A 57,671-nucleotide genomic window follows, 5' to 3' on the forward strand; every position below is an offset into this window, starting at 1 on the left:
TCATATTGTGCCCAATAAACCCGGCAAACAGCGGTTCAGCATGTCACCCCAGGTAGAGATCTAATATTCCGTTGGGATTCCATACTACAAGTGCCTTCCCTAAAGCTACGGCACTCGTGGAAGTTAATTATTAAGCGAAAGCGAAAGCGGAAGACGCCAAGGAAGCGAAATGCTGTATTTTCTTTAAACAAAAGCCAATCATATCCTCTGGTGGAAAAAATGTAATACGAAATATAATTTTATTAATTTCTTAGCGAGCTTTGCGCCTTGGCGGTTTAGTAAAACAACAAATGATAGTGAGGATGATATGAAAAAACCAGCGGTCAGGAATGCGATCTATCTGTCCATCGGAATAATCGCCATAGGCTGGATCCAGAAGATTTTTAATTTTCTTTCCACCAAACCTTCGCTGGCCGAGCAATTAGGGCTTAAGGTCAAACTTAGCGAAAACCTATCACAAGCCTCGCTGTATATCGTTACGGTGGGTATGCTTACCTTCCTGCTGGTCTACTACCTGCTCAAGCTGACCAATGAAAATTTCGGCTCACTGGGGTTCAATAAAAACAAATTAGGCAGACAGATAGCCATCGGGGCCTTGTTCGGGATCGGCATCTTTGCACTGGATACTTTTTTGATAAGCCCGATTTTAGAGGCTCTGCTGCCCAATGCCGCGGCCGAAGGCGAGAATATAAAATATTTGTTCAGCAATTTGTATTACATCCCCATCTTATTGTTTATGGCCATTTTCAAGGGAGGATTTCTGGAGGAGATCTGGCGGATATTCGTTCTGACCAGATTCGAGAAGGCATTCAAGACCGCCGGCCTGATCTTTGCCCTGATATTTTTCTCGGCAATGTTCGGTTTGGGGCACGCTTATCAGGGGACCTCCGGAATAATTTCCACCGCTATTTTGGGTTTGCTTAATGGTCTGGTCTACCTGAGAAAGAGGAATGCCATGGAGGCGGTAACGGCCCATGCGGTATTCGATGTGGTCGCGTTGACCTTGGGATTCATCCTCTACCATGGGAAGTGATGTTTTTTCTCAATAACCAAAGCCCGTATGAACCCTCATTCGGGCTGCTCCAACTATCCTGCGGTAATTAAACAAACAGGTATCATGGCAGGCAAATTGTGTAAACCGCAAAAGCGACTATTGGGCAATGATATTTTTAAGCAATGCCGAAAGGGAACCCGAAGATAACATATTGACTCTAATATAGATAAATGCATAAACCCTATAATCCAAAGGAGAGAAATGAAAAAATTAACCATTGCGTTATTGCCGATCCTTATCTTTTCTTTTTCGGCCACAGTCTTCGCTGCCGGGCAAAAGCCCAAAACCGATGGTGACAGCTTGAAGGTTAAGAACCAGATCAAGATCCAAAACAAGGGCGAAGAGACCCAAATCCGAACTCGCACCGAAGAAGGCGACAAGGGGTCGGGTGAAATGATTCAAACCCGGACCAGAGAAGAGAAAAAATTGGTTGAAGGCGATTCCGCTCAGGTCAAAGAAAAGAACCAGGTCCGCACCAAGAATCAGGGGGAAGACGACAAGCTTCGGGTTCGCACCGAGGAGGGTGACAAAGGCAAAGGAACCATGGAGCAGAAACGTTACCGTGACGAGGACGGTGACGGCATTGCCGATTCCACCCAGACTAAAGAAAAATCCCAAAATAAAACCCGCACTCAGCAAAAGGACAGCAAAGACGATGAAATGACACCTAAAGATGGTGTCGGCGGAAAGAAGGACGGCGGAAAAGGCAGATAAACTCAAATTAAAAAAGCGCAGCAGTTAAATGCATGCGCTTTTCCCAATTAAACGAAACCCGGACGAATTATCGCCCGGGTTTCTGTATATTTGGTGGGGTGGATGAGGGGATTCGAACCCCCGACCTTCGGATCCACAATCCGACGTTCTAACCAGCTGAACTACATCCACCATGCTTGGGAACGGTAAATAGATTATTGGGATCTGGGTGGTATATTTACATTTTGTTTCTAAGGCTTTTGCGCAACCCACAGAGCATTTTATTGATGTCAATACAGATTCCGATTCTGGTTTCCTAAATTGCAGGGTCAAGATACCACAAATCAATTCCCAATTCCCTAAAATGGTACGCCTGACAGGATTCGAACCTGTGACCCTCTGCTTAGAAGGCAGATGCTCTATCCAGCTGAGCTACAGGCGCATTTCTGATAACAGACCAGGGAAATTGGATAATTGAGAAAACAACATCGACCAGAGGATTATTTTCCGGTATCCCCAATCTAATATCTAAAACCTATCCTTTACTTCTGGCGTAAAATGGTCGGGGAGAGAGGATTCGAACCTCCGACCCCCTGGTCCCGAACCAGGTGCGCTACCGGGCTGCGCTACTCCCCGACATTTATTAAAAACTGAACACTGTAGATTCATTTTGCCCGGTCTCTTCCAGAGCTATCTCAAAATCAGAAATCTATTTCCTGCAATCTAAGCTGGTCGGGGTGCCCAGACTCGAACTGGGGGCTTCTTGCTCCCAAAGCAAGCGCGCTACCAACTGCGCCACACCCCGTAGCACCTTCAGCAAACAGTAATTATATTATACCAAAGGTTGATATGTCAAGCTAAGTTTTAGGTCAGCCCAGGGAGCTCAAGCCGTTGATCAGAGCCCGCATCTTTTTCAGGGCCTGGGAGCGGTGGCTGATCCGGTTCTTTTCCGGGGGATCCAGCTGGGCAAAGGTCTTATCAAACCCGGCCGGAAGGAAAATGGGGTCGTAGCCAAAACCGTTGCTGCCGAGGGGTTTTGTGGTTATCGTTCCTTCGATCTCGCCCCGGGTAAAAAAAGCCCGGTTATTGTTTCCCACCAAGCACAGGACACAGACGAAGCGGGCGGTCCTTTTTTCGGACGGGACCTGTTTCATCAGCTCCAGCACCTTCATCCAGTTACCCCGGGAACCGGCCTCCGGCCCGGCAAAGCGGGCGGAAAGGATTCCGGGCTGGCCATTCAGAGCATCTATCATCAGGCCGGAATCGTCAGCCAAAGCCCAAAGGCCGCTGTAATAGGCCGCCTGGCTGGCTTTGATCATGGCATTGTCATCGAAGGTCCGGCCGGTCTCCTCGGCCTCCGGACAGTCGGGAAAATCATCCAATCCGACGAAGCGGGTGTCGGGCAGGTCCAATATCTCCGAGATCTCTCGGACCTTGTCATTGTTTCTGGTGGCGATTAAAATATCCATACAGGAGAATGATACCAAATTAAGGGGGGAAAATGCAAACCTTTTTGCTTGACTTTTAACCGATATATACACTATCATTAAAAAAGCCTGCTACATGACATTTTTGGCAACGATCGTACTTAAATTACAACAATCGAGAATGCGAAGACAACTATTAATATTTACCGCACTTTTGCTAATGTCCGGTCTATGCTATAGCCAGAAAGATAGCCTGGAGATAGCCCCAGCTTCCGGTGGGCCGACCGTGGCTGCCGACACTGCCGCCTGGGCCGATCTAATGCAATGGCAGGAGTGGCGGCAAAGAAGCCTGGACTACCAGCATCAAGGGATGCCGGAGGAGGCCTTGGCCGCCGCCGAGTCCTCATTGATCCGTAGCCGGGCGCTAGGATTGGACCTTCCCGTGGTCGGGGCCTATTGGGGAGATATAACCCGCCAAGCCCTGAAGGATAAAGACTGGGAAGGGGCGCAAAAATATTCCCGGCTGGCCCTGTTGGCCGATCAGTACTCCTTTAAAAACAATATCTACCATTTCCAGGCCAACTGCCACATTAGCGGAGTTGCATCGGCCCTGGGGCAGTTCATCCAGACCATCAACGGCTACCGGCAGGATTTCCGCTATAGATACCGGGCATTATGGCTGGGGATATTTGGACTCTCGCTGGCCCTGATGGCGGGAGGCCTGTTCTTCCTGCTGTTGCTGGCGGCAAAATACCTTCCCTACCTGTTTCACCTGCTCTCCGACCTGCTCCCTAAAAGTTGGCCTTATTTCGGGCGGATATTCCTGGCAGTATCGGTGGGCATCGGCTTATTAGTGATCATAGCCGGATTCAGTCTGGCCTTGGCCGTAATCCTCCCGGCTGGAGCGGTCATCGCCATGGGAAGGACCCGGGAGAAAGTAATGTTCTGGATCACCATGGCCCTGATCGGCTGTTCGGCAGCCGGCTTCAACCTGATTCACCAGTTCTTCAACGTCAGCGATCGGGGGCGGGTTGAAGCCCTGGCGGTGGCCAATACCTCGGAGTGGAACAACGGGCTGGTTCAGGACCTGGCCGGTCAGCAACAGTTGGATCCTTCGGATCTGAAGCCGATATACGCTCTATCCCTGATGGAGAAGAACCGGGGGAAACTTGACCGGGCCCAGACTTATCTGAAGGCCATTATCGAAGCATCGGGGAACAACCCCGCCGCCCTGAATAATCTGGGTAATATTTATTTTTTCAAAGGGCAGTTCGACAGCGCGGCCTCGTTCTACCGCCTAGCCATCGAAGCCGACCAGGATCTAGCGGAGGCCCATTACAATCTGGGGCAGGTGCATTTCAAGGCCATCGATTTCAACCAGGCCCGGGAGGAACTGGAGAGGGCCGCCTCACTGGCCCCGGCCAGAATGGAAAGCCGGAGCCGGGAGTCGGGCGGCAATATGGTGATGGATTCCCAGCTTGGCTTGGAACTGCTGTGGCCGGAAGTGTGGCGGGGATGGAACCCATTTGCTTCATTTGATGCGGCGGAGTTCGCCAGCCTCACCCAGCTGAATCTCTGGCTGTCTTTGTGGGCTTGGCTGGGGCTGGTGGCTCTGATCACCACATGGCAGATCCTGGTAAAGGATAGCCTAACGGTCCGCAACTGCTGGCTATGCGGACGGTATATCTGCGACCGATGCCAATCCCCGGCCCAGGACGGAAACCTGTATTGTCAGGAATGCCACAACCAGGTGTTTTCCATTCAGTCGCAGGAGCTGCAGCAAAAGGCGGCGGAGGTGCTCTCCCGCCAGGCCGTAAAGAGGGAGCGGACGATCTCCGGACTGGCAAACTTTTTCCTGCCGGGCTTCTCATATGTGATGGGGGGAAGAGTCATAAAGGGATTGCTTCTTTCCCTATCCCTGGGAATGCTGTACGCCGGCCTGATGTTGTTCATCTCTCCCTGGATAGCGGCCCGGCTGGATTTTCCGGCGACGGATGGTTTTTATTGGGCCGCCGGAGTCATCCTGGCGGTATTATATCTCATCTCCTGGGCGGGCTATATTCATCTGTTCAGAAACCAAGGAGCGCCAGATGCCGCTTGAAGGTAATGTAAAAGAGTTCGGTCTGGCGGATGTTCTGCAGTTCATTGCCGGCAACCAGAAGGCCGGGGTGCTACAGCTGACATCAAAAAACGACAAAGCCTCCATCGCCTTCGATCACGGCAAGATCACCGGGGCGGTATACGGACGCCAGGGCCGCCAAGACCAGCTACAGAACTATCTGCTGAGGTCCAAAAAGGCGCAACAGGGAAAAATGGAATCCATCCTGAAGATACAGGTTGACACCGGGATCCCACTGGGGGAACTGCTTCTGAAGGAGGGGCTGATGACCCAGGAGGAGATAGACGATCTGGTGATCTTCAAGATCCAGGAGGTGCTGGACGAGGTCTTCACCTGGAGCGATGCCCGTTACAAGTTCAATCCCGAGGAGAGACTGTATCAGAACAGCCGATCCCAGGTGGCCGTCCCGGCCGAATCGTTGCTGCTGGAAACTTTAAGGCGCAAGGATGAATGGCCGGCCATTGCCAAGACCCTGCCCTCCGACGGCGTCATCCTGAAAAAGAGCCAGGATACGGTCACCGGTCTGGAGATTTCAACCGATATTCAGCAGATATTCGAAATGATAGACGGCTCCAGGACCATCAGCCAGATGATAGGGGAGACCTATCTGGGCCGTTTCCGGACCTTCAATGCGGTCTATAATCTGCTGCTGTCGGGAACGGTGGAGATAATCCATACCCCGGAGCCAGAGGCAAAGGTGGCCGAAAGGCAGGCTAAAAAAACGGCCAGTGCAACCGGCAAGATCATAACAGCGGCCGCTGTGCTGCTGGGATTGGCAGTTTTGGGCGGGGCGGGCTTCGGAGCCCACCGGATCAATCTGCTGACAGCAAAAAAAAATAACCTGATACAGCGGGAGGCTGTCAGGGCCAGGATGGGTTGGCTGAAAAACAGGATCGATGTTTATTATATGCTCAATGGCAGTTATCCGGCCAGTCTTAATGATATAACCGGCGACCGGAAAATGATTGCTTCATTCAACTACCATAGAAACGAAGAGGAGGCCGGTTATCGGCTGGAGGCCAGGCAATAGTTTGAATATAAAAAAGCCCTTCCGAATGCTTCGGGAGGGCTTTTGCGTTGCCGAATTTGATCAATATTCAAAAGTGCTGCCGCCAATGAATTCGCGCAATATAGAGGTGTGGGGCACCTCGTCGGCGAACACCGGCACGAACATCCTTACAAAATGCAGCAAGCGGTAGGCCTCGCCGAAGCTCTCATCGTCGGTGGGCACCTCCAGCAAAAAACGCTCGGCATACATTCTCAGCACCGACGGCTCGTATACCAAGGTGGAATTGAACATTACATCGGCCTCCTCCTGGAAGGGGAAAATATTGTGCTCCTCGCCCCGCTGCACCGAGGGCCACACCTTAAGGGTGTGGGCGGCGCTGTAGCCCCGGAACTTGCGGTCGCGGACTATCCTCCGCAACAGCCGGACATCCGAGGTCATGATCCGGTTATGGTCATCCAGACACAGCTGGGTCAGGGCGCTGATATAGACCTTTAGCTTGTTCTCCCGGGGCACCGACTGGGTGAGCTTCTGGTTCAAACCGTGAATGCCCTCCACCAGCAGGATGTCGTTGGCCTCCAGCTTCAGGCTGACGGTCCTTTCGTCCCGGGTCCCGGTGTGAAAATTGTAGATCGGGGTGGCCACCTCCCGGCCATTCAGCAGTTCGTTCATCTGCTGGTTGAACAGTTCCAGATCCACCGCCCGCAGGGACTCGAAATCGGGCTTGCCGTCGTCGCCCAGCGGGGTCTGGGCCCGCCCCAGGAAGTAATTGTCGGTGGACAGGGCGATGGGCCTCAGGCCGTTGACCTTGAGCTGGATCATCAGTCTTTTGCTGAAGGTGGTTTTGCCGGAGGAGGATGGCCCGGCGATCAGCACCAGCTTCACTTTGTCACGCTGGGAGGTGATGATGTCGGCGATCTGGGCGATGCGCTTTTCGTGAAAGCCCTCGGATATCCGGATCAGGTTGCCGATCTCCTTGGTCAGGCAGATCTCATTAAGCTCGCCCACGTTGGTGACCCCCAGGATCTTGTTCCATTCCTTGGTCTCTTTGTGGATATTGAACAGCTTGGTCTGGGGAGAGAGGTCGGGGATCCTCTCCGGGTTCTTGGATTGGGGAAAGCGCAGCAGAAAACCGGGGGCGTAAAGGGCCAGTTCAAAGCGGTCGATAAACCCGGTGGTGGGCGTGACCGGTCCGTGCTGGATGTCCTTGAACACCCCGCAGCCGATAAGCTTGGCCTCTGTCAGGCGGGTGGTGGTCAGAAGTTTTATCTTGTCGTGATAGCCCTCGGCGTCGAAATATTCCTTGGCCTCTTCGATGGATATGGATTCCCTTACAAAGGGCCGGCCCTCGGACACAATCTGTCTCATCCGGGTCTCGATGTTGTTCAATATCTCCTGGTCGATGGGCTTATCGGATACAAAATCAAAATAATAGCCGTTGGCCAGCGACTGGCCCACGATAATCCGGGCCTCGGGATAAAGCTCCTCCACCGCCTCATACAATATCAAACAGGCCGTCCGCCGATAGACCGCCAGGCCCTCGCGGTCGGTGTAAAACACCGGGGTCAGACGACAATTGGCGTGCAACACGGCGTCCAGGCTGACCAGGTTCTGGTTGATCTTAGCGGCCAGCAATTTTCCGGCGTTCGGAGGATAGCGCTTGAACAAGCTATGGACCTGCTCCCCAGCCTTGGCCGGCAAACGCTGTCCGTCCATCAAAACTTCGATAGGTTTGTGCCCCATGATTTATGTCCTTTCTGGCAATTAAAGGCGAAGCCTAAAAAGCTACGCCATCAGTGTACGCAATAATGTAGCTTAAAAGTCAGAATATGTCAAGAGAAAATGAATTATAACACTGCCGCTCAGGCCAGCCTTTTATCTTGACTTGCAGGCTCAAAGTTTGGTAAATTTAACACCTAATCGAAAATATCAATGCAAGGATCATATGAAGCTTGATTTCGTCTATATCTCCGACATCGGAAAACACCTGGGGCAGGAGGTCACCCTCAAGGGCTGGCTATACAACAAGCGGTCCTCCGGCAAGATACATTTTTTGCAGATCCGCGACGGCTCCGGCGTCATCCAGGGGGTGATGGTCAAGAACGAGGTGGATGCCAAGATATTCGAACTGGGCGATAAGGTGAGCCAGGAATCATCAATCATCGTCAAGGGGCTGGTAAAGGAGGACAAGCGTTCGCCCTCAGGGTACGAACTGGGTGTCACCGATCTCCGGATAGTCCAACTGTCCCTGGATTATCCCATCACCCCCAAGGAACACGGCCCGGCCTTTTTGATGGAGCACCGCCACTTGTGGATGCGCTCCTCCAAGCAGCATGCCGCCCTGCGGGTCCGCGACACCATCGAACAGGCCATTCACGGCTACCTGCACCAGGAGGGCTTCATCCATACCCCGGCTCCGATATTGACCCCCACCTCCTGCGAGGGGACCACAACGCTTTTCGAGACCGATTATTTCGGGGAGCCGGCCTTTCTTTCCCAATCCGGACAGATGTACATCGAAGCCACCGCCGCGGCCTTCGGCAAGGTCTACACATTCACTCCGGCCTTCCGGGCCGAGAAATCCAAGACCCGCCGGCACCTGACCGAACTGTGGATGATGGATGCCGAGGCCAGCTATTTCGAGCATGCCGAGAACATGCAGTGCCAGGAGGGGATGATCTGCGCCATCATAGAGAAGGTGCTGAACGAATGCCAGAACGAGCTGAAGACCCTGGAGCGCGACACTGCGCCGCTGGAGAAGATCAAGGCGCCATTTCCGGTGATCTCATATAAAGAGGCCGTCAGATTATGCAATGAAGCCGGAGTGCCCATCGAATATGGGGAGGATTTCGGGGCGCCGCACGATACCGCCATCGCCGGTAAATTTGACCGTCCGGTGTTCGTGGACCGCTTCCCGGCGGCCATCAAGTCCTTCTACATGCAGCCGGACCCGGATAATCCCTCGGTGGTACTGGGCTCGGACCTGTACGCCCCGGAGGGCTACGGCGAGATCATCGGCGGCAGCCAGCGGATACACGATCTGGATCTGCTGCTCAAAAAGATGGAGGAGCACAAGGTGCCCTACGAGCCGTACAAGTGGTATGTGGACCTGAGGCGCTACGGCAGCGTGCCGCATTCCGGGTTCGGGATCGGCATAGAGCGGACGGTGAGCTGGATCTGCGGGTTGCAACATATAAGGGAGGCCATACCGTTCGCCCGGATGCTGGAGAAGATATATCCCTAGACCTAACCCCCACCCCTTCTCAATGTGGGAAGGGGATAGGAGGCATTAAACAAATATAGGGACATAGCACGCTATGTCCCTACTGGTTTATATTCCGTCCCTTAATTGAAAAATATTTTAATTCCTGGCCAGCCATTCATAGGCACTCAACGCCGCCTTGGCCCCCTCCCCGGCGGCCACCACTATCTGCTTCTCCGGCACGGTGGTGACATCCCCGGCGGCGAACACCCCGCCCCGCGAGGTCCGGCAGGCGCAGTCCACCATTATCTCGCCACGCTGGTTCATATCCACCAGCCCTTTGAACAGATCGGAATTAGGGATCAATCCTATCTCCACAAAGACGCCTGACAGCTCTATCTCCCGTTGCTTTACATCATCGGTCGATGATACTCTTATTCCAATCACCGAATCCTTTCCTAATATCTCGGTCACCTTGTGTTCCATGATAAACTCAATCTTACCGGATGCTTTTAGCGGCTCCAATAAGACAGGATCGCCCTGCATCTCCGAAGAGATGTTTATCAGGAATATTTTCTGGGCGTAGCTCATAAGGTCCTGGGCCGCGGTCAGGGCGGAATTCCCACCACCCACCACCGCCACCGTTTTGCCACCGAACAGGGGGGCGTCGCAGGTGGCGCAGAAGGCCACCCCCTTGCCGATCAGTTCCTTTTCTCCGGGGACGTTCAAATTTCGGTATTTCTTGCCGGTGGCGATTATCAACGACCGGGCGGTGAAATGCGAGCCGTCCTCCAAGGAGAGCTTATATCCCTGGGCAAGCGGCTCGACCGAAATGATCTTAAACCCCAGGGAAACATCGATGGGGAACTGGGCCACCTGAGATTTGAACTTCTCGATCAGCTCCTGGCCCTTAATATACTGGAAGCCGGGATAATTCTCCACACCCGAGGTCCACAGTACCTGCCCGCCCAGATCGTGGCTAAGTAGCACGGTATCGGTCCTCTTGCGGGCGGAGTAGACCGCCGCGGTCAGGCCGGCCGGACCACCGCCCATGATGGCCAGCTGATAGTCCTTGCCAGCCCTGGCTAGGGGAAAAGCGACCTGGGGAGCCTGGTTCAAAGAGAACGACAGGGATGATAGTTCCATAACAGCACCTATATCAAGCATTTATATGCATCACAATGATATTATATGCCAGCCCCGATGTCAATTATAAAATTTAATAAAAATACTTGAATATTGTATCTAAATTTGTTATAATACAAAACTTAGCGCAAAATCTTAATTTAAGATCCGGCGGATATATCTCCGGACTACAGGGAGGTTTACATAAGGTGCATACCCTTTTATTGGTGATCCATTTGATAGCCTGCCTGCTGCTGGTCGGCGTGGTGCTGATGCAGAGCGGCAAAGGCGGGCTGGGCACCGCGCTGGGCGGCGGCGGCGAGACCTTCTTCGGCGGGCGGGGCGCGGCCCCGTTCCTGACCCGGGCCACCACCGTCCTGGCCGTGGTATTCATGATAACTTCGCTGTCACTGGCACTGATCTCCGGCAAAGACCGGCGGGCCGCCTCGGCCATAGAGAAGGCCATGCAGCAGGAACAGAAATCAAACCAACAGCCTGTAAGCAGGCCGGGCGAACTGCCGGCGAATCAAATGCCGGAAGCTCCCTCCGGCAAATAGCTGTTTCAATATATCGTATCTTAAGGAGTAACATCAGATGTACGCAGTGATCGAATGCGGAGGAACCCAGGTGAGGGTCTCCGAGAATCAGAAGGTAAGGATCCCCAGGATAGATGCCCAAGAGGGCCAGAGGTACAAGATGGAGAAGGTGCTGCTGCTTTCCAACGGACAGGACGTCATCATCGGCCAGCCGACAATCAAGGACGCTATTGTCGAAGTGACGGTGGTGGGCCACTCCCGCTCGGCCAAAATATCGGCCATGATCTACAAGCCCAAAAAAGACTACCGCCGGCGCTGGGGAGCCCGGACCCATTATACCGACCTGCTGGTCAACACCGTCAGCCATCCCAAGATCAAGGCCATAGCCAAACCTGCGACTCCGGCTGTCGAGAAGAAAAAAGCACCCAAGAAAGCCCAGGCGGCCAAACCCGCCGCGGCCAAGAAGAATCCAGGCAAAGGAGATAAGGAATAATGGCACATAAAAAAGGCGTTGGATCATCCCGAAACGGCCGCGAGAGCAATGCTCAGCGGCTGGGCATCAAGGCTTTCGGCAACCAGAAGGTAACCGCCGGAGCGGTGCTGGTCCGGCAGCGGGGGACCAAATTCCATCCCGGGCTCAACGTGATGCGGGGAAAGGATGACACCCTGTTTGCGATATCGGACGGTTTTGTCTGGTTTGAATCCCGGGGTCGGGACGGCAAAAAGATAAGCGTATATCCCGAACCCAAAGTCAACGCGGCGAGCAAATAGCTCGCCTTTTTTTCCATCGATTTCCCTTCAATATAACACCCTGGCGTAAAATGAAGATAAAATATTTTGCACACTCGTCATTTCAGCTAAGCTCGGCCAAGGGAACCAGGCTGCTGACTGATCCCTACGAGTCGGGGTCTTACGGCGGGGCGGTGGGCTACAAGAAGATCGATGAACCCACCGACGTCATCACCATCAGCCATAACCATGCCGACCACAATTACATCAGCCGGGAGCACGACAAGGCCAGGATCTTCCGGGAGGCCGGGGCCTTTGTGTTCAAGGGGATATCGGTCAGGGGCGTCAGCCTGTACCACGATGCCAGCCGCGGTTCGGAGCGGGGCGCCTGCATAGCGTTCATCTATACCATCGACGGAATGACCCTTTGCCATCTGGGCGACCTGGGTCATCTCTTGAGTAAAAGCGAGGCTTCCCAGGTCGGCCCGGTGGACGTACTTATGATTCCGGTGGGAGGCACCTTTACGGTGGATGCCGGCGAGGCCGGAAAGGTAATGGAATCACTCTCGCCCAAAATCTGTCTTCCCATGCATTACAAGACCAAAAGCGTAGGCTTCAACCTGGGGCCGCTGGAGGATTTCACCGCGGGCCGGGCCAATGTCAAAATACTCAACAGCTCCGAGGCCGAGATAACCAAGGCCTTGTTGCCCAAGAGCACTGAGATCTGGGTGCTTAAGCCGTCAAAACTATAATTTGCGCCGGACCGTGATTTAACCTGCCGACCAGATTACAGCCGCCGTTAGGGAGATGTGCCTTAAGGCGGCCTTCAAACTTGCGGCAGGTTAACCCCGACCCATAGGCGATGCCCAAGAGGGCAGAAAAAGGTCGGGAGGGCTCCGAAAGATCTCCCGAGGAAAGGCTCGGGCGGGCGGGCAAAAGGAATTTACCAAAAAAGATCCTTAGCTTTTTTTAAAGGGCAGGGTCTAAAGAATCATCATACCCTTCAAACCATAAATCGCAACATAAAATTTCTATCAAATAAGGAGTTTTATCCAGTATGGACATCAGAAAAGCGCTTGAGGAATTGGGCCTTAAAACCTCCAAAGCCGTTTACCGAAACCTGCCGGCAGCGGTACTAATCGAAAGATCGCTGGCATCCGGCGACGGGATCCTGGCCTCCAACGGCGCTCTGGTGGTGAAGACCGGGGAAAGGACAGGGCGGTCGCCCAATGACAAGTTCATAACCGAGGAGCAGTCCACAAAAGACCTGATAGCCTGGGGCAAGGTCAATCTGAAATGTTCCCCGGAGCAATTCGATAAATTGCTGCACAAAGCATACCATCATCTCGGCGATAAAGATATATACGTATTCGACGGATTTGCCGGGGCCGATCCCAAGCACCGGCTGGCGGTCAGGGTGATAACCGACACTATCTGGCATGCTTTGTTCGCTCAGACCCTTTTCATCCGGCCCACCAGGCAGGAGCTGGAAAATTTTATTCCCGGCTTTTCGTTGATGGGCTGCGGCAGCCTGAAAGCCGACCCCAAGACCGACGGCACGAAATCCAACGCTTTCGTCGGGGTCAGCTTTGAAAAAAAGATCAACCTGGTCATAGGCAGTATGTACGGCGGGGAGATCAAGAAGAGCATATTTTCAATCATGAATTTCCTGATGCCCCAGCAGAACGTATTTCCCATGCACTGCTCGGCCAACTTGGGCAAGGATGGAGCTCCTGCGCTGTTCTTCGGCCTCTCCGGCACCGGCAAGACCACCCTGTCGGCCGACCCCAACCGCCGGCTGGTCGGAGACGACGAGCATGGCTGGTCCGATTCAGGAATCTTCAATTTCGAGGGCGGCTGCTACGCCAAGGTCATCAAATTATCGGCCGAGGCCGAGCCCCAGATATTCAACGCCATCAGGTTCGGCTCTCTGCTGGAGAACGTGGTGGTCGATCCGGACACCCGGCTGATTGATTACAATTCCGACGACCTCACCGAGAACACCCGGGCCACCTACCCGGTGGAACATATTCCCAACTGCGTGATCCCCGGGGTGAGCGGGCATCCCAAGAACGTTTTCTTTTTAACCTGCGACGCTTTCGGGGTGCTGCCGCCCATCGCCAAGCTGACGCCGGAGATGGCCAGTTATCATTTCCTGTCGGGCTTTACCTCCAAGCTGGCCGGGACCGAGACCGGGATCGATGAACCGCAGCCCACCTTCTCCACCTGTTTCGGCGCCCCGTTCATGCCCCTGCCTCCCACCAGATACGCCGCCATGCTGGCGGACAAACTGTCAAAACATCAAACCAACTGCTGGCTGGTCAACACCGGCTGGTCGGGCGGACCGGCCGGGGTGGGCAGCCGGATGAAGATCTCCATCACCCGGGCATTGCTGACCGCAGCACTGGGTGGCCAGCTGGAAAAATCAAAATTTACTCCGGATCCGGTGTTCAAGATCTTGGTGCCCGAAGCCTGTGAGGGGGTGCCCGTCGAAGTGATGACCCCCAGGAACACCTGGGCGGACCAGGCGGCCTACGATAAAAAAGCCCGGGAGTTGGCGGCGATGTTCGCCAGAAACTTTGAACAGTATAAGGATTATGCTTCCAAAGAAGTAGCGGACTCGGGGCCAAAAGCATAAAAAGATGAAGATATTAGGCGTTATTCCGGCCCGTTACGGCTCCACCCGTTTCCCGGGCAAGCCCCTGGCCATGATATGCGGGAAGCCGATGATCCAACATGTCTACCAAAGGTGCCTGAGAGCCAAAAGACTGGATGAAGTGGTGGTGGCCACCGATGATATCCGGATCTACAACTGCGTCAGGGGTTTTAACGGGCAGGTAGTGGTGACATCAAAAAAACATCGGTCGGGCAGCGACCGGATCGCCGAGGTCATCAGAAAACCCCGGTACCGAGGCTTCAACATTATCCTGAACATTCAAGGGGATGAGCCGCTGATAGATCCTAGGGCCATCAACCTGCTGGCCAAAATAATGTTCGATAATCCCAAAGAACAGATGGCCACCCTGGCTACCAATTTTAAGAATGCCCGCGAGGTTGCCAATCCCACTACCGCCAAGGTGGTGACCGACATCCAGGGGCGGGCCCTGTATTTTTCCCGCTGCCCCATACCGTTCATCCGGGATCAAAATGCCGGAAAGGCCGGACCTTTTCTGAAACACATTGGCCTGTATGCCTATCGCCGGAACTTTTTGCTTAAATTCACCAGCTGGTCTGTGGGCCGGCTTGAAAAACTGGAAAAACTTGAACAGCTCCGGGCTCTGGAGAACGGGACGGCGGTAAAAGTCCTTCGGACAAACTACCGCAGCCTTTCGGTCGATTCGCCCGGGGATGTCAGCAAGATCGAAAAAAACATAAGGCTGAATGAGGGCAGGTTGAAAAGGGGATAAATTAATCTTGACTTTGAAATAATAAAGAGTTAAAATTAAAACTCAAAGAATCAATAAAAACCAAAAAGGAAGGTAGAGAAATGGCCAGATTTAAGAATCGAGTTTTGATGCTTAGCATTGCTGTTATGGTAATCAGCTTGGGACTGGTGGGCTGCAACCAATATATCACCGGGGCAAAGGTAAATCTGCAATTGGATCCCCCGAACTATGATGCGGCGATAGCGACCCTGAATGAGGGCCTGGAATACGCCCCCAAGGACTCCGAGATGAATGCCCTGCTGGCCTATTGCTATGTCCAGACCAAAAAATACAAGGAGGCCGGGAAATCCTACGCCAGCGCCATTGAGTACAGCTCCACCCAGAAGGATTCCCTGCAGAAGGCCTGGGACGATGCCTGGGAGGACCTATACAACATGTCCCGCGTCTCCCTGAAGAAATCTGTGATAGGTCCCAAGGATTCCAACATGGTCTACCTGCAGAAGGCCGAGGAACATATCAATGATGCCATCGACCTCTCTCCCAACAAGGTCGACAACTTCATCCATAAAGGCCTGCTTTACCGCTATATGGGAAAGACCAAGGAGTCAGAAGCCCTGTTCGCCAAGGCGATATCGATAGATCCCGAAAATCCCGATGCCTTTTACCAGGTGGGGAGGGCGGCCATGGAATCCCAAAACTGGGATGAGGCCATCAAGAACATCACCAGGGCAACTCAGATCAAAAAAGATAACGATCAATGGTTTTATTACCTTGGTGTGGCCCACATGTATAAAAGGGAGTACCCCCAGGCCCAGAAGGCATTTCAAGCGGCCGGAGCGCTAAAGGCTGACGAGAAGAACACCTGGTTCAACCTGGCCCAGGCCTATTACTTCGAAGGTAGCGACGTAAAGAGCGCCCTAGCGGCCCTGGACAAGGTCATAGCCCTGGACGACAAGGACGTGGAAGCTTACAGTCTGATGGGTATGGTGGCCCTGCACAATTCCATAGGTGATTTTGATAAAGCCATAGAGGCCTACACCAAGGCCCTGGAGCTTAAACCGGAATCTCAGGAATATAAGAATTACCTGGATTATGCCAAAAAGCAGAAGGAGGCCTCTCAGGCTCCAGTCAAACCCAAGAAAAAGAGAAGGTAATTTTTAGGACGGACTAACCTATAAAAAAGGACGGTTTTGCCGTCCTTTTTTTATAGGGGTCAATAAATTTGCTTGAAAAGCATGCCTATAATATGATAACTTAAATGAATATGAGAAAGATAATTATATTAAGCAGCCTGCTGTTATTTCCTTTTTTAGCCCCAGCCAATGAAGACAGCCGGGATATTCCGCTGGACCACTGGTCATATCCCGTTCTGCAGAGATTTCAAGCCAAGGGATATGTAAGTCTGCCGGTATCGAGGCCATACCAGCGATGGCAGGTGATCGAACAGATGCAGGATCTTTTACGCCGGCAGATGGACGGGGCGGCGGGCCTTTCCACCACCGACCGTTATTATTTTGATAAACTCAGCCAGGAGCTTGATATCGGGACAACAGACAGCAGGCTGTCCGGCAAAGAAATGCTATCCTTTGATGACGGAAGGGCCGCCATCAGCGCCGACATCAGCCTGGGGCTGGGAGCCGATATCTCCCATAACGAACCACCTCAGAGCCGGGGATCTGGGATGCTGGATGTCTTTGGGGGGGTGCCGGGCATTTTCATTTTTGACCAGAGAATAAGTTTGGCCCTGGAAAAAGAAACCGAGAAGGTCGACAGATTATCCGGCAGCCCGAAAAGCTGGAGGGGAGGAAAATACTCAACCGGATGGGCTTACTTCCGGACGCCCCATTCCTATTTGGCTCTTACATTGGGCCGGCAGCAGAGATGGTGGGGCCCGGGTACTTTCGGCACCTTGCTGCTTTCGGACAATTCGGAAGGGTTCGACGCCGTTGATCTCGAACTTAATTATAAGAGAGTTGAACTCCAGTCCTTCTTCGGAATATTGAGCACCGATCAGAAGCGCTATATCTCCGGGCATCGGTTGGGAATCAAACTGCCGTGGAACATAGGGTGGGGGTTTTCCGAGGCGGTGGTTTACCAGGCCAATCAGATCGATCCGGCCTACATGAATCCCCTGTTGCCCTATTATGCCAACCAATGGAACCAGCGGGACGATGACAACGTTCTGTGGTCGGCGGATATTTGCTGGACGCCCGGCCTGGGCTTTTCGGCCTACGGGGAACTTTTAATGGATGACGTGCAGTACGAGCAGGACCCGCCGGCCCCCCAGAAACTGGGCTTTCTGCTGGGCGGCCACTGGGCCGATCCGGCCGGGCTGCCGGATTCCGACCTGAGGGTAGAATGGGCCGGGAACCAAAAATGGGTCTACACCCACCGCAGATATGCCAATCGCTACGTTGGGGCCGACACCGTCAATATCTTGGGCCACTGGGTGGGCACCGATGCCGACGCGCTGGACATGGTCCTGGAACACCGGTTTCATCCCCGTCTGAATGCCGGAGTAGGATATCAGATGGAAAGGCACGGGGAGGGGAGGATCGACAGGGGCTATCTTGAGGCCGATGATCCAGGCACTTCGTTTTTAAGCGGAACCTTCAGCCGGATGGACCAGGGTGAAATTATCTTTCAATGGGAGCCTTTCTACTGGGCCGCTCTGACAGCGGATATCTGGCTGGCTTATATAAAAAATCCCAACAACCGGCCGGGAACCGGCTTCAGCGACCGGGGCCTGGACCTGTTGATAAAAATAGATTTTTAATGAAGAAGATCAGAGACATACTGGAACTTTCCCGGATCGGCAACGTGGCCATCACCGGATTTTCGGTGCTGATAGGCACCGGCGGGTATGTCGGATCGGCCAATATTCGCCTGGTGATCATGGCGGTCATCTCTGCGATGATAATTGCCGCGGGCGGTAATGCCCAGAATGATTATTACGACCAAAAGACGGACGCCGTAAACCGGCCGGAACGGCCGATACCATCGGGGCGCATTTCTCCCCGCTGGGCTTTTATTTTCAGCCTCCTTTGTTATCTCTCCGGCATTGTTCTGGGATGGCTGACCGGCAGGGATACCGGCCTGGTGGCCTCCGTTGTGACGGTATTGCTTTGGCTGTATGCCGCCAGGGGAAAGATGATGGGGTTGGGCGGGAACCTGATCATTGCTTTGATATGCGCTTCGGCTTTTATCTACGGTGGATTGACCGTCAACAATCCGGTGCTGGCGGTATTTCCGGCGGTATTTGCCTTTCTGATGCACCTGTCCAGGGAGATCATCAAGGATGTTCAGGACCTATCCGGCGACAGGCAGTCGGGGGCCATGACCCTGGTCATCAGGGCCGGCCGCAAGAGGGCCCTGTCCGTTTCGGCCTTCAGCCTGATGCTGCTGGTAAGCTTCAGCCCGGTGCCATATCTGCTGGGCGTTTATAACGTAAAATATCTGCTGGCTGTTATTCTGGGGGTGGATCTGGTGCTTTTGCCGGTGATCTACCAACTGTTAAAAAATCCACTGGGAGTCGATTACGCCAAGCTCAGCTTCATATTAAAAATCGACATGCTGGTGGGACTGATGGCCATTGCCTTGGGAATGTCATAATTAATAAAGGAGTTTATGAACCTTTTTCAGGCGATCATTTTAGGTTTGGTGCAGGGGTTGACCGAGTTTCTGCCGGTCTCCAGCTCCGGGCATCTGGTGCTGTTCGAGAAACTCCTGGGCCTGGGCGCCAGCAATCTCCGTTTCGAGGTGGCCCTGCATCTGGCCACCCTGGTGGCGGTATGCTTCGCTTTCCGCCGGAGGATAGGCAAACTGATAAAGGCCATTTTTACCGGGCGGATAAGGCGGGTCAAGGGGAAATGGCAGTTCAGCGATGATAATCTCCGGCTGGCCCTGATGCTGATCCTGGCCACCATACCGGCGGCGGTGATAGGCATCCTATTTGATGATCTCATCGAGCAGGCTTTCAACAACCCGGTGGCGGTGTCGCTGGCCTTGCTGGCCACCGGGGCCATTCTTTTCGGGACCGGGAAAGTGGCCAAGCGACAAGAGAAGATCTCCTGGAAACACTCTTTGATCATAGGCTTTTCCCAGGCCCTGGCCATATTACCCGGCATCTCCCGCTCCGGGACCACCATTTCGGCCGGGATCTATTCCGGGGCCGACCAGGAGAAGGCGGCCGAATTCTCCTTTCTGTTGTCCATACCGGTGATACTTGGGGCCGGTCTTTTGGAATTCAAGGATGTGCTGAAGACCGGCCTGCCGCCGGGCGAGCTGGCGGCGATCATATTCGGCGGGCTGGCAGCGGCGCTGTCGGGTTATCTGGCGATAAATATCCTCCTGAAAATAATCCGAAATTCCAAGCTGCAGTATTTTGCCTATTACTGCTGGGCGGCGGGTCTGATCTCGCTGGCCTGGCTGTTATTAAAATAACATAAGATTGTAAAGTGCTATGGCCCAAACCAAAATCAACCCCATCAAAGTCCTTTTGATATGCCTGGCCACGGCCGTGGTGGTGGGCCTGACCGCCGGGTATTTTTACCGTCCGCTGGAATCCTCGCTGCAGAAGACTGCCAGCCTGATGATCATGGGTTTTTGTCTGGCCCTGCTGGTGATATACGCGGTTCTGACATTCAGATACTGGCGGGTGGAAAAACGGGGAAGCTGGCAGTTTTTCCAGGTACTGACCCTGACCGCCGCCACCGGCCTGGCGGTCCAGCTTAGCGGAGCTCTGGCCTCGCCGCTGGTGCTTTTATACGGCCTATTGATAGTCCTTTCCATCTTCCGCAGCGATAAGTGGAAAGCCGTGCCCCTGGCATCCATCCTGCTGATCGAGCTGGGCTCCAGTTTTCTGGGCGGACGCTGGCGGCAGGAATTGCTGCCGGGCATGACGATAACTGCCGCATTGACATTGCTCTATGTCATCAGCCTGGTGATCACCAGGCGGGGGCGCAGTTCCGGAGCAGGCGGCCAGCCGGCAATGTCATTCGACGAACCGGTTATCGTCCAGAAAGACCTTAAAGAGGATCTGGCCTCGCTGTGCAGTCTGATACAGGCGGCCATGAGAACCAAGACCAGCGCCATTTTCCGGGCTGACAATCCTACCGGCACTTTGAATATGATGGCTTTCAAAAGCTACAGCGCCGAGGTCATCAAGGATGCCTCCCTGGAGATCCGCAGCAGCCTTTTGGGCTGGGCGGCCCGGGAGCGCCAGGGCCTTTTATATGCCAGTTACGAAAGGGACTCAAGGGACCTGGGATATTACCGGAAATCCGAGGAGGTCCGCTCGGTGCTGTCGGTGCCGGTGCTGCAGGAGAGCGAAGTGATCGGGGTGCTGGTGGTTGACAGCGAACAGGCCGGGGCATTCAACGAAAACGACAAGATCCTTTTGGCCGGGTTCGCCGAGGAGGCGGCCAAGCTGGTGCATTTCCATCAGAGCCACTCGGCCCTGGGGTTGGAGAAGGACCGGCTGCAGCAGTGGAACAGCCGCCTGGAGCTGATGGCCTCCCGCCTGAAGATCAACGACGTCATCAAGATAATCCAGGAGCTGATCCCCCGGCTGGTGCCCTGCGACCATATAGTCCTGCTGGAGGTGTTGTCCGAACCGGGGAAAGCCCGGGTGCTGTTATCCGACCCGGCCAATGCCGGCTACCCCGCCCCGGGAACGGAGATAGACATAGCCGGCTCGCTCTCCGAGCAGGCGGTCAACCTGAAGGAATGGCGCTCGGTGGACGATTTTTATAGGCGGTCCATAGGCATCAATCGTTTTTCCGAAGACGAGAGGCCGGACCACGGATTTCGCTCGGTGCTGGCGGCGCCGCTGTTATACGAGGATGTCTGCCATTACGTGCTGGTGCTGGAAAGCCGCCAGCCTAAAGCCTTCGAGGCCGACCGGGACACCATCCACATCATCGCCGGACAGTTCTCGCTGGCTTTGAAGAGCGCCGCCATGTACGAGGAAAAGGAAACATTAGCCATCCGGGACGGGCTGACCGGGCTGGCCAACCACCGCCGGTTTCAGGAATATCTGGAGGAGACCATTGCAAAGGCCGGCAGCCAGCCGGTGGGCATAGCCCTGTTCGATATTGATTTCTTCAAGAAGCTGAACGACAATTATGGGCATCCCATAGGCGATGCGGTGCTGAAAGAGGTGGCCGCCCGGCTGAAGAGAAGCATATCTTCTTTCGATTTCGTGGCCCGCTACGGGGGCGAGGAGTTCATTGCGGTGTGGCCGGGACGGAACGACAAGGAGGCCGCCCAGCTGGCCGAACAGGTGCGCCTGGCCATCGAAGGGGAAAAATTCCAGACCACGGCTGGGGACCTGCCGGTGACCGTCAGCCTGGGGGTGGCTTCCTATCCCCAGGACGCCAAGAAGAAGGCCGAATTGATAAAAGCAGCCGACGAGGCGCTATATGCGGCCAAGAAGGGCGGGAGGAACCGGGTGGTTCGGTTCGCCGCCATGGAGAAGGACCCGGGTTAGCCACCAAGGCACAAAGGCTTTTACTGTCATCCCGGGGTGATTTCAATGCAATACAGGTTGAGGAATGCGGAATCGTCACCCATTCGGCTAGTATGATAACCGGCAGGTCTCAGGGTGACAGCATCAAGTCATATTTTTATAAAAGTATGCCCATTAATAAATTCATAACATATATCAAGGTCCAGCGCAATTTGGCCGACAACACCTGCCAGGCCTACCAGCGGGACCTGCGGCAGTTCTTCGATCATCTTAAATATGATGACCTGACCAAGATCGACCGCAATATCATCCGCAATTATCTGGGTATACTGCAAAGGCAGGGATTGGACAAGCGTTCGGCGGCCAGAAAGCTTTCGACCATAAAAGCCTTCTTCAAATACTGCGCCCGGGAGAATATAGTTTCTGTCAACCCGGCCTTGGGATTAAGATCCCCCAAGCTGGATAAAAAACTGCCTTCGTTCCTTTCCGAACAGCAGGCGGAGGAGGCCGTCCAGTCAAACCAGGAAAAGCCGGAGGATACGGTCCGCAACAATGCCATTATGGAACTGTTATACGGCAGCGGATTGCGGTCATCGGAGCTGCTGGGACTGAAGGCCGGGGATCTGGACCTCTCCGGCGGGCAGGTCAAGGTCATGGGCAAGGGCAGCAAGCAAAGGATAGTGCCGTTGACCCGCGAATCCATCAGCGCTTTGAAAAAATACATTGCCGGGCGGGAGAATCAGGAAATAGTTTTCCGGGGGGCGCGGGGGATGGCCCTCAACCGGAGGCAGTTGCAAAGGATCGTCCAGACCCGCATCCGCTCGGCCAACTACGGGGGCAAGGCCAGCCCCCATGTCCTGCGACATTCCTTCGCCACCCATCTGTTGGACCGGGGGGCCGACCTGAAGGCGGTCAAGGAACTGTTGGGCCACGCCAACCTGTCCACCACCCAGATATACACTCACATCACCACCGACCGGCTGAAGAAGGTATACCAGCAGGCCCATCCCCGGGCGGACGATGAGGAACAGGAATAGAGGGCACATAGTTTCATCCCTTAATAACAATCTGGAGGATAAAATGAAAATAATTAATATTTTATTATTGCTTATTACTGGTGCTGTTAGTACGATAGGTGTATTAATTTTTAATAATCTTTTCATCGGATTTCCATCCTATCAACAGAATATAGAAAACATTAAAAAAATTGAGATAGGTATGAATAAAAAAGAAGTAATGAATATAATGAAAGTCACACCAACCCATATACATTTTTTCAGAAATGAAAGATGCCCCTGAAACTGAAACATGGGTATACTATGCACCTCCGATAATATCAACCCAACCACATATAATGTTTGATTATAAAACTGGAGTTGTTAAATTTATATCAATTAATGAAGGGATAACAAAGGGAAGTACAGGGTATTAATATAATGAACTGATTTTGAATCTGCTCCTTATGACCGCCCCCTCAGCCCCCTCCGATGCGGAGGGGGATCGTTGTTTTCCCTCTCCAAATGCTTTTGGAGAGGGCGGGGTGAGGGCAAAAAACATCCCGTTGCAAATCAAATTAATTTGTGCTAAAATTATCACTTGTTTTGGAAACCAAAACCCAACAACATATATATTGCCGTGTGATCACGGCAGGAGGAGTTCAAATGTCCAAGTATGTCTATTTCTTCGGCGGGAAATCGGCCGAAGGAAGCGCCAGCGACAAGAATCTTTTGGGCGGCAAGGGCGCCAACCTGGCCGAGATGTGCCATCTGGGGATCCCGGTGCCGGCCGGATTCACCATCTCCACCGAGATGTGCACCGTATTCTACAAGAACAACAAGAAATATCCGCCGGAGCTGAAAAAGCAGGTGGAGACCGCCCTGGCCAAGGTGGAGAAGGTGATGGGCATGAAGTTCGGCGACAAGCAGAACCCCCTGCTGGTCTCGGTGCGTTCCGGAGCACGCAGTTCCATGCCCGGAATGATGGAGACGGTGCTGAACGTCGGCCTGTGCTCGGCCACCATCCCCGGGATGATAAAGAAGACCAACAACCCCCGCTTCGTCTACGACGCCTACCGCCGCCTGATCATGATGTACTCCGACGTGGTGATGGAAAAGGCCGCCGGAATGGAGCCCAAGGAGGGCCAGGGGATCCGCAAGCAGCTGGACGACATGCTGGGCGTGGTGAAAAAGAACAAGGGATACAAGACCGACGCCGATCTGACCGAGAACGATCTGATAGATCTGTGCGGCCGCTTCAAGGCCAAGGTCAAGGAAGTGATCGGCCAGGAATTTCCCGATAATGCCATGGATCAACTATGGGGCGGCATCGGAGCGGTGTTCTCCTCCTGGAACGGCAAGCGGGCCATCTCCTACCGGAGGATAGAGGGCATCCCCGACGAATGGGGAACCGCGGTCAACGTTCAGGCCATGGTGTTCGGCAATATGGGAGAATCCTCGGCCACCGGCGTGGCCTTCTCCCGCAATCCGGCCAACGGCGACAATCATTTTTATGGCGAGTGGCTGGTCAACGCCCAGGGCGAGGACGTGGTGGCCGGCATCCGCACCCCCAATCCGCTGAACGAGGACACCAAGAACGAGCAGAACAGGCATATGTCCTCCCTGCAGACCGCCATGCCGGAGGTCTACAAGGAACTGAACGGCTTCCGCAACCGCCTGGAGAAGCACTACCGCGACATGCAGGACATCGAATTCACCATCCAGGAGGGCCGTTTGTGGATGCTGCAGTGCCGCATCGGCAAGCGCACCGGCACCGCCGCCCTGAACATGGCCATGGACATGGTGGAGGAGAAGCTGATCACCAAGGCTGACGCCGTCACCCGAGTGTCCCCGGCCCAGCTGGACGAGCTGCTGCACCCCATCGTCGACCCGGCCGCAGAGAAGAATTCCGCGGTGCTGGCCAAGGGCCTGCCGGCCGGACCGGGCGGGGCCAACGGCCAGATAGTCTTCACCGCCAGCGATGCGGTGGCCTGGCAGAAGCAGGGCCAGAAGGTGATCCTGGTCCGCGAAGAGACCAACCCCGAGGATGTGGAGGGGATGAGGGCCGCGGTGGGCATCCTGACCGCCCGAGGCGGGATGACCTCGCACGCCGCTCTGGTGGCCCGGGGCTGGGGCAAGTGCTGCATCGTGGGCAGCAGCTCCCTGCATATCGACGCCCATGCCAAGACCATGAAGGTGGGCGACAAAGTTTTCAAGGAAGGCGATCATATCACCCTTAACGGGACCCGGGGCTACGTCTATGCCGGGCAGCTGGCTATGATCGACGCCACCGAGAATCCCCGCTTTATGGGCTTCATGAAATACGTGGATTCCTACCGCCAGATGAAGGTCCGCACCAACGCCGACACCCCGGAGGATGCCGCCAAGGCCCGGGGATTCGGGGCCGAAGGCATAGGGCTGTTCCGCACCGAGCACATGTTCTACGGCAAGAATTCCGAAGCCCCGCTGTTCTGCCTGCGCAAGATGATCATCTCCCAGAGCGTCGAGGAGCGTCGGGCGGCCCTGGCCGAGCTTTACCCCTTCGTCAAGAAGGACATCAAGGCCACTTTGGAGGTGATGGACGGATTTCCTGTCACCATCCGGCTGCTGGACCCGCCGCTGCACGAGTTCGTGCCCACCCGCCAGGAGGAGCGCAACAAACTGGCCCAGGCCCTGGGCATCACCCCCGAAGCGCTCGATAACCGGGCCGACGATCTGCACGAGTCCAACCCCATGATGGGCCACCGCGGGGTGCGCCTGGGCGTCACCTATCCCGAGATCACCGAGATGCAGGTGCGGGCCATCCTGGAATCCACCGTGGAGCTGATCAAGGAGGGCAAGAAGATCAGCCCTGAGATCATGGTCCCGGTGGTGGGAATGAAGAACGAGCTGGTGGACCAGAAGGCCATCGTGGACAAGATCTACGCCGAGGTATGCGCCAAGTACGGCGTCAAGAAGATCGACTACATGTACGGCACCATGATCGAGGTCCCGCGGGCCGCGCTGACCGCCAACCGGATAGCCGAAACGGCCGAGTTCTTCTCCTACGGCACCAACGACCTGACCCAGATGGGCTTCGGATTCTCGCGCGACGACATCGGGGGATTCGTGCCGGCCTACGTGGAGAAGAAGATCCTGCCGGCCGACCCCTTCCAGATCCTGGATCAGGAGGGCATCGGGCAGCTGCTGGAGATAGGCATCCAGCGGGGCCGGGCCACCAGGCCCAACCTGAAGGTGGGCATCTGCGGGGAGCATGGCGGGGAGCCGTCATCGGTGGAGTTCTGCCACCGGGTGGGAATGAATTACGTTTCCTGTTCGCCGTTCCGGGTGCCGATCGCCAGGCTGGCCGCGGCTCAGGCGGCTATTAAAGACATGAAGGCAGAGAAGTCTAAAATCGGAAATCGGAAACCGAAGACCGTGAAGCCGAAAGCGACACCTCGACGAAGCTCGGTGCCCACAACCAAGAAGGCTGTGAAAAAAGCAGTCAAGAAAAAAGGCACACCTCGACGAGGCTCGGTGTCCGCATTGAAAAAAGGCAAGAAGTAACCAGAATCATATAAAAAGCCCCTTCAGCAATGAAGGGGCTTTTTGGTATGTTTTTATGCTTGTTTTTGTTAAAAATTAGGTGTATCCTTAACGCAATTACTAAACGATATGAGGTAAACATGAGCCAGCGGCAAATTGCCCAAAAACAGATAGAGAGCCTGATATTAAAATTCCGTCAGAACGAAGAAAGTTATAGGAACGGTTCATACAACGAAACCCAACTGCGCCGGGAGTTTCTTGATCCGTTTTTCGAGGCGTTGGGTTGGGATGTAACAAATAAAGAGGGCTTGGCCGAGCAGTACAAGGACGTGATCCACGAAGACGCCATCAAGGTTGGGGAGCAGACCAAGGCCCCGGATTATTCCTTCAGAGTCGGCGGACAGCGCAAGTTTTTTGTGGAAGCCAAGAAGCCGTCGGTTTCCATAAAAGAAGATATCGGCCCGGCCTACCAGGTGCGGCGTTATTCCTGGTCGGCAAAATTATCTTTGGCTATTCTTTCCGATTTTGACGAATTGGCGGTTTACGACTGCCGCCTAAAGCCCAAGCCCGCCGACAAGGCCTCGGTGGGCCGGGTGGCTTTTTACACCTATGACCAATACCTGGAAAAATTCGATGAGATATACGACCTTTTCTCCAAAGAAGCCGTACTAAAGGGCACATTCGACAAGTTTGCCCAGGCCGACGCCAAAAAGAAGGGCACCAGCGAGGTTGACAAGGAATTCTTAAAGGATATCGAGCACTGGCGGGAGATACTGGCCAAGAATCTGGCCATGAGAAATGAAAAGTTAAGTAATGATGACCTGAATTATGCGGTGCAGACCATAATTGACCGGATCATTTTCCTGCGGATATGTGAAGACCGGAACCTGGAAGCTTCGGAAAATTTAAAAGGTTTGCTAACCTCGGAAAACATTTACAAAAGGCTGATCAACCTTTTCAAACTGGCCGATGACCGCTATAACGCCGGGCTGTTCGACTTCACTAAAGACCAGATAACCACACGGCTGAAAATAGACGACAAGACCCTAAGCGAAATAATCGGGCAGATGTATTATCCGGCCTCGCCCTACGTGTTCTCCCAGATGCCCATAGAAATATTAGGGCAGGTTTACGAGCAGTTTTTGGGCAAGGTCATCCGCTTAACCGCCGGGCATCATGCCAAGGTGGAGGAAAAACCCGAGGTGCGCAAGGCCGGGGGCGTATATTACACCCCGCAATATATCGTTGATTATATTGTGAAGAATACGGTGGGGGCGTTGTTGGCCCCCAAGTCTGACCCCTCTCCAACCTCTCCCCGCAGCGGAGAGAGGCCTGCATCCCTGACCCCGAAGGAAATCGAATCCATCAAAATACTTGACCCCGCCTGCGGCTCCGGCTCGTTCCTGATCGGCGCGTATAAATACCTGCTGGAATACCATTTGAACTGGTATATGGCCAACGAACCCAAGAAATACCCCAAGGCCGTTTTTGCCGACGGGCGCGGGGCTTGGCGTTTGACCACCAGCGAGGCCAAGAAGATTCTTTTGAACAATATCTTTGGCGTGGACATTGACAGCCAGGCGGTGGAGGTGACAAAGCTGTCCTTGCTTTTGAAGGTGCTGGAGAACGAAAGCCGGGAAGGCATGGAACAGCAGTTGAAGATGTTCAAGGAACGGGCCTTGCCAAATATTGATGGAAATATAAAATGCGGGAATAGTTTGATCGGGCCGGATTTTTACGAGGGGCAGATAAACCTCTCCCCGGCCCTCCCCTCGATGGGAGGGAGTAAGGGTGGGGTTTCTAACGAAGACGGCGCCAAAATAAACCCGTTTGACTGGGAAAGGGAGTTCCCGGTGATAATGAAGCGGGGCGGGTTTAATGCTGTGATAGGGAACCCGCCGTATAGAATGATACAACCCCATAATACATCAAATGAGATTTTAGATTATACAAAGAGCCATTATACAGTTGCAGAGTTTAAAATTGATCTATTTCATGTATTTCTTCAAAAAGGTATACGGTTGCAAAAAGATAATGGGTTGCTTGGTTATATTATCCCTGCAACTCTATTAAATAATGTACATGTTGAAAACCTTAGAGAATGGATGTTAAACAATGTATGCATTAATAAAATTGGATTAGCAGGGGAAAAAATATTTGAACAGGCAGACGTTTACACCTGTGTCTTGGTTGTTGAAAAAGAGCCAAGAGAGAATGCCCGGAACAATAACATCATAAAAACAACATTAGAATTAGAAAAAGCAAAATATAATGCTGGGATTCCTTATCACTGCATTAAACAAAATAGATTCTCAGAACTGGAAGGCAAAGTATGGAATGTTTTGCTTAATGAGAAAAATGTTGGTCTTATCGCTAAATTAAATAATGAAAATAAAAAGTTGATAGATGTTACGTCTGTCAATAGAGGTTTAATTACTGGCGATAAAGACAAATATATTTCCGAAAGGAAGATGACTAATGAGTATGTGCCTATTTTGTCTGGCGGTGATATATTTAGGTACTATGCAAATAACTATTCATCGTTTGTTAAATTTGTTAGGCCTAAGACATCTGGCGGTTGTTGGGACGAAGCAGTTCATTTTGCAAAGCACAAAGTAGTTATTAGGCAGATAGGCACTAGGCCAACGGCAGCAATTATAGAAAAACCTATTGCAGTAACAGGTAATATATTTACAATAATTCATCAAGACATAGATGTTGAAAAAACAATATTGGGCATACTGAATTCAAAGTTAATAGAATATTATTGGAAGTTGTCTTTTTCTGATTTTAAAAACTCGTTTCCACAAGTTACAATATTTAGTTTAGGGCAAGTTCCTATTACAAATAAAGTAAATGATAAAGCTTATAGAAAAGGCATGGTTGTTTTAGTCGACAAAATGATAAAACTTAAAAGTGATATTAACGGGATTAAAAATCCCAACGAAAAAGAAACCCTAACCCGCCAAATTACAGCTACAGATAAGCAGATAGATAAATTGGTTTACGAGCTATACGGATTAACAGAGGAAGAGATAAAGGTGGTGGAGGGGGAATGATAGATGCCAAAACAAAATCCGAGGAATTATTTGAAACCCTTTGTAATTCAAATGGCATTTTGTTCAATAAAATTCCCACTGCTTCTGAACAAGGGCTACAGACCCCAGATTATGAAATTATATTGTTTGACAATCGTGTAATTGTAGAAGTAAAACAGTTCGACCCAAATGATGAAGACTTGATTCTTATTGAAAATTTACGCACAAAGGGCAGTACTGGTATTCATGGTGATACTCCTGGGAAAAGAGCAAGACAAAAAATAACGGATGCAATGAAGCAGCTGCATGTATTGGCAAAAGATAAGCAACCAGCAATATTGATTTTATACGATAATATAAATATTGGCATTAGGCATACTGATTCATATAATATTAAAACCGCCATGTATGGGCTTGAATGTGTAGACGTTGGTTTTCCCACTGATATTAAGATAGCGCCGTTAATTATAGACCGGCGAAGAGGTGGAAAGCGGAAGGTTACCGAGCAGCACAATACAACCCTAAGTGCTGTTGTGACCCTACACGAAAGTATAAACAGTGAAATATCAGCTATATGCTATCATAATATTTATGCGGCATTACCTTTAAACCCTGAGTGGATGAGATTTAATAATGTTGTTCACTATACGTTAGAAGAAAAACAAAGGCTTAATTTTCAGGAATGGGTTAAAATATAAAATAGCACGATATAATAGTCGCAAAAGTTGACCAAATTCTATATCTTAGCAAACAGTTACTTTCAATTTAAAACCCCAACGAAAAAGAAACCATAACCCGCCAAATTGCAGCCACTGACAAGCAGATAGACAAATTAGTTTACGAGCTATACGGCCTAACCAAGGAAGAGATAAAAGTGGTGAAGGGTGAATGATGATTGAAAACAAAATAGAAATGGAACTACGCAAGTTGCAAATGCATAAAGTTGTCAGTGTCTTTTTATTAAACGCGGCTAATGCTTTAATGGAGGTTGATGGAGATAAACCAACTTCTTTATTTAAGAAGGATGGCCCCGTGCCCGACGAGCATCAATACTATAAGATAGAAGTAGGTAGGCGGACGGGGAATTTAATTTCATGGTGTAGCCAGCTTGATTATTCAGTTTTATACATCAGTAATTATGCAGCGACATATTCAATGAAAAAATCTGGCATTAGCAGGTATGAGCATTTGGCATACCACATAGAAAACTATTTAATACGGGTTAATTCTGTTTATGATAGAGTTTTACAACTAATTGATGCTGTTTTTCATCTGCAAAATGATTCATCTAATTGCCGCCGTGAAGTAATTGTAAATAATATGAAAGTCAAAAGAACAGATATACCCCAAGCTTTAAAACCATTAAGTAAGCATCTTGAGAAATACAGACAAGAACGAAATGCAATTATTCATCATGAATCTTATGATGATGATAAACTTCGCTATCTTGGTTTATATACAGTCTTAACAGAAAATAATACTGATATCAAATTTAGCTTTAAATCCAATCTACCGTTGCTTAAAAAACAAGCCACTTCGGATGTTATCAGATGTAAAAAAATAGAATATACTGAATTTAACGTTAAACTGGCTTTAATCCTTTCAAATATATTAGACAAGCTTGAGCAGCACTACACAAAAGAAGAAAAATATTTATCAAAAGGTAAGAATTAAGGTCGTAGATGATAATGATTACTGAACTATTTCAAAAAGAAATACGTGAATTAACAACATCTTTAATGCAATTCGAAAGTAACGTTATTTCCTGGATAAAGCAGGGATTAGATATTTGGGTAAAGCAGATTGATTTGACCTTTACCAACCTCTATATTGCTTTAGGGCTATACGAATGGTGGATGGCACCATTTCTCCAAACTTTGACCCCGAATCAGATGGCCTATATTTATAATCGTATAGAAAGTAAACCTAAAAATGTTGGGAAAAGATATGTAGATATGCTGGTTGTGTTATTATATAGGCAAAACAATTATAAGATGCTTGATAAAATTATTGGAAAATGGTCAAGCAACAATTTTAGAAAAAGAAACAATATATTCAAGGAAGCTTTGTGGGCACACAAAAAGAAAAAATATGTATTGTCGACGCTTGCTTTGGTCCCTCAAATAGAAGGAATAATAAGAGAATTTACAGAAAACACTAAACGCAATGATCCTTGGAGAAATAATTTCAAAAAGAAATATGAATATTGTGGGGATTTAAAAACACAATATGATAAACTACTTACAAACAATATAACAACACAAGAGCAAACAACATTGTCAAGAAATCTTAGAATATCATTAAATATAAATCGCATAATTGAACTATTTGATGTTGTTGATTTTGAAAACCAACAGTCTGTAAATGGATATAACAGGCACGGGATGTTACACGGTTTTTGTAGTAAATACAATGAGGTGAATTCGTTAAAAACATTTCTATTGTTGGATTTAATACACGATTTTATTTCCGACAACGTTGTTGTTTGAAATGTGTCAATAAATACCACCGCTGCCGTTCAATCTGCCCGCTTAAACACAAATTAGTTAACTAACCTTAGTCTATTCGTAAAAGGACAAAACTGATGCGCTTCTTGACAACAAAACAAATATCCGGTGAAATAGAAGGTATATTGCGTTCCGCCAATGAATTTATAATGCTTGTTTCTCCCTATTTAAGTGTTTCCGATATGTACATTGAAAGGCTTGTAGAGGCCGGTAAGAAAAACATTAAAATAGACCTTGTTTTTGGCAAGAAAAAAGACATTTCAACTTCAGAGGAAGAAAAACTTACTGCAATCAAGAATCTCAACGTTCATTATTTGGAAATGCTGCATGCCAAATGTTATTTAAATGAAAAGGATGCAGTGATCACCTCCATGAACTTATACGAGTATTCCGAGAAGAACCGGGAAATGGGTATTTACATTTCAAAAGAAGAAAACTCAAAGTTATATAGTGAGGTTTTAAACGAAGCTTTGTCCATAAAACAAAATGCTGTCCGTCATTATCTGAATGGCGCTAACTCCGTAAAAGAAAACCACGCAGTCTACAATAATGGTAGGCAAGGATATTGCATCCGTTGCCATGCCAGTATAGATTTTGACCCAACCAGGCCTTTCTGCAGTTTCTGTTATAGAACGTGGGCGGAATTCAGCAATATTAATTTTCAAGAAAATTTCTGTCATGTTTGCGGCCGAGAAGCTAATACATCAATGAAAAAAACTATGTGCGGCAGTTGTTTTAGAACGTTTTAAAAATAAACTATACATTCACAACAAACCCATAACAGACCATTTTTTATTGACTTTCCAAATATTAACAGGTAGAAACCCTTAAGGCCTTTTACAAGGCCTATTTTTTTGCCCAAAAAGTGGCCTTGTGTGGATTAAACCAAAGGCATTTCGCAATGACCGCCCTCCGCCATTAGCAGGTAGTCCGTATAGGCGGACAGGCCAACCCCCTCTCCTCCACGGCGGATCTGCGACAATGTGGAGGGGGAATAACGCACCCCTTCCCTTACGGGGAAGAGCCTGCACTGAGAAGAATTATATTTATTCAAGCGAAGGGGCAGGGGTTAGGACGGGAGAGGTGGGTTTATGACTCACCCACTTCGAAAGGGCAATACTGGCAAACCTCAGTGCAGGCTCTTGATCCCCTCTTTTTAGAGGGGAGGGTTTGGATTGCTTTGTTAGTGTAAAGATATGCCATCTCGCAATGACGGTTCCCTCGCCAGATTTATCTGGAGAGGGGTAGGGTGAGGTCGGTAAAACCCTGGATTCCTGTCTTCACAGGAATGACTGGGGGTGGCGCTAAAAGTAAAAACCTTTGCGTTCTTAGTGCCTTAGCGGTAAAAGAATCAGCGGGTATCTGCGTAAATCAGCGTCCCATAAAAATCAAATATTTTTCACAAATATATTGCAAAGTTGACATAAAATTTGGTATTATGTAAGTTATTGTAGATACACAAATAAGGTCAATTTTATCGCTACTTCGGAAAAATCAAAAATAGATGTAATAGTCATCGGCGGTGGTCCTGCAGGGATGATGGCGGCCGGAAAAGCGGCCGAAAGCGGATCGTCTGTTATTTTATTGGAAAAAATGCCTTCCCTGGGCAAAAAACTGTTGATCACCGGTCAGGGCCGCTGCAACATCACCAATAACCTGGAAGTAAAGAAATTCATCGCCGACTGCGGCCCCCAGGCCCTGTTCCTGTTCGGTCCGCTGACCCGATTCGGTTTTGAATCCACCTTAAAATTCTTCGAAGAACTGGGCCTCAAGTGCAAGCTGGAGCGGGGCGGGCGGTATTTCCCGGAGAGCGACAGCTCTCGCGACGTGCTGGAGGCATTGGAGGGATATCTGGCTGCCGGAAGGGCCAAGGTGACAACCAATGTCAGGGTCACCGGCATCCGAAAAGAACGGGAGGGATTCAGCGTTACGGCCGGAACCGAAGTTTACCGATCGAACAGATTGGTCATTGCCACCGGGGGCAAGTCCTATCCCGGCACCGGCTCCACCGGGGACGGGTACTCCTGGGCCGCAGATCTGGGGCACAAGGTCACTCCATTGAAACCATCGGATGTGCCGCTCAATGTCAAAGAGGATTTCGTAAAGGAACTGCAGGGCTTAAGCTTGAAAAATTCGGAACTGACCTTTGGACGGGGCTCCAAAAAAATAAAATATTTCGGGGAGATGCTTTTCACCCACTACGGCATCTCCGGGCCGATCGTGCTGGATGCCAGCCGCGCGGTAGGCCTCTGGCTGGATACTGGCCCGGTGGATTGTCATTTGGACCTGAAACCGGCCCTGGATGAAGAGACATTAAATCGGCGGCTGCAAAGAGAGATCGTCGAATCTGGCAAAAAGACCTTCAAAATATTCATCAAGGAATACCTGCCGGCCAAGCTGATACCGGTGTTCATAGCACTTTGCGGGATCGGCGACGACCTGAGGGTCAACCAGTTGAACGCCGCACAGCGCAAAAAAGTCATCGAGCTTTTAAAGGATATCAGATTTACGGTGACATCCTTGCGGGGCTTCGACGAAGCGGTGGTGACGGCCGGCGGGGTGGATCCCGACCAGATAGATCAGGCCACCATGGAATCCAAAAAGGTCAGGGGATTATATTTCTGCGGGGAGATACTGAATCTGGACGGGCCCTGCGGCGGGTACAACCTGCAGATAGCCTGGTCCACCGGGTTCCTGGCAGGCAAAAGCTCAGGGGAAAAGTAAATGCCGAACCGAGCCAAAAGAGCCATACACATCATCTCCTTTGAGGAGAAGTTATCCAGCTGGGTCAGGTGGGCGGTGCTGTTCCTGGCCCTGCTGCTGGTGACCCTGCGTCCCCAGGCCATGGCCGGGCACTATTTGGGCCTGTACCTGACGCTGGGCCTGGCGGCTCTTTACAACCTGCTGGTGTTCTTTGCCGGAAGAAGGATGCTCAAAATACTGAGAGCCTTATGGGTGAGCCTGGTGTTCGATCTGGTGTTCGCCACTCTGCTGATAGCTTTTACCCTGGGGGCCCAAAGCCAGTTCTTCTATCTCTATTATCTGACGATATTCATGGCGGCGGTCTCCAGCAACCGTCAGGCGGCCCTGAAGGTCACCGTCCTGGCCTCGGGGATGTATTTTCTGGCTCTGATATGGAGGGGCGAACTAAGCTGGGACCAGTACTTTTTATACGACCTGTTGTTCAAGATCGGGCTGCTGTCGCTGACCGCCTTCTGGGCCGGACTGCTGTCCGACCAGCAGAAGAGATGGCGGCTACGCAACCAGGAGCTGTGCCAGATAGCCGACGAATGGACCAAGACGGCATCCGACATCCAGTCAGCCGCCCTGTTCGGGATGGGCGCCCTGCTTTCCTCCTCCCGCAACATCGAGGAGACCCTGAACCTGACGCTGGATGCGGTGCAGGACCTGCTGCAGGCCGACCGCTGTTCCATACTGTTGCTGGATCACGACTCCAATGAGCTGGTCTTAAGGGCCTCGCGGGGCGTCCGGGCCGGGGCGGTGGGCAAGCTGAGGCTGAAGAGCGACCAGGGCATCGCCGGCGAAGTGTTGAGGACCGGCCAGCCGCTCAATGTCCCGGACACCGACAAGGAGCCCCTGTTCGTTCCCTCGCCCAAGCACTACCACAACCGGATCCGCTCCATGCTGGTGGTCCCGCTGATCATCCGCGACAGGCGGATCGGGGTGATCAACATCTCCGAGGTCAAGTCCAACCGCAAGTTCAACCAGAGCGAGCTGGCGGCCATGACGCTGGTGGCCAGCTATACTGCGGTGGCCCTAGAGAATGCCGGTATCCTGGAGGAGAAGGAGAAGGAGGCCACCACCGACGGACTGACCGGGCTTCACAACTACCGCTACTTCATCGAGGAATTCGGCCGCCGGCTGGAGCACTGGCAAAAGAAGCAGGCCATAGTGTCCCTGATATGGCTGGATCTGGATTTCTTCAAGGAATACAACGACAATTTCGGCCATCTTAAGGGCAGCGAGATACTGAAGCGCCTGGGCGATATCATGATAACAGCGGTGGGCGTAAAGGAGGCGGTCTATTTCCGCTACGGCGGAGACGAGTTCGCTGTGATCCTGCCGGGGGTGGAAAATCAAACAGCGGTGGAGAAGGCCGAGAGCATCAGACACAGCATCTACCATACGGAGTTTGCCGAAAGAAAGCCGGGGGGCAAGCAGCTTTCCGCCAGCATCGGGGTGGTGAACTGCCCCGCTGACGGCCAGGAGTACCGGGCGCTGATAGAAAAGGCCGATCAGGCCATGTATCACGCCAAGGAGAAGGGAAAGAACCAGGTGGCTTTCTGGCAGGATGATAAAATAATAATCTACAGGAGGAAAGAATGAAGCTGGCAGTGGTGGGCACCGGCTACGTGGGCCTGGTGTCGGGGGTTTGTTTCGCCGAATGGGGGCATCAGGTGATCTGCGTGGACAATGATGCCGCCAAGATCGAGATGCTGAAGAAGGGCCAGATCCCGATATACGAGCCGGGGTTGAAGGAACTGATGGACAAGAATCTTCAGCGTCTGGAGTTCTCAACCTCCATCGAGGAGGCCACCGACAAATCGGACATCATCTTCATTGCGGTGGGCACCCCGCCCCGGCCCAACGGGGAGGCCGACCTTTCGGCGGTGGAGACCGTGGCCGCCACCGTGGCCCGCCGGATGAAATCATATAAATTGGTGGTGGAGAAATCCACCGTGCCGGTGCAGACCGGGGACCGGGTCAAGCAGACCATGGCGGTCAACAACCTCAACAAGGTGGAGTTCGACGTGGCCTCCAACCCGGAGTTCCTGAGGGAGGGCACCGCCATCGAGGATTCCCTGAAGCCCGACCGGGTGGTGTTCGGCACCGATTCCGAGCGGGCCAGAAAAATGCTACTGGAGCTGTATTCGCCGCTGGGCTGCCCCATCGTAGCCACCGACATCCAGAGCTCGGAGCTGATCAAGCACGCCTCCAATTCCTTTCTGGCCATGAAGATCTCCTTCATCAATGCGGTGGCCAACGTCTGCGAGAAATCCGGAGCCAACGTGGAACAGGTGGCCGAGGGCATGGGCCTGGACCGGAGGATCGGCCGGAGCTTTTTGAACGCCGGGATAGGTTTTGGCGGCTTCTGCTTCCCCAAGGACCTGCAGGCCTTCATCCGGATCTCGGAAAAGCTGGGATACGATTTCAAGCTGCTGAAGGCGGTGGAGGAGATCAACGAAGACCAGAAGAAACTGTTCGTCAAGAAGATCGAGGAGCTGGTGTGGAACATCTCCGGCAAGACCATCGGCATATTAGGGCTGGCCTTCAAGCCCAACACCGACGACATGCGCTTCGCCCCTTCCATCGACATCATCGAGGCCCTGCAGAAGGACGGAGCCAAGATCCGGGCCTACGATCCGGTGTCCATGGACCGGGCCCGGCAGGTGCTGAAGGACGTCCACTATTGCAATGATCCATATGACGCAGCCCGGGATGCCGACTGCCTGGTGATAGTCACCGAGTGGGAGGAATTCAAAAAACTGGACCTGGCCAGGATCAGATCCCTCCTGAAGGTCCCGGCCATCGCCGACGGGCGTAACATCTTCGATCCCGGAAAGATGAAGGAGCTGGGATTCATATACCAGGGCATCGGCCGATGAGACTGCTGGTGGCCGGGGGAGCCGGCTTTTTGGGCTCCCATCTGTGCGACCGCCTGCTGTCCGACCGGCACCAGGTGACGGCCCTGGACAACCTGATCACCGGGAGTCTGGAGAACATCAGCCACCTGCGGGGGAACAAGGATTTCAGTTTCATCGAACAGGATGTCACCCAGCCTTTCAAGATTGAAGGAAAGATAGATTTCATCCTCGACCTGGCCTCGCCGGCCAGCCCGATAGATTTCGTCAAGATCCCCATGGAGATACTGCTGGTGGGGTCGTACGGCGTTCATAATCTTTTAGAACTGGCCAGGGAGAAGCAGGCCGGATTCCTGCTGACCTCCACCTCAGAGGTATACGGCGACCCTCTGGTGCATCCCCAGAGCGAGGAGTACTGGGGCAACGTCAACCCCATCGGGCCGCGCAGTGTCTACGATGAATCCAAGCGCTACGCCGAGGCCCTGACCATGGCCTACCATCGCTATCGCAGTATCGACACCCGTATCGTCAGGATATTCAACACCTACGGGCCCAGGATGCGCCTGGACGACGGGCGGGTGGTCCCCACCCTGATCGACCAGGCTCTGAACAACCGTCCCCTGACGGTTTTCGGGGACGGCAGCCAGACCCGCAGCTTCTGCTACGCCTCGGACCTGATAGAGGGCATCTATCTGACCATCAAGTCGTCGGAGCACCAGCCGATAAACCTGGGCAACCCCCAGGAGATGTCCATTCTGGAATTCGCCCGGGCCATCAAGAAATACACCGGCACCGGGTCGGCCATCGAGCACCAACCGCTGCCGGCCGACGATCCCAAGGTGCGGCGGCCCGACATCGGCCGGGCCAGGAAGATCCTGAACTGGGAGCCCCAGATCGGATTTGAGGCCGGGATCAAAAAGACCATCGACTGGTTCGCGGCAAAAAAGTAAGCAATGGCAGGCGGGATGCGGGTAAACAAAAAGGTCCTTTCATATCTGCTGCTGGGCTTGATACTGCTGAACGGCCTGCTGCTGAGGGTGGGCGGCCTGAACTGGGGGATCCCCCGGGCGCCCTACTGGAAAGCCTATCATCCCGATGAAAGCGTGGCCTTCACCACCCTGCTGAAGATGTCCACCGCGGAGGAGGTGCTCAACCCGCATTACTTTGTCAATCCCACCCTGCACTATTACCTGATAGGCGCGCTGTGGTGGATGGCCCATACCGCAAAGTTCGTCCCCTCGCCCAGGGAGATAATGGACGAAGCATCCACGGTGACCCTGGATCACGTTTCCAGGATCTGGCTGACGGCCCGTTCCCTGAGCGTGGCTCTGGGGGTGCTGACCATCTGGCTGACCTACTTGCTGGGGCGGGAGTTCTTTAAAGACCAGATATATGCCCTGGCCGGGGCCTGGCTGGCGGCCGTAATGCCGACCATGGTGATACAATCGCACTACCTGACGGTGGACGGCCCGGTGGGATTCTGGTTCCTGGCGGCGCTGTGGTTGATCATCAAGGCTTTCAAGGATAACCGGCTTTGGATGTGGGCGGTCGCCGGATTGGTGTCGGGATCAGCGGTGGCCACCAAATACAACGCCCTGGCGGGCGTAGTATCGGTTTTCGGAGTTCTTTTGATCCGGCAGAAAATGAACCGCGACCAGCATATTGAAAAAGCGCCGATCAAAGTTTCCCTTTTTAACGGCTGCCTGATCGCAGGATTCCTGCTGGGATGCCCGTATTCGGTGCTGTCCTTCGCCGAATGGAAGGACGGGATAAGCAGCCTGCTTGCTTACAACGATTTTGCCACCGACTGGCTGTATCCCTGGCTCTACACCAGCCGGCATTCCCTGGGCTGGCCGGGATGGATATTGTTCCTGGCATCACTGTCAGCGCTGGTTATAAAGCCCGATAAAACCGGCCTGATCCTGGCGGCCGGCATTGTGCCGTATCTTTTGATCTACGGCTACAAGGCTTCGCCCTATATGCGGCACATGGTGCTGATAGTCCCCCTGATGGTGCTGCTGATCATCTATGCGGCGGAAAAGGCCGGGAGATATTTCAAGCGCCGCAGTTTTTCGTTGATCGCCGGCATGTTGGTCCTTTTGACCTCCGGTTACGCCCTGGCCAACAGCCTGGCCTGGGTGAAGGTGATGTCCGGGCAGGACACCCGGGAGGCGGCGGCGGAATATATCAAACAGCATGTGTCTTTTGACTCGATCATCGGACTGGCCGGCCGGCTGTGGTTCTACACCCCGCCCCTGGATGAGAGCCAGTATCACCTGCTGCGGCTGGATTACGATCCGGCCAAGCTGGAATATTTTCATCCGCCCCTGATCATCGTCAGCGAATACGAGTCCAAACAGTACGCCTTTTGCCGGGTGGCCCCCGAGGTGCGGGATGAGTTCTTCAGAGATCTCAAGGAAGATTACCGGGCCAGCCGGGTGTTCAAAAGGATCCCCCAGTGCTGGGGAATAAAATTCGAGGGATATCCCCTGGCCGACTGGAATTACTTCTACCCCGAGATAACCATTTACGAAAGGTCCTTTTAAATGAAACTTTCCGTGATCATGCCGGTCTACAACGAAAAGGCCACCATCGAAAAGATAATCGCCCGGGTGCTGGCGGTGCCCATCGAAAAGGAGCTGGTGATAGTTGACGATTATTCCACCGACGGAACCAAGGACATACTGAAAACTTACGAAGGCCGGCCGGGCATCAAGATATCATACCATCCCTACAATCTGGGCAAGGGGGCCGGGATCCGCACCGGGATCCGGGAATGCACCGGGGACATCGTCATCATCCAGGATGCCGACCTGGAATACTCCCCGGAGGAATACCCCCGGCTGGTGGAACCCATCGTGCGGGGAGCGGCCGACGTGGTCTACGGCTCCAGGTTCTACGGCACCCACCGGGTGTTCATGGTCTGGCATTATCTGGGCAACAAGTTTTTGACCGCCCTGACCAATGTTCTGTACAACACCATGCTGACCGACATGGAGACCTGCTACAAGGTATTCCGGTCGGAGGTGATCAAGGATCTAAATCTCAGATCATTCAGGTTCGACATCGAACCGGAGATCACCGCCAAGATATTCAAGAACCGTAAGCTTAGGGTCTACGAGATGCCCATCACCTACGACGGCAGGGATTACCACGAGGGCAAGAAGATCCACTGGTACGACGCCCTGCCGGCCATCTGGACCCTGATCAAATACCGATTTGTAAATTGATGGCCCGGAAGAAAAAAATACCGGCTCCAAACGAAACCACTGCCCAAGGCGGTTTTGATCTTTCGGAATGGGCGGCAAAGCATTCCCGGTGGCTGTTGGTCTCAATTCTGGCGCTGTTCATTTTGATCTCCCTGCTGATGTTCGATCCCAAGCCTTTCGTGGGGGGGGACAATGCGGCCTATGTGTCGCTGTCCAAGTCGCTGGCCCAGGGCCAGGGCTTGAGCGAGATATGGACCCCGGAGGGGAAAGCCCATACCCAGTATCCCTTCGGGTTCCCGCTGCTGCTGACGCCGGCATCATTGCTGAAAATGCCCTACGCCTGGTACAAGCTTATCCCCTGGCTGTCGGGACTGCTGTCCCTGCTGGCTTTTTGGCTCCTGATAAAGGAGGACAAGAAAGCTCTTTACATAGCGCCGGTCTGGCTGCTGGCCATCAATCCCTATTTTCTGGAATATACCCATTGGGTGCTGTCCGAGCTGCCCTTCACCCTTTTTGTCCTGCTGACATTTCTGACCCTGAAAAAATGGGAAAAGCGCGGCGGGCCTCTTTGGCTGTCCGGGGTCATTCTGTCCGCAGTCTTTGCGAATTATATCCGCAGCGCCGGGATAGCTTTGTATCTAGGGATCTTCATATATCTTCTTTTCAAAAGGAAGTTCAAGACGTCAGCAATATTCATAATCGGGTGCATCGCACTGACCATTCCCTGGTCCCTGCGCAACAGCCATTACGGGACGTCTGGCGGTTACCTGGAACAATTTCTGATGCGGGACCCCTACCAGCCGGAGCTGGGATTGTTGGGGATCGGCGGATTAGTGCAGAGATTTTTTGCCAACCTTAAGATATATTCTATAAATGTTCTGCCCAGGATGATGTTCCCGGCGGCCGATGACTGGGGGCTGTCCGGAGGCCTGGTGATAATAATGCTGCTAACCGTGATTCCGGCTGTAATTGTTTTGATAGCCAGGATCATCAAAAATCCCAAAGGCTACGATTGGTTCGTTATTATTTATCTGGGGATGTCCCTGTTGTGGCCGGAGGCCTGGTCGGACATCAGATTCTTGCTGCCTCTGCTGCCGTTTTTGCTGTTCTATCTGGTGCAGGCCTATCAATACGGTGTTTCATTGGTTTTCAAAAGAAAGGCATTCTGGCCGGCGGTGATGCTGTTATTCCTTATAGCCGCTGCAAATGTTTCGGCCGGCTGGAACAGGATCGGCAGCAACCTGGAAGCAAATAAAGATTACCCCCGGGATAAATATTCCGGTTACGATCCGGCCTGGCGCAGTTTCTTTGCCGCGGCGGAATGGGTCAAGAACAATACGCCGGAAAGCAGCATCGTGGTCTCCCGCAAGCCGACCCTGTTCTATCTGGGCGCGGAAAGAAAGAATTTCTGCTATCCTTTCACCACCAGGCAGGATTCTTTGCTGAAGGCGATAGAAAAGGCCGATTTTGTGATGGTGGAGCCGGTCAGCGGAACGGGGCAGAGATATTTGATCCCGGCAGTCCAACCTCTTTTGGACAAGAAATATAAAATAATCTACGCCAACGGCAACCCGCCGACCTATGTGCTGCAGAAATTAAAGGAGAATTCCGATGTCAAGTAAAATAGATATTTCCATCGTCATTCCGGTCTACAATGAGCGGGAGAACATCGCAGAGTTGTCACAGCGGCTGACTGCCGTCATGAAGAACTTGAAAAAATCGTACGAAGTGTTGTTCGTTGATGACGGCAGCAACGACACACCACACGACAGCGATGGCCGCAGCGCTACGCTGACCGAAATAATAAACGCGAAGAAAAAAAACAAGAACATTTCCGCCTTATCACTCGCTAAAAACTCGGGGAAGTCGCAGGCCTACATAGTCGGGTTTGATGCCGCCCAGGGCGACGTTGTGATCACCATGGACGGAGATCTCCAAGACCGCCCGGAGCAGATACCTGATTTCTTGGAAAAGATCAAAGAAGGTTATGATCTGGTGACGGGCTGGAAATACACTGGCAAGGGCAAGCGAAAGTATTCGTCGGAGATGTTTAACAAGCTGACCAGGGGGGTAACCCATCTCAATATTCATGATACTAACTGTCCTTTCAAGGCTTACCGTCGGGAAGTTGTCAAAAATATGTGGGTCTATGGCAACCTCTACCGGTTTATACCAGCAATGGCTTTTTGGCAAGGGTACAAGGTAACTGAGATCAAGGTGGAGAACGATCCCCGAAAACACGGGATAACAAAATATGGATCATTGCGATGGATGGGCGGATTCATTGATTTGCTAACGGTGTTCTTTCTAACCCAATACATAAAACGACCGCTCTATCTGTTCAGCATTGCCGGCCTGTTCTCCTTTTCCCTCGGTTTCCTGATCGAGTTGTATATTCTGATAGATGGGATCGCCAAAGGATTCATCAGCCATACTGCGTTGATGTTGCTGGGCATAGTCTTCATCATTGCCAGTATTCAGTTCGTATCCACCGGGCTGTTGGCCGAGATGATCATACGAGTGCGTCAAGAGCTGCAGCGAGATGTTCCGGTATATAAGAAATATTAATTTGAACCAGGCTAATAGAACACGGATTGAACGGATAACTAAGGATTCAACGGATGGTTTCCTTTTGTAAAATAAAGCACAGTGTCTTTGTGGCTTAGCGAGGAAAGCATAAATAGAAATCATTAATCGAAAAGAAATGGCAAAGCCAAAGAAAATAATAATCCTGGGCTCCACCGGGTCCATCGGCACCCAGACCGTGGAGGTCATCAATAAATATCCCCGGCTGTTCCGGGTGGTGGGGCTGGCGGCCAATTCCCGGTTCGACCTGTTGGCTCAGCAGATAAAAAAGTTCCGGCCCAAGATGGTCTGCATCGGCCAGGATCCCACCGGGATATCCGCCATAGACCACCCCAAAGCGCCGTTCAATCTGGTGCGCGGGCCGCAGGGATTGAAGCAGCTGGCCTCATTTTCCGAGGCCGATATAGTGGTCAACGCTTTGGTGGGCTCGGCCGGGCTGGAGCCGACGCTGGCGGCAATCGCTGCCGGACACGATGTGGCCCTGGCCAACAAGGAGACCCTGGTGGCCGGCGGACAGCTGGTGATGCGGGCGGTGAAACTAAAAAAGATCCGGCTGCTGCCCATAGACAGCGAGCATGTGGCCCTGCACCAGTGCCTGGACGGGCGGGATATTTCCACTGTCAAAAATCTTATCCTGACGGCATCGGGCGGGCCGTTCCGCTCGCATCCCTTAAAGCAGCTGCACTCGGTGAAGGCGCATCATGCCCTGAACCATCCCACCTGGAACATGGGACGCAAAGTGACCATAGATTCGGCCACTTTGATGAACAAGGGGCTGGAGATGATCGAGGCCCACCACCTGTTCGGAATCCCGCCGGAGCGGATAAAGGTGGTGATACACCCTGAATCCATCATCCACTCCATGGTGGAGTTCAACGACGGCTCCATAATCGCCCAGCTCTCGACGCCCGATATGCGCCTACCCATCCAATACGCCCTGACCTATCCTCAAAGGCTTCCATCGCTGATCAAAGACTGCCGGCTGGATGAACTGGGCCAGCTTACTTTTCATAAACCGGACGGGACGACCTTCAAATGCCTGGACCTGGCCTACCGGGCCATTGCACGCAACGGCATCATCCCGGCGGTGATGAACGCCGCCAACGAGGTGGCGGTGGAATATTTCCTAAACGGCCGGATCGGCTTCATGGATATCCCGGCGGTCATAGAAAAAACAATGTCCGGTTTCCCGGCGGGCAGCCGGGTCAACATAGGCAATATCATCAATGCCGACAGCCGTTCCAGAGCCAAGGCAGAAAAAATAATCATTTCAAGCATCAAGACAAGATAGGATAGATGGAAACATTTTTAGGTTTATTGCTGGCCATACCGCCGATACTGTTCGCCATCACCGTGCATGAGGTATCGCACGGCTGGGTGGCGTTCAAGAGGGGCGACCCCACCGCATACCTGATGGGGCGCCTGACCCTGAATCCGCTGAAACACCTGGACATCTTCGGCAGCTTCATCTTCCCCGGGATGCTGATACTGCTGAAGGCCCCGTTCGTGTTCGGCTGGGCCAAACCGGTGCCGGTGAATTTTTTGGCGTTAAAAGAACCCAAGAAGGACATGATCTGGGTGTCGCTGGCCGGTCCGGTCAGCAACCTGATCCTGGCCGCCGCCAGCGGGCTTTTGTTCCGCCTGCTGTATCCCCTTTATGAGGGACCGGGAACCCTGCTGTATCCGGTGATGATGATCCTGTTCTATCTGGTGCTGGCCGATTCGGTGCTGGCGGTTTTCAACCTGATACCCATTCCGCCGCTGGACGGCTCCAAGGTGGTGGCCGGGCTGCTGCCGGGGAGATTGTCCCTAAGATACCTGAGCCTGGAGAAATACGGCATGTTCATCTTCGTAGGGCTGATCATCCTGATGCAGGTGACCCGGATAAATATCCTGTCGTATCTCCTTCTGCCGGCATCCTTTGTGGCCAGCTTCTTTGCCGGACCGGAGATATTCAGTTTCCTGTGAAAAAACAAAGAGAACTTTCGGAGAATGATATGGAAACCTACAGCAACAAGCATTATCCGGTAAGGGAGGGGCTGGGCCTAATCACCATCAAGGGGATGCTGGCCCGCTCGGCCGGACTGTATCCCTACAAGACGGCACTGCAGATCAGGCGGGGCTCCGATTTTTACCAGGTCACCTACAAGGACCTGAAAGAGCGGACCGAACAACTGGCTTCGGGGCTGGCCCAAAAGGGCATCAAGCACGGCGACAAGGTGGCCATCATCGGGGAGAACTGCCCGGAGTGGGTGGAGAGCTATATCGCGGTGGCCAGTCTGGGGGCCATCCTGGTGCCGCTGGACACCCAGCTGAAGGCCCAGGAGATCCGCCACATCCTGACCGATTCCGAGGCGGTGGCCCTGATCGCCTCCAATAATTTCAAGGAGGTGACCGACGAGGCCGCCGGCAAGCTGCCCAGCCTGAAGAAGACCTTTTCCATGAACAACCTATCAAGTCTTTACGAGCCGCCCGAGCCCAAGACCCTCAAGCGGCAGGTGCAGCTGGACGACCTGGCGGCCGTCATCTACACCTCGGGCACCACCGGGCAGTCCAAGGGGGTGATGCTCTCCAACCGGAACATCATGTCCGACGTGGACGGGAGCTACCAGGTATTCGACCACGATCATCACGACAATTTCATCTCGGTGCTTCCCCTGCACCACACCTTCGAAGCCACCGCCGGGATGCTGGTCCCGCTGTATGTGGGCGCCACCATCACCTACGCCCAGTCCCTCAAGTCACGGGACATCATCAACGACATCCGGGACAGCCAGGCCACCATGATGGTGGGCGTCCCCCTGCTGTTCGAGAAGATGTACCAGGGGATCATGAGGGCGGTAAAAGAAAAACCCCTGCTGACCCGGATGGCCTTCTCCACCTCCAACGGGATCGTCAAATCCATCAAGTCCCTCACCGGGAAAAAGGCCGGGGGCAAGGTGTTTCATTCCCTGCGGGAGAAGGCCGGGATGTCCAGCCTCAGGCTGCTGGTCTCGGGCGGAGCGGCCCTCAATGTCGAGGTGGGAAAGGGCTTCGAGACCCTGGGATTCGAGATCGTCCAAGGTTACGGACTGACCGAATCCTCCCCGGTGCTGACAATCAACACCGTCAAGAATCCGGACCACGCCTCGGTGGGGGCGCCCATCACCTGCGTGGAACTGAAGATACTGGAGCCCGACGCCAACGGCATCGGCGAGATCGCAGCCAGGGGGCCCAACGTCATGCTGGGCTATTACCGGAACCCCAAGGCCACCGAGGCGGTGATCAGGGACGGCTGGCTGCTGACCGGCGACCTGGGATACATCGACCAGCGGGGCTGCCTGTTCATCACCGGCCGGGCCAAGAACCTGATCGTCTCGGCGGCCGGCAAGAACATCTACCCCGAGGAGATCGAGGCTCAATTGCTGGGCAGCCCCTATATCGCCGAGGTGCTGGTGGTGGGCGAGAAAAATCCCCAGACCGACCGGGAGGAGGTCCATGCCATGATCTATCCCAATTACGAGGCCTTTGACGAATATGCCGCCAGGCACAAGATGACCATGGACACCGCCCAGATAGAGAAGATCCTGAAGGATGAGGTCAAGCACCAGTGCGGCCACCTGGCCGATTACAAGCGGGTCAAACACTTCTCCGTAAGGGAGGAGGAGTTCCCCAAGACCACCACCCGCAAGATCAAGCGCTACCTGTTCGTGGGCAAGAAGGTCAACGTCTAAACGAAAAACGATAATATAATCTCCCAAATATCGGAGGCAGGAAAAGTATGTTGTTCGCCAAAAAGAAGGAAGACAAGGCTCAGGCCAATCCCCTGGAACAGATGAAGAAGGAGGAGGCCGAGGTCATCGCCCAGGTGGAGCAGGGCCGCCGCAGCTATACCTCCCTGGACCAGCTGATAGCCGAGCGTAAAAAAACCATGGACGAGATAGACTCCCGCCTGGCCGAGTCGCTGGGCGAAGAGATGTCCATGTCCCAGAGGATGGACGAGGCCAAGGCCAAGCTGGACGAGGTCAACAAGAAGCTGGATGAGAGGTCCAAGGAGGATTCCAACCTGGCCACCAAGATCTGGGAGAAGCGGGCCGAACTGCTCAGCGTCAACCAGCAGATGGACGAGGCCAAAAAGACCGCCGATGCCGCAGTGCAGCAGAGCCAGTCGCTTCAGGCGGACATCATGCTGCTGGAACAGCAGGCGGCCGAAGGACAGAACCAGTCGGACAAATGGAAGAAGGAACTGGAGGCCCTGGAGAAGGAGATAAACCAGAAGCGCCAGGAACAGGAAACGGTGGTCTCCCAGTTCGCCGAGAAGGAAAAGACCCTGGCCGAGTTCCAGGAACGGCGCCAGTCGTTGATGGACCAAGAGAAGAAACTGGCAGGGACCGTGGAGGATCTCAATGCCCTGATGAAGGAGCTGCAGGCCAAGATAGACCAGGCCCAGGACAAGCAGGCCCAGATACTTTCGGACCTGACGGCGGCCGAGCAGGAGAAGAACGGGCTTTTATCCCAAAGCGAATCTTTCAAGTCGGAAGCCAAGCAATTGGAGGAAACGGTCAACGGCCTCAAGACACAGAAGGACGAGCTGGAGAAGGGCATCGCCGAGATCAGGAGCTCCGAGGCCCAGGTGGTGGAACGACACGAGAGCCTGAAGAAGCAGGAGGATGCCATAAGGGAAAGGCTTGAGGGTCTGACCCAGCAGGAGGCCAGCGTCTCCACCAAGATGGAGGCGCTGAACGGCGGCCTCAAGGAGGCCGAGGAGAAACTGCAGGCCGTGGTCAAGGAGCAGCACGAGCGGAAGCAGCAGCTGGACAGGCTGTCCGAGGAACTGACGGCCAAGGGGAAGGAACTGGCGGAGAAGCAGGGCCGTCTGGAGGAGATCGAGCTGGATATCGACCTGAAGGCCGAGGAGCAGGCCAATGCCACCAAATCCCTGGAGGAGGTCCAGGCCGGAGTTTTAAGGGCCGAGACCGAACAGGCGGAATCCCAGCAAAATATACAAGAATTGAACCAGGCCATAGAGGAAAAACAAAAACGGGTGTCCGAGCTGGAGCAGGAGGAGGCCCAGAAGCAGCACGAGGTCGAGGCCATCCGCGAACTGGAGACCAGCCTGAACAATCTAAAACAGCAGATATCCCAGGCCGAGGCCAGGCGCGACGAGATCAACACCCAGATCCTGACCTCCGAGGAGAAGGTGCCGGAATTGCTGTCCAGCCAGAAGGAGCTGGAGTCCCAGGTGGAGAAACTGGCCAAGAAAGAAGAGAAGCTGGCCCAGAAGGTGGAAGAGCTGGAAGGCAAACGCAACCAGCTAAAGGAGCAGAACGAAGAATTGGCCGGCCAAAAGAAGGGGCTGGAAGAGGGTCTGAAACAGATGGAGGAGCAGAGCCGCCATTTGGACGATATCCGGAAGCAGGTGGAGGATCTGGAGAACCAGCGCAAAGAGGCGGATGGACAATTGTCCGAACTTCGCGGCCAGAAGGAGCAGGTGGACGAGGAATACAGGCAGAAACGGCAGCAGCTGGATAATTTCCAGAACGAGGTGAGATCGCTGGAGGATAAAAAGTCCGAATTGGAGAACAGCCACGGCCAGCTAAAACAGGAAATATCCCAGATGGAGCAGCAAAAGAACCAACTGCAGGAATTCCTGTCCCAGAAGCAGGACCTGAGCCGGGAGGCCGAGGAGATCAAGGGCAACATAGAAGCCCTGCGGTCCGAGCTGGAGGCCTCTCAGCAAAAGGTGCAGGAGTTGCAGGAATCGGAGCAGCAGCTGACGGCCAGCGTTCAGGAGAATCAATCCAACCTGCGCAGCCTGGAAAAAATCCTGGAGAAGAGAAGATCCGAGGAGGAGGATATAAACCAACGGATCGCCAATGCCGAAAAGTCCAACCAGGAGATCATGGCCCTGATGAACCAGATAGACGACAGGAAGCAGCAGATGGGCGAGCTGGAACAGCAGGTGGCCCTGCTGCAGCAGGAGGAATCCCGGCTGCTGCGGGAGCGCGACGAGAGGGAAAAGCTGGAGGCCCGGCGCAAGGAGGAGGAGAGGGCGGCCTTCCTCCGGATAAAGGCCAAGGGACGTCCGGTGACCGGATTGTCGCAAACGCCACCGGTCCCAAAATCGGAGACCGCCCAGGATCAGAGCGAGGAACTGGAAGCCCAGGAACCGATCCCAGCCGTTCCGGCCCGGCAGCCGATGCCGCTGATGGCCAAACCCAAGCTGGCTCCCATCAAAACCGCCCAGGAGGCTCATCCGCCCTCATTGCTGGCGGCCAGGGATAAACCCCTGCTGCCCAGACAGCCTTTGCTGTCTCCCAGGCCTGAGGGAAAACCGATCCCCAAGGCGGCCCTGGCCCTCAAACAGGCGGTCAACCCCTTTGCCAAACCGGCCCTGACACCCAGGCCGGCCCCGGCCCCGTTGCTGAAAAAGGAGATTTCCCAACCTGAGCATTCTTTATTAAAACCGCCGGCCCACAAGTCACTGCTCAAGCCGGCGGCCGATAAGGACAAACCTGACAAGGAGATCACTTTCGGGTAATAGCTGCCGCCAGAGGGGATCAATGGAACGGGGATTTAACGGATAACTGCGGATTCACACGGATCAAATTATATAGGATTATTTTGAGCAACAATCCCGAGATATTGGACAGGTTCCTGGGGCATCTGACCGTGGAGCGGGGGCTGGCCGGAAACAGCATCGAGGCCTACTCCCGGGACCTGCGCCGGTACCTGGATTCCCTGGAGATCCAGGGGATAACCGATCCCTCAAAAATACTCCGCAGCCATATAGCCCAATTCCTTTCCCAGCTGGCGGGATACGGACTCTCTCCCGGCAGCCTGTCGCAGAATATTTCGGCGGTGAGGGGGTTTCACCGCTTTTTGGTTGGAGAGGGCCTCTGCAAAACCGACCCCACCGAGAACCTGGATTCGCCCAAGCTGGCCAAGAAGCTTCCCGATGTGCTGGACACCAATGAGATCGAATCCCTGATGTCCCAGCCGGACACCTCGACACCGCTGGGCCTGCGGGACCGGGCCATGCTGGAGGTGATCTACGCCTGCGGCCTGCGGATCTCGGAACTGCTGGGCCTTAAAAGGTCCGATCTGGCCTTCGACCAGGGATACATCCGATGCTTCGGCAAGGGATCGAAGGAGCGGGTGGTGCCCATCGGCCAGACCGCCCGGCGCTGGACCGAAAGATATCTGGAGGGCTCCCGCCCGGTATTGATCAAAAAGATCGCAACCGATGTGCTGTTCCTGAACAACCGGGGGAGGCAGATGTCCCGGATGGGTTTCTGGAAACTGCTTAAAGCCTATGCCCAGAAGGCCGGGATAAAAAAGCGGGTGCATCCCCATATTTTAAGGCACAGCTTTGCCACCCATCTGCTGGAGGGCGGGGCCGACCTGCGCTCGGTGCAGGAGATGCTGGGCCATGCCGATATCTCCACCACCCAGATATACACCCATGTGGACCGGGAGTATCTGAAGGAAGTACACCGGCAATTTCACCCCCGGGGATAATTTTAAAAAATAATATAAGGAGCCTTTTATGCGCCAGATAATCAAAACCGACAAGGCCCCGGCGGCCATCGGGCCCTATTCCCAGGGCATCGAGTTCGACAGCAAATTAGTCTTCACCTCCGGGCAGATCCCGCTGGACCCCAAGACCGGCCAGCTGGTGGAGGGCGACATCAATGTCCAGACCCGGCAGGTGCTGGAGAACCTGAAGGCGGTGCTGGAGGCCGGAGGATCCAATCTCAAGAAGGTCATCAAGTGCACCGTCTTCCTGGCCGACATGAATGATTTCGCCGCCATGAACCAGGTCTACGGCGAGTATTTCAACCAGGCCCCGCCGGCCCGCTCGGCCTTCCAGGTGGCCCGGCTTCCCAAGGACGCCAGGATCGAGATCGAGGCGATAGCGGAAATTTGATTAACCACAAAGACACAAAGGCACAAAAAGATCTGCTTGGTGCCTTGGTGGTAAAAAAGGCTCAACTATGATGAGAACCAAAGTCATCTTCAATCCCAAGGCCCACGGGGGCGAGGCGGCCGGGCATCTGGAGCAGGTCAAGGCCCTGCTGAAGGCCGCCGGCATCAACTTCGAGCTGTCGCTGACCGACCGGGAGGGCGACGCCCGGAAGCAGGCCCGGGAGGCGGTGGAGCGCGGCTTCAAGGTTATCGTGGCCTGCGGCGGAGACGGGGTGGCCGGCGAGGTGGCCGGGGCGCTGGTGGGCAGCCAGGCGGTGTTCGGAATGATCCCCCTGGGCTCGGGCGACGATCTGGCCAAATCCCTGAATATCGGTCGCAACATAGCCCACGCCGTCAGCCATATCAAACAGCACCGCACCAGGATGATGGACGCCGGAGTGGTCAATGGCTGGTACTATTTCAACTCGCTGGGCATCGGGCTGGACGGAGAGGTGATCATAGAAAAGCAGAAGATCAGGGGCCTGCGGGACCTGAAGCTTTACCTGCTGGCCACCGTCAAGGCATTGATGCGCTACCAAGGCCAGCGGATCAGCCTGGATTTCGGGCCGGGCAAGGTGTGGGTGGAGGCCCTGCTGGTGGAGATCATGAACGGGCGGAGCGTGGGCGGCGGCTATATTTTGACGCCGGAGGCCCAGATAGACGACGGCTGGCTGGACCTGTGCATCATCCACAAGCTGACCTGGCTGGAGTTCTTCCGGCACGTGCCCAAGACCTTCAAAGGGAAACATACCCATCTCAAGCAGATCGTGATGGGCCGGACCCAGAAGGTGGTGGTGGAATCGGAGCATCCCATGGCCGTCCAGGTGGACGGCGAACTGTGGCCCAAGAGGGAGAAGCACTACGAGGTGTCCATACTGCCCAAGGCGGTGGAGGCCATCGTGGGCGATCATGCTTGGTGAAGGATATTTCGCGATCACCAAAGCATGTTCAATGCTGTTGATGATAGATCATCAGATAAACCAAATGTAATTGAGGAGAGGGAAGAGCGCATAAGAAATCGCTTTTCGTTTACGATCCGGTAAAGGAGGATGCCCATGAACTTCAAAAAAGAGAACATCCAGCGCCTGTTCGAGGCCAATCCCACCATCCACGGGATATTGAAGGAGGCCGAGAACCACCTGATAGCCAAGAATCTTCTGGTGGTCTATCTGGACGAGATGGTCCGGATGCTGCACCTGGATATCATCGCTCCCAAGGGCCTGGAATGGTCGCTGCAGATAAACTGCATCTATGCCCTGCGCAAGATAATCTCGGTCCGCAGCGAGAACCTGGCCAAGTTCGGCATAATAAAACTGCTGTGGCAGCTGGCCCGGGATGACCATCAGGATCTTCCCGAAAACCTTTCCGACGCTTTCTTCGAGGACCTGCGGCACATATTCATGGGCACCACCGGGAAAAGCCGGGTCTATGACCAGGAGATCTATTCCACCTCGGCCGACATGCATGGCCGGGAGGCGGCCATCCAGCGTTCCGACCAGCTGGACGCCGTGGCCCTGCGCTGCGAAACCTTCATTAAAAGATACGCCTCCGGCCTGGATCCGGATGTCAGGAAGGCCAGGCAGCAGAACCGGGAACGGATATTGAAGCATTTCAACGCTTCCCAGGAAGACTGGAAGGATCACCGCTGGCACCTGAAGAACATCATCCGCAATGCCGAGCAGCTTTCCAGCCTGATCGATCTGAGCGACGAGGAGAGGAAGGCAATAGACAAGGCAAAATCCAGGGCCCTGCCGTTCGGCATCACTCCCTATTACGTATCGCTGATGGACCAGGACCCGTCCCGCACGAACGACCATGCCGTCCGGGCCCAGGTGATCCCGCCGGCCAATTACGTAAAAAAATGCTGAAGAACAAGGATGATCACAGCCATTCCCTGGACTTTATGCTGGAGCACGACACCTCGCCCATCGAATTGGTGACCCGGCGGTATCCCCGGATCGTGATCCTCAAGCCCTACAACACCTGCAGCCAGATCTGCGTCTATTGCCAGCGCAACTGGGAGATCGAGGACGCCCTCTGTCCCGAAGCCGAGGCCTCCCAGGAAAAGCTGGAGCAGGCCATCAAGTGGATAGCCGACCACCCCATGATCAGCGAGGTGCTGGTCACCGGCGGCGATCCGCTGGTGATGGAGGACGGCCGGATCGACAATGTGCTGTCCAAGCTTTCACGGATAGGCCATATCGAAAGGATAAGGATCGGCTCCCGGACCCCGGTGGTGCTGCCCCAGAGGATCACCGAAGGCCTGATGGATATCATCGCCAGATACCACCAGCCGGGCCTAAGGGAGGTGGCCATCGTCACCCATTTCGAACATCCCTACGAGATCACCGAAGAATCGATGGAGGCGGTGCAGAAATTCCGAATGAAAGGGATGTCGGTCTACAACCAGGCGGTGTTCACCGTGGAGAACAGCCGGCGCTTCGAGCTGGTGGCCCTGCGCCGGGCCCTGCGGCTGGTCGGGGTGGACCCCTATTATACCTTCAACACCAAGGGCAAGGAGGAGACCCGCAACTACCGGGTGCCGCTGGCCCGCCTGCAGCAGGAGGTCAAGGAGGAGGCCCGGCTGTTCCCGGGACTGGTGAGGACCGACGAGCCGGTTTACAACGTCCCCCGGCTGGGCAAGAACTATGTTCGGGCCGAGCAGCACCACACCCTGCTGACCATCATGCCCGACGGCAGCCGGGTCTACGAGTTCCATCCCTGGGAGAAGAAACTGGCCCTGGTGGACACCTACATAGATTCCGACGTGCCGATCTACGATTATCTGCAGGAACTGAAGCGGCGGGGAGAGAACATCGAGGACTACCGCACCATCTACTATTATTTTTGATATAAATGAAAGCACTGGCACTTCTCTCCGGCGGGCTGGACAGCATTTTGGCGGTCAGGGTGATCATGGAACAGGGCATCGAGGTTATCGGGGTCTGCTTCGTCACGCCGTTCTTCGGGCCGGAGAATGCCCGGAAGGCGGCCGGGGTACTGGGCGTCAAGTTGATCGAGCACGACTTCACCGAGGAATATTTCGCCATGATGAAAAGCCCCCGCTACGGTTTCGGGGGCAACATGAACCCCTGCATAGACTGCCACGGATTGATGCTGAAAACGGCCCACAGCCTGTTGGAAAAATTTGATGCTTCATTCCTGATCACCGGGGAAGTGCTGGGCGAGCGGCCCATGTCCCAGACCCGTGGAGGCCTGAACGCCGTCCTTAAATTATCGGCCGACCGGGACCTGGTGCTACGCCCATTATCCGCAAAGTTGTTGGAACCCACCAAGCCGGAACGGGAGGGCTGGGCGGACCGGGAAAAACTGCATGACTTTTCCGGCCGGGGCCGCAAGCGCCAGGAGGAGCTGGCCCAAAGCTTCGGGATAAAGGATTATCCCCAGCCGGCCGGGGGCTGCCTGCTGACCGAGGAAAAATATTCCCAGCGCCTGAAGGAGCTCATAGAACACGAGGGACTGAACCGTCAGGATGCGGAACTTTTGAGCCTGGGCCGCCATTTCCGGCTGGAGGAAAACACCAAAATGGTCGTGGGACGCAACCGGTCGGAAAACCAGCGGCTTTTAGATCTGGCCGGAAGCCAGGATACCGTCATCCGTCCGGCCGAGAATATCAAAGGCCCGGTGGGGATCATTAAGGGTGAGATATCGGAGGATATCTTACAGACCGCCGGGAAGATCCTGGCCAGATACTGCGACCGGCAGGAGGGCCAGGCAGTGGGCATAAACATCTACCGCAACAAAGAAAAGGAAGGCATCACGGTGATGAAGCCTCATGAGGCATTTGTTTTGAAGTGGCAGATATGAAGATCAGAAGGATGTTGTTCTGGGCGGCCATAGCGGCGGTCATGTCCCATCAGCTGCCGGCCCAGGAAAAAAATGAGGAAAAGAAGCCCCACCGTTCGCCGCTGTTGTCGGTGTGTTTCTCGGCGGCCCTTCCCGGGGGCGGGCAGCTTTACACCCAGCAGTATCTGAAGGCGGCGATCTTTGCCGGAGGCCTGGGATACCTGGGATACTGCTACAACCGGGAGGATCAGGCGGCCATAGGGAATCCCATTCAGGACGATTACAATTACCATAACCAGCGGCGGCGCAATTACAAATGGTGGTTCATCGGCATCTGGACTCTGTCGCTGGCCGATGCCTATGTCGACGCCCACATGTTCAAGTTCGACGAACACAGCGAGCCGGACCTGTCGCTACAGGTGACGCCGGGGTCGGTGGCCCTGGTCAAGAGATTTTGAACGTTTTTTCAGGCGGGGTCTTATCTTAGATGCCAGGGGTCTTTTCCCACGAAACATACAAAAAGCACGAAAATCAATCAGGTAATATAAAAATCAGTAAGAACCTTAGTGGCTTGGTGTCTTGGTGGTAAAAAAGCCGAATTATAAATCTATGTTTTTGTGATTTACCTTTAATTAAAAAGCGAATAATACTTGATCGTACGGATATGAACAAGGAATTTAAAAAAATTATCTGGCCCATAGCCTTCATCGCCCTGCTGGTGATACTGTCGTCATTCCTGCTTTACGGGCTGGCCCGGATGGAGGGCCAGGAGATCACCCTGCTGAAGAGCCTGTACATGGTGGCCATCACCATCTCCACCATCGGCTACGAGGATATGATCGGCACCCAGGGCAGCCGGCTGCTGACCGTGGTCAACATCGCCCTGATCTTCATCTACATGATCGGGGTGGCCTATGCGGTCTCCAACTTCACCGCCTTTCTGATAGAGGGCCGGCTGAACAAATTCTTCCAGTTGCGAAAATTACATAAGAGGATAAAAAGAATGGACAAGCATTACATAATCTGCGGGGCCAAGGATATCGGGGTCTATGTGGCCCGCGAACTTAAGGAGACCAAGCGGCCCTTCGTAGTGATCGACGAGAATCCCCACGTGCTGGATGCCATCCGCAAGGAGATCCCGGATGTGGTGGCGGTGGAGGGCGACCCCACCGATGATAATGTTCTGCTGGAGGCCGGGATCAAGAAGGCCCAGGCCCTGATAGCGGCCCTGGAGAGCGACAAGGAGAATCTCTATCTGGTGGTGGCGGCCAAGGATCTCAATAACGGCATCAAAATAGCTTCGCGCTTCAACAATCCCGCCACCCGGCACAAATTCGTCAACGCCGGGGCCTCCTACCTGGTCTCCCCCAATATGATCGGCGGGATGCGGATCGCCTCGGAACTGGTGCGGCCGGCGACGGTCTCTTTTCTGGACACCATGCTGAGAAGCAAAAAGCACGATGCCATGCGGGTGGAGGAGTTTCAGGTGCCCAAGAATTCCGGCTTTATCGGCAGGACCCTGCTGGATGTGCACCAGGAGACCGGGGTGCTGGCGATCTCGGCCAAGTGTCCGGGCAGCGAGGATTACGATTACAACCCTGATCCACTGATGAAGCTGGCGGCAGATATGGTTTTGATATTCATCACCACACCGGATAAGAGAATTCTGCTGGAAGAGAAGCTTTCCCGGTGAAATGTAATGCGCTTCAACCGTTTGGTGATGAATATTTTAAACTCCGGCAAAAGAACGGGAAAACACACCGTTGGTCCCGGCTGATTCAAATTCAGCGGCATAGAGAATTAGAGAATAACAGAACATTAAATCCATTTAGCAGGTCACTAAAATGAGACAGCGGATAATCCTCCTGCCCGTTTTTCTGTTTTTAATACCGCCCGGGCTTAGCGCCCAGAAGGATTCGATCGCGGCAAAAGTGCCGGTCATGCAGTCAATGCCAGATTCTTCTGCCGCCCCAAAGCCCGGCCCGGTTAGTGCCTCGGCAGGTGTGATCGATTCCAGCGACGAATATAATTTCCTGGAGTTGTATTATTACGGACCCGACTACCAAGGGATTTACGATGTGTACGACCCCTGGGACATCTACCCCGACCAGGAGGGCGATTCCCGGGAGCGGGATAACGACAGCCGCGACAGCCAGGAGCGGGATGCCAGGGAGGAGTGATCGCTACGGATTATAATATGCTCGCCAGATTATTCGGTTTCTATTCGGCCTTCAACAAAAAAGAAAGGCTGGTATTCTGGCTGATCATGCTGTCCTGCGTTTTTGACGGAATGACCCAGGGGGTGCTTCTGCTGCAGGAGACCATAGCCAAGAAAGCCATGGCTGCCAGCGATTTTCAGATATCAGTCATCGGATTGCTGGCCAACGCCACCATGCTGCTGTCGCTGGTGGTCAGTTTTTTCTTCAGCAACCGCAGCAAGAAATGGATCCTGATCCCGGGGATGATATTGGGCCGGCTGATCTTCATCCTGGCCTTCCTGCTGGAAGGGGCCAATCTTTTCCTGTTATTGCTGTTCTTTTACTATTCCCTGTATGCCGTCCAGGGCCCCATAATAAATTCATTCTATCAGAAGCACATCGCCCAGAAGAAGGGCCAGGTGTTCGGGCTGACCCGGATGGTGCTGATGGTCTTCTCCATGGCCACCTCCCTGATAGTGGGGCGCCTGCTGGATCTTTCCCCGCAGCTGT

General features: G+C 53.5%; 48 protein-coding genes, 4 tRNA genes and 1 pseudogene (2 of these 53 running past the window's edge). 46 read left to right on the forward strand and 7 right to left on the reverse strand.

What is annotated here, in order from left to right:
- The 3 genes from A2273_09160 to A2273_09170 form a co-directional block, all read left to right on the forward strand.
- Positions 1-64: the end of a thymidine kinase gene (locus A2273_09160; GenBank protein OGF07093.1), read on the forward strand. It extends 545 nt beyond the left edge of the window; 64 of the gene's 609 nt are visible here — the last part of the coding sequence; its start codon lies beyond the left edge, outside the window; it ends in the stop codon at positions 62-64.
- A 243-nt stretch (positions 65-307) separates the two neighbouring features.
- A complete protein-coding gene (locus tag A2273_09165; protein OGF07094.1) occupies positions 308-1,033 on the forward strand; it encodes a hypothetical protein in 726 nt (241 codons plus the stop codon).
- A 222-nt stretch (positions 1,034-1,255) separates the two neighbouring features.
- Complete coding sequence (locus tag A2273_09170; protein ID OGF07095.1) at positions 1,256-1,768, forward strand: hypothetical protein; 513 nt, start codon at positions 1,256-1,258, stop codon at positions 1,766-1,768.
- A gap of 94 nt (positions 1,769-1,862) precedes the next feature.
- Here A2273_09170 and A2273_09175 read toward each other — a convergent pair.
- The 5 genes from A2273_09175 to A2273_09195 form a co-directional block, all read right to left on the reverse strand.
- Positions 1,863-1,939: transfer RNA gene (locus A2273_09175), tRNA-His, on the reverse strand.
- 173 nt (positions 1,940-2,112) lie between these two features.
- A tRNA-Arg gene (locus tag A2273_09180) sits at positions 2,113-2,189 on the reverse strand.
- Between the two features lie 117 nt (positions 2,190-2,306).
- A tRNA-Pro gene (locus A2273_09185) sits at positions 2,307-2,383 on the reverse strand.
- Between the two features lie 93 nt (positions 2,384-2,476).
- A tRNA-Pro gene (locus A2273_09190) sits at positions 2,477-2,552 on the reverse strand.
- Positions 2,553-2,616: 64 nt separating this feature from the next.
- Positions 2,617-3,216, reverse strand: coding sequence for a non-canonical purine NTP pyrophosphatase, RdgB/HAM1 family (locus A2273_09195; protein ID OGF07151.1), 600 nt, complete (start codon positions 3,214-3,216; stop codon positions 2,617-2,619).
- Between the two features lie 178 nt (positions 3,217-3,394).
- On the opposite strand from A2273_09195, the gene A2273_09200 reads away from it, so the two are divergent.
- Positions 3,395-5,275, forward strand: a complete 1,881-nt coding sequence (locus A2273_09200; GenBank protein OGF07096.1) for a hypothetical protein — start codon at positions 3,395-3,397, stop codon at positions 5,273-5,275.
- Positions 5,265-6,323, forward strand: a complete 1,059-nt coding sequence (locus A2273_09205) for a hypothetical protein (GenBank protein OGF07097.1) — start codon at positions 5,265-5,267, stop codon at positions 6,321-6,323. Before A2273_09200 ends, A2273_09205 begins: the two co-directional genes overlap by 11 nt.
- Positions 6,324-6,383: 60 nt before the next feature.
- Here the strand turns inward: A2273_09205 and A2273_09210 are convergent, their stop codons facing one another.
- Positions 6,384-8,042: a hypothetical protein gene (locus tag A2273_09210; protein OGF07098.1), complete on the reverse strand. Its 1,659-nt coding sequence runs from the start codon at positions 8,040-8,042 to the stop codon at positions 6,384-6,386.
- A 202-nt stretch (positions 8,043-8,244) separates the two neighbouring features.
- Between A2273_09210 and A2273_09215 the strand changes: the two genes are divergently transcribed.
- Positions 8,245-9,543: an asparagine--tRNA ligase gene (locus tag A2273_09215; GenBank protein ID OGF07099.1), complete on the forward strand. Its 1,299-nt coding sequence runs from the start codon at positions 8,245-8,247 to the stop codon at positions 9,541-9,543.
- 117 nt (positions 9,544-9,660) lie between these two features.
- On the opposite strand, the gene A2273_09220 is transcribed toward A2273_09215, so the two are convergent.
- Positions 9,661-10,554, reverse strand: coding sequence for a hypothetical protein (locus A2273_09220; GenBank protein ID OGF07152.1), 894 nt, complete (start codon positions 10,552-10,554; stop codon positions 9,661-9,663).
- Positions 10,555-10,835: 281 nt separating this feature from the next.
- Between A2273_09220 and A2273_09225 the strand changes: the two genes are divergently transcribed.
- The 40 genes and pseudogenes from A2273_09225 to A2273_09420 all read left to right on the forward strand — a co-directional run.
- Entirely contained in the window at positions 10,836-11,183 is a 348-nt protein-coding gene (locus A2273_09225; GenBank protein ID OGF07100.1) for a preprotein translocase subunit SecG, read from the forward strand.
- 37 nt (positions 11,184-11,220) lie between these two features.
- Positions 11,221-11,655: a 50S ribosomal protein L21 gene (locus A2273_09230; GenBank protein OGF07101.1), complete on the forward strand. Its 435-nt coding sequence runs from the start codon at positions 11,221-11,223 to the stop codon at positions 11,653-11,655.
- The gene (locus tag A2273_09235) at positions 11,655-11,933 is read left to right on the forward strand and encodes a 50S ribosomal protein L27 (protein OGF07102.1); all 279 of its coding nucleotides are present in this window, start codon (positions 11,655-11,657) and stop codon (positions 11,931-11,933) included. The genes A2273_09230 and A2273_09235 overlap by 1 nt, the downstream gene beginning before the upstream one ends.
- A gap of 50 nt (positions 11,934-11,983) precedes the next feature.
- The gene (locus A2273_09240; GenBank protein OGF07103.1) at positions 11,984-12,643 is read left to right on the forward strand and encodes a hypothetical protein; all 660 of its coding nucleotides are present in this window, start codon (positions 11,984-11,986) and stop codon (positions 12,641-12,643) included.
- A gap of 305 nt (positions 12,644-12,948) precedes the next feature.
- Positions 12,949-14,529, forward strand: coding sequence for a phosphoenolpyruvate carboxykinase (ATP) (locus A2273_09245; protein OGF07104.1), 1,581 nt, complete (start codon positions 12,949-12,951; stop codon positions 14,527-14,529).
- Between the two features lie 4 nt (positions 14,530-14,533).
- Positions 14,534-15,298 carry a hypothetical protein gene (locus A2273_09250; GenBank protein ID OGF07105.1) on the forward strand — a complete coding sequence of 255 codons (765 nt, stop codon included), beginning with the start codon at positions 14,534-14,536 and terminating at the stop codon, positions 15,296-15,298.
- Positions 15,299-15,423: 125 nt separating this feature from the next.
- The gene (locus A2273_09255) at positions 15,424-16,431 is read left to right on the forward strand and encodes a hypothetical protein (GenBank protein ID OGF07106.1); all 1,008 of its coding nucleotides are present in this window, start codon (positions 15,424-15,426) and stop codon (positions 16,429-16,431) included.
- Positions 16,432-16,535: 104 nt separating this feature from the next.
- Positions 16,536-18,053 carry a hypothetical protein gene (locus A2273_09260; GenBank protein ID OGF07107.1) on the forward strand — a complete coding sequence of 506 codons (1,518 nt, stop codon included), beginning with the start codon at positions 16,536-16,538 and terminating at the stop codon, positions 18,051-18,053.
- Positions 18,053-18,889 (forward strand): hypothetical protein, encoded by an 837-nt coding sequence (locus tag A2273_09265; protein OGF07108.1) that lies wholly within the window; start codon positions 18,053-18,055, stop codon positions 18,887-18,889. The genes A2273_09260 and A2273_09265 overlap by 1 nt, the downstream gene beginning before the upstream one ends.
- Positions 18,890-18,904: 15 nt before the next feature.
- Positions 18,905-19,720 (forward strand): hypothetical protein, encoded by an 816-nt coding sequence (locus A2273_09270; GenBank protein OGF07109.1) that lies wholly within the window; start codon positions 18,905-18,907, stop codon positions 19,718-19,720.
- Positions 19,721-19,739: 19 nt separating this feature from the next.
- Entirely contained in the window at positions 19,740-21,767 is a 2,028-nt protein-coding gene (locus A2273_09275; GenBank protein ID OGF07110.1) for a hypothetical protein, read from the forward strand.
- A gap of 146 nt (positions 21,768-21,913) precedes the next feature.
- The gene (locus tag A2273_09280) at positions 21,914-22,783 is read left to right on the forward strand and encodes a hypothetical protein (GenBank protein ID OGF07153.1); all 870 of its coding nucleotides are present in this window, start codon (positions 21,914-21,916) and stop codon (positions 22,781-22,783) included.
- Positions 22,784-22,826: 43 nt separating this feature from the next.
- Positions 22,827-23,045: a hypothetical protein gene (locus tag A2273_09285; protein ID OGF07111.1), complete on the forward strand. Its 219-nt coding sequence runs from the start codon at positions 22,827-22,829 to the stop codon at positions 23,043-23,045.
- Positions 23,046-23,407: 362 nt separating this feature from the next.
- Positions 23,408-26,287, forward strand: coding sequence for a pyruvate, phosphate dikinase (locus A2273_09290; protein OGF07112.1), 2,880 nt, complete (start codon positions 23,408-23,410; stop codon positions 26,285-26,287).
- A 119-nt stretch (positions 26,288-26,406) separates the two neighbouring features.
- Entirely contained in the window at positions 26,407-29,325 is a 2,919-nt protein-coding gene (locus tag A2273_09295; protein OGF07154.1) for a hypothetical protein, read from the forward strand.
- Positions 29,322-30,002, forward strand: coding sequence for a hypothetical protein (locus A2273_09300; protein ID OGF07113.1), 681 nt, complete (start codon positions 29,322-29,324; stop codon positions 30,000-30,002). The genes A2273_09295 and A2273_09300 overlap by 4 nt, the downstream gene beginning before the upstream one ends.
- A 190-nt stretch (positions 30,003-30,192) precedes the next feature.
- On the forward strand, positions 30,193-30,978 hold the full coding sequence (locus tag A2273_09305; GenBank protein ID OGF07114.1) for a hypothetical protein: 786 nt from the start codon (positions 30,193-30,195) through the stop codon (positions 30,976-30,978).
- A gap of 8 nt (positions 30,979-30,986) precedes the next feature.
- Positions 30,987-31,793 (forward strand): hypothetical protein, encoded by an 807-nt coding sequence (locus tag A2273_09310; GenBank protein ID OGF07115.1) that lies wholly within the window; start codon positions 30,987-30,989, stop codon positions 31,791-31,793.
- Positions 31,794-31,888: 95 nt separating this feature from the next.
- The gene (locus A2273_09315; protein ID OGF07116.1) at positions 31,889-32,560 is read left to right on the forward strand and encodes a hypothetical protein; all 672 of its coding nucleotides are present in this window, start codon (positions 31,889-31,891) and stop codon (positions 32,558-32,560) included.
- 787 nt (positions 32,561-33,347) lie between these two features.
- Positions 33,348-34,535 carry a hypothetical protein gene (locus A2273_09320; protein OGF07117.1) on the forward strand — a complete coding sequence of 396 codons (1,188 nt, stop codon included), beginning with the start codon at positions 33,348-33,350 and terminating at the stop codon, positions 34,533-34,535.
- On the forward strand, positions 34,536-36,158 hold the full coding sequence (locus A2273_09325; protein ID OGF07118.1) for a hypothetical protein: 1,623 nt from the start codon (positions 34,536-34,538) through the stop codon (positions 36,156-36,158). It abuts the gene before it with no gap.
- Entirely contained in the window at positions 36,155-37,438 is a 1,284-nt protein-coding gene (locus tag A2273_09330; GenBank protein OGF07119.1) for a UDP-glucose 6-dehydrogenase, read from the forward strand. The genes A2273_09325 and A2273_09330 overlap by 4 nt, the downstream gene beginning before the upstream one ends.
- Positions 37,435-38,364 carry an NAD-dependent dehydratase gene (locus tag A2273_09335; protein ID OGF07120.1) on the forward strand — a complete coding sequence of 310 codons (930 nt, stop codon included), beginning with the start codon at positions 37,435-37,437 and terminating at the stop codon, positions 38,362-38,364. The genes A2273_09330 and A2273_09335 overlap by 4 nt, the downstream gene beginning before the upstream one ends.
- Before the next feature lie 15 nt (positions 38,365-38,379).
- A complete protein-coding gene (locus A2273_09340) occupies positions 38,380-39,960 on the forward strand; it encodes a hypothetical protein (GenBank protein OGF07121.1) in 1,581 nt (526 codons plus the stop codon).
- Complete coding sequence (locus tag A2273_09345; protein ID OGF07122.1) at positions 39,961-40,644, forward strand: glycosyl transferase; 684 nt, start codon at positions 39,961-39,963, stop codon at positions 40,642-40,644.
- Positions 40,644-42,245, forward strand: a complete 1,602-nt coding sequence (locus tag A2273_09350; protein ID OGF07123.1) for a hypothetical protein — start codon at positions 40,644-40,646, stop codon at positions 42,243-42,245. The genes A2273_09345 and A2273_09350 overlap by 1 nt, the downstream gene beginning before the upstream one ends.
- Complete coding sequence (locus tag A2273_09355) at positions 42,235-43,191, forward strand: hypothetical protein (GenBank protein ID OGF07124.1); 957 nt, start codon at positions 42,235-42,237, stop codon at positions 43,189-43,191. Before A2273_09350 ends, A2273_09355 begins: the two co-directional genes overlap by 11 nt.
- 136 nt (positions 43,192-43,327) lie before the next feature.
- Complete coding sequence (locus A2273_09360) at positions 43,328-44,500, forward strand: 1-deoxy-D-xylulose-5-phosphate reductoisomerase (GenBank protein ID OGF07125.1); 1,173 nt, start codon at positions 43,328-43,330, stop codon at positions 44,498-44,500.
- Between the two features lie 5 nt (positions 44,501-44,505).
- On the forward strand, positions 44,506-45,177 hold the full coding sequence (locus tag A2273_09365; GenBank protein ID OGF07126.1) for a hypothetical protein: 672 nt from the start codon (positions 44,506-44,508) through the stop codon (positions 45,175-45,177).
- A gap of 29 nt (positions 45,178-45,206) precedes the next feature.
- Positions 45,207-46,922, forward strand: coding sequence for a hypothetical protein (locus A2273_09370; GenBank protein ID OGF07127.1), 1,716 nt, complete (start codon positions 45,207-45,209; stop codon positions 46,920-46,922).
- A 47-nt stretch (positions 46,923-46,969) separates the two neighbouring features.
- Complete coding sequence (locus A2273_09375; protein OGF07128.1) at positions 46,970-49,729, forward strand: hypothetical protein; 2,760 nt, start codon at positions 46,970-46,972, stop codon at positions 49,727-49,729.
- An 83-nt stretch (positions 49,730-49,812) separates the two neighbouring features.
- The gene (locus A2273_09380; protein ID OGF07129.1) at positions 49,813-50,709 is read left to right on the forward strand and encodes a site-specific tyrosine recombinase XerD; all 897 of its coding nucleotides are present in this window, start codon (positions 49,813-49,815) and stop codon (positions 50,707-50,709) included.
- Between the two features lie 28 nt (positions 50,710-50,737).
- Positions 50,738-51,118, forward strand: coding sequence for a reactive intermediate/imine deaminase (locus A2273_09385; GenBank protein ID OGF07130.1), 381 nt, complete (start codon positions 50,738-50,740; stop codon positions 51,116-51,118).
- A 67-nt stretch (positions 51,119-51,185) separates the two neighbouring features.
- Entirely contained in the window at positions 51,186-52,076 is an 891-nt protein-coding gene (locus A2273_09390; protein ID OGF07131.1) for a hypothetical protein, read from the forward strand.
- Between the two features lie 129 nt (positions 52,077-52,205).
- A pseudogene (locus tag A2273_09395) lies at positions 52,206-54,007 on the forward strand (KamA family radical SAM protein).
- Positions 54,008-54,012: 5 nt separating this feature from the next.
- Entirely contained in the window at positions 54,013-54,984 is a 972-nt protein-coding gene (locus A2273_09400) for a hypothetical protein (protein ID OGF07132.1), read from the forward strand.
- The gene (locus A2273_09405; GenBank protein OGF07133.1) at positions 54,981-55,421 is read left to right on the forward strand and encodes a hypothetical protein; all 441 of its coding nucleotides are present in this window, start codon (positions 54,981-54,983) and stop codon (positions 55,419-55,421) included. The genes A2273_09400 and A2273_09405 overlap by 4 nt, the downstream gene beginning before the upstream one ends.
- Before the next feature lie 206 nt (positions 55,422-55,627).
- Positions 55,628-56,656, forward strand: coding sequence for a hypothetical protein (locus tag A2273_09410; protein OGF07134.1), 1,029 nt, complete (start codon positions 55,628-55,630; stop codon positions 56,654-56,656).
- Between the two features lie 151 nt (positions 56,657-56,807).
- The gene (locus A2273_09415) at positions 56,808-57,143 is read left to right on the forward strand and encodes a hypothetical protein (protein ID OGF07135.1); all 336 of its coding nucleotides are present in this window, start codon (positions 56,808-56,810) and stop codon (positions 57,141-57,143) included.
- A gap of 17 nt (positions 57,144-57,160) precedes the next feature.
- Positions 57,161-57,671, forward strand: the 5' end (the start) of a protein-coding gene (locus A2273_09420; GenBank protein ID OGF07136.1) for a hypothetical protein. 722 nt of this gene lie beyond the right edge of the window; the window shows 511 of its 1,233 coding nt (coding positions 1-511); its start codon is at positions 57,161-57,163; its stop codon lies beyond the right edge, outside the window.

The sequence above is a fragment of the Candidatus Edwardsbacteria bacterium RifOxyA12_full_54_48 genome (genome assembly GCA_001777915.1).
Classification (GTDB): Bacteria; Edwardsbacteria; AC1; order AC1; family EtOH8; genus UBA2226.

Bases quoted from the DNA above. Each gene is read 5' to 3' on its own strand.
- A2273_09330 (OGF07119.1), top strand. From the start codon at position 36,155: ATGAAGCTGGCAGTGGTGGGCACCGGCTACGTGGGCCTGGTGTCGGGG.
- A2273_09235 (OGF07102.1), top strand. From the start codon at position 11,655: ATGGCACATAAAAAAGGCGTTGGATCATCCCGAAACGGCCGCGAGAGC.
- A2273_09215 (OGF07099.1), top strand. From the start codon at position 8,245: ATGAAGCTTGATTTCGTCTATATCTCCGACATCGGAAAACACCTGGGG.
- A2273_09255 (OGF07106.1), top strand. From the start codon at position 15,424: ATGGTAATCAGCTTGGGACTGGTGGGCTGCAACCAATATATCACCGGG.
- A2273_09305 (OGF07114.1), top strand. From the start codon at position 30,193: ATGATGATTGAAAACAAAATAGAAATGGAACTACGCAAGTTGCAAATG.
- A2273_09405 (OGF07133.1), top strand. From the start codon at position 54,981: ATGAAGATCAGAAGGATGTTGTTCTGGGCGGCCATAGCGGCGGTCATG.
- A2273_09360 (OGF07125.1), top strand. From the start codon at position 43,328: ATGGCAAAGCCAAAGAAAATAATAATCCTGGGCTCCACCGGGTCCATC.
- A2273_09165 (OGF07094.1), top strand. From the start codon at position 308: ATGAAAAAACCAGCGGTCAGGAATGCGATCTATCTGTCCATCGGAATA.
- A2273_09320 (OGF07117.1), top strand. From the start codon at position 33,348: ATGATGGCGGCCGGAAAAGCGGCCGAAAGCGGATCGTCTGTTATTTTA.
- A2273_09200 (OGF07096.1), top strand. From the start codon at position 3,395: ATGTCCGGTCTATGCTATAGCCAGAAAGATAGCCTGGAGATAGCCCCA.
- A2273_09310 (OGF07115.1), top strand. From the start codon at position 30,987: ATGATAATGATTACTGAACTATTTCAAAAAGAAATACGTGAATTAACA.
- A2273_09350 (OGF07123.1), top strand. From the start codon at position 40,644: ATGGCCCGGAAGAAAAAAATACCGGCTCCAAACGAAACCACTGCCCAA.
- A2273_09335 (OGF07120.1), top strand. From the start codon at position 37,435: ATGAGACTGCTGGTGGCCGGGGGAGCCGGCTTTTTGGGCTCCCATCTG.
- A2273_09370 (OGF07127.1), top strand. From the start codon at position 45,207: ATGGAAACCTACAGCAACAAGCATTATCCGGTAAGGGAGGGGCTGGGC.
- A2273_09170 (OGF07095.1), top strand. From the start codon at position 1,256: ATGAAAAAATTAACCATTGCGTTATTGCCGATCCTTATCTTTTCTTTT.
- A2273_09195 (OGF07151.1), bottom strand. From the start codon at position 3,216: ATGGATATTTTAATCGCCACCAGAAACAATGACAAGGTCCGAGAGATC.
- A2273_09325 (OGF07118.1), top strand. From the start codon at position 34,536: ATGCCGAACCGAGCCAAAAGAGCCATACACATCATCTCCTTTGAGGAG.
- A2273_09205 (OGF07097.1), top strand. From the start codon at position 5,265: ATGCCGCTTGAAGGTAATGTAAAAGAGTTCGGTCTGGCGGATGTTCTG.
- A2273_09365 (OGF07126.1), top strand. From the start codon at position 44,506: ATGGAAACATTTTTAGGTTTATTGCTGGCCATACCGCCGATACTGTTC.
- A2273_09315 (OGF07116.1), top strand. From the start codon at position 31,889: ATGCGCTTCTTGACAACAAAACAAATATCCGGTGAAATAGAAGGTATA.
- A2273_09260 (OGF07107.1), top strand. From the start codon at position 16,536: ATGAATATGAGAAAGATAATTATATTAAGCAGCCTGCTGTTATTTCCT.
- A2273_09275 (OGF07110.1), top strand. From the start codon at position 19,740: ATGGCCCAAACCAAAATCAACCCCATCAAAGTCCTTTTGATATGCCTG.
- A2273_09265 (OGF07108.1), top strand. From the start codon at position 18,053: ATGAAGAAGATCAGAGACATACTGGAACTTTCCCGGATCGGCAACGTG.
- A2273_09385 (OGF07130.1), top strand. From the start codon at position 50,738: ATGCGCCAGATAATCAAAACCGACAAGGCCCCGGCGGCCATCGGGCCC.
- A2273_09340 (OGF07121.1), top strand. From the start codon at position 38,380: ATGCGGGTAAACAAAAAGGTCCTTTCATATCTGCTGCTGGGCTTGATA.
- A2273_09300 (OGF07113.1), top strand. From the start codon at position 29,322: ATGATAGATGCCAAAACAAAATCCGAGGAATTATTTGAAACCCTTTGT.
- A2273_09390 (OGF07131.1), top strand. From the start codon at position 51,186: ATGATGAGAACCAAAGTCATCTTCAATCCCAAGGCCCACGGGGGCGAG.
- A2273_09345 (OGF07122.1), top strand. From the start codon at position 39,961: ATGAAACTTTCCGTGATCATGCCGGTCTACAACGAAAAGGCCACCATC.
- A2273_09270 (OGF07109.1), top strand. From the start codon at position 18,905: ATGAACCTTTTTCAGGCGATCATTTTAGGTTTGGTGCAGGGGTTGACC.
- A2273_09355 (OGF07124.1), top strand. From the start codon at position 42,235: ATGTCAAGTAAAATAGATATTTCCATCGTCATTCCGGTCTACAATGAG.
- A2273_09210 (OGF07098.1), bottom strand. From the start codon at position 8,042: ATGGGGCACAAACCTATCGAAGTTTTGATGGACGGACAGCGTTTGCCG.
- A2273_09245 (OGF07104.1), top strand. From the start codon at position 12,949: ATGGACATCAGAAAAGCGCTTGAGGAATTGGGCCTTAAAACCTCCAAA.
- A2273_09250 (OGF07105.1), top strand. From the start codon at position 14,534: ATGAAGATATTAGGCGTTATTCCGGCCCGTTACGGCTCCACCCGTTTC.
- A2273_09400 (OGF07132.1), top strand. From the start codon at position 54,013: ATGAAAGCACTGGCACTTCTCTCCGGCGGGCTGGACAGCATTTTGGCG.
- A2273_09230 (OGF07101.1), top strand. From the start codon at position 11,221: ATGTACGCAGTGATCGAATGCGGAGGAACCCAGGTGAGGGTCTCCGAG.
- A2273_09290 (OGF07112.1), top strand. From the start codon at position 23,408: ATGTCCAAGTATGTCTATTTCTTCGGCGGGAAATCGGCCGAAGGAAGC.
- A2273_09240 (OGF07103.1), top strand. From the start codon at position 11,984: ATGAAGATAAAATATTTTGCACACTCGTCATTTCAGCTAAGCTCGGCC.
- A2273_09280 (OGF07153.1), top strand. From the start codon at position 21,914: ATGCCCATTAATAAATTCATAACATATATCAAGGTCCAGCGCAATTTG.
- A2273_09220 (OGF07152.1), bottom strand. From the start codon at position 10,554: ATGGGCGGTGGTCCGGCCGGCCTGACCGCGGCGGTCTACTCCGCCCGC.
- A2273_09375 (OGF07128.1), top strand. From the start codon at position 46,970: ATGTTGTTCGCCAAAAAGAAGGAAGACAAGGCTCAGGCCAATCCCCTG.
- A2273_09285 (OGF07111.1), top strand. From the start codon at position 22,827: ATGAAAATAATTAATATTTTATTATTGCTTATTACTGGTGCTGTTAGT.
- A2273_09295 (OGF07154.1), top strand. From the start codon at position 26,407: ATGAGCCAGCGGCAAATTGCCCAAAAACAGATAGAGAGCCTGATATTA.
- A2273_09410 (OGF07134.1), top strand. From the start codon at position 55,628: ATGAACAAGGAATTTAAAAAAATTATCTGGCCCATAGCCTTCATCGCC.
- A2273_09415 (OGF07135.1), top strand. From the start codon at position 56,808: ATGAGACAGCGGATAATCCTCCTGCCCGTTTTTCTGTTTTTAATACCG.